Raw genomic sequence first — 57671 nt, 5'->3', positions numbered from 1 at the left:
GCCGGGACACGACACCATAGTGACGGACCGGCTAACGTGCCTGCCCATGGCCTCCGTACTTGTCGTCGAGGACGACCCCGTGATCCGCGGCGCGCTGATCGAGGTCCTCACCGCGCACGGGTACGCGGTACGGACCGCGTCCCAGGGTTTCGAGGCGCTGCGCGAGATCACCCAGAGCCCTCCCGACGCCGTGGTGCTCGACCTCGGGCTGCCCGACCTGGACGGCCTCGACGTGCTGCGGATGATCCGGGGCATCTCACGGGTTCCGGTGCTGGTCGCCACCGCGCGCGACGACGACACAGAGATCATCAAGCTCCTCAACGCCGGAGCGGACGACTACATGGTCAAGCCCTTCTCGGGCGGCCAGCTCGACGCCCGGCTCGGGGCGGTACTGCGGCGGGCCGCCCCGGAGAGCGACCGGACCCGGCAGCCCGTGGTGCGGGTCGGCGACCTCCAGATCGATCCGCTCGCCCGCACCGCGCATCTCGCCGGCCGCGAACTGACCCTGACCCGGCGGGAGTTCGACCTGCTCGCCTATCTCGCGGCAAACGCCGACCAGGTCGTCTCCCGCAAACGCATACTCGCCGACGTGTGGCAGCAGCCGTACCTGGAGGACCAGACGGTGGACGTCCATCTGTCGGCACTGCGCCGGAAACTGGGCGAACGGGCCGCGCATCCCCGCTATCTGCACACCGTGCGAGGGATCGGGATCAAACTGGTCACTTCAGGATGAGGCGGGCACTCGCGGGCATCGCGCTGGCCGTGACCACGATGGTCGCGCTGTCCTTCCTCATCCCGCTCGCCCTGCTGGTGCGCGACCAGGCCCGGGACCGGGTGACCACGGCCGCCGTACAGCGCGCCGCCGCCCTCTCGCCGGTCCTCGCGCTCACCACCAGGCAGGCCGATGTGCAGCAGGCGGTGTCGGGGCTGGACCCGGCGGATCAGCTGGCCGTACGGCTCCCGGACGGCGGGCTGATCGGCAGTCTGCACGCGGCGCCGGACGCGCTGGAGCGGGCCGTACGCAAGAGGGAGACCCTGGCCATGGACACGGCCGGCGGCTGGGTCTACCTCCAGCCCGTCGTCCTCGCCGAGGACCGGGTGGCGGTCGTCGAGGCGTACGTGCCCCGGGCGGAGCTGACCCGCGGGGTGTGGGTGTCGTGGGGTGTCATGTCGGTACTGGCGCTGGGTCTTGTGGGCGGTTCGGTACTGGTCGCCGACCGGCTGGGCGCCCGGGTGGTCCGGTCCTCCCGGAGTCTGTCGAGGGCGTCGCTGGCACTCGGCACGGGCGACCTGGAGGTACGGGTGGAGCCGGCCGGGCCGCCGGAGCTGAAGGAGGCGGGCGTCGCGTTCAACACGATGGCCGACCGGGTGGTCCAGCTGCTGGCGATCGAACGGGAGATGGTCGCGGATCTGTCGCACCGGCTCAGGACCCCGCTGACCGCTCTGCAGCTGGAGGCGGAACTCATGGGGTCCTCGCCCGGCGCCCGGAGGATCACCGACGCCGTGGCACATCTGGAGACCGAACTGGACTCGATCATCACCGCGGCCCGTACCCCACTGGCCGCCGGCCCGGCCACCGGCACCACGGCGACGGGATCGTGCGAGGTGGCGGAGGTGGTCGCGCTGCGGCTGGACTTCTGGTCGGTGCTCGCCGCCCAGCAGGACCGGCCGTACGAGCGTGCCTTCACCCCGCGGCCGACGCCGGTCCGCTTCCCCGAGGACGACCTCGCCGCCGTCATAGACGCCCTGATCGGCAACGTCTTCCGGCACACCCCGCAGGGCACGGCCTTCGCCGTGCGCGTGGAGCGCACCGACCGGCACGTGGTGCTGATGGTGGACGATGCGGGCCCGGGGATCAGCGACCCGGACAGTGCGCTCACCCGCGGCGTCAGCGTGGGCGGTTCCACGGGGCTCGGCCTGGACATCGTGGCCCGGGCGGCCCGTACCGCCGACGGACAGATGCAGATCACCCGCGCCCCCATGGGCGGAGCGCGGGTTCGGGTGGCTTTCGCGCTGGCTGAGTCCCGTTAGCGGGACGCTCCGAAGTTCTGCGTCCACCACGGGCCGCCGTCTCCGAAGTGCACGCCGACGCCTATCTCCTTGAAGTCACAGTTGAGGATGTTCGCCTTGTGGCCGGGGCTGTTCATCCACGCGTCCATGACCGCGCCCGCGTCGGCCTGGCCCCGGGCTATGTTCTCGCCGAGATTGGACCAGGCGTAGCCGGCGGCCTCCACCCGGCTGGTCATGGTGGAGCCGTCGGGGCCGGTGTGCGACATGACGCCGCTGTCGGCCATGACGTCGCTGTAGTCATCGGCGGCCCTGGCCAGCTTCGAGTTCGACGTCAGCGGTGAGCAACCGGCTGCCGCGCGCTCCTTGTTGACCAGGGTGAGCACCTCGGCCTCCGTTCCGCCCGAAGCACTTCCGGAGCCGCTGCCCGAACTCCCGCCGGATGCCGGAGCGGACTTGGCAGCGCCGCCGGACGAGGCCGTACGCCGGGGGGCCGGCTTCGCCTGCGCCTTCTGGACGGGCTCGGGGCTCGCCTTCCGCTTCGGTGGGGCGGAGGAGGCGGCGGGCTTGCTCGGTGTGGCGCTCGCCTTGGGGCTTGTCGAGGGCGAAGGGGACGCGCTGCTCGCCGCGGTGTCGGGAACGGCCGAGGAGGGGACGTCTGCGGCAGCGTTCGTCCGTATTCGGTCCGCCGCTCCGTCCTGGTCGTCCCCGCCGGTGGCGACGGCGAACCCGACGCCCGCCGTGACGGTGATCGCGCTCAGTGCCAGTACGACGTTTCGCAGCCGCAGTCCGTCCTTACGACGGGCATGGGAGCGGGACGGTGTGTGAGCAGCTCGGCGTGAACTCATACGTACGGCACCTCGGAAGGGGAACAGGGGCGATCCAAGGGGCACAACCGCGCCCCTTGGATCACGGGGGGGTTACGGGAGCCTATGCCGGGCCGGGCGGAGGAGGGCCTCCCGGAGGGTTTTCTTCAAGAAGCCATAAGAAAGCCATCAACCGCAGGGCAGATACCGAGGCCCTCGAGTACCCCGAATTCACCCGAGGCGGCGGAAGTTGCCATTCCGCAGGCGAAAAGCGGCAAAGCCGACGGCCTCACGGGCGGCTCGGTGGCGCGTGAGCGCGTCACCGGCCCTGCCCGCTCGAGCACTGTCGGACCCGGCGGGCATCAGCCACCCCCGTCGGGCATCAGCCACACCCGCGTCGGGCATCAGCCTGCCCAGCGTCCGGAAGTGAAGGCGATGGCGAAGACCGTGGTCAGCGGGGCCGCGACACACAAGTACGTGTTCTTCACCCAGGTGTTGCGCAGGCTCCAGACAGCCAGTGCTGTCCACAGCGGCCACCACAGGAGGGTGGCGCGGGGAATGGACATGTACCAGTAGGAGGTGCCCAAGGCCCACAGGTTCAGGGCGATATAGGCAGCCTCGGGCCAGCGGCGGTGGCGCAGGAGGACGCCGAGCAGCAGTACGCCGATCACCACGGCGACGAGTTCCGCCTGGAACATCAGGGCGTATCCGGTGGTGTACCGGCCGTCGAAGCCTGCGTTCCAGGTGTGGGACCAGGCTTCCCACGGGGGATGGAACTCGCGGTGCCAGCCGCGTTCCTGGGCGTGCTTCCATGCCATCCAGTCGCCCGTCAGCCCGTGCAGGTACCAGGTGTAGACGAGTGCGGGGAGCGCGGGCAGGGCCAGCCAGGGCAGGGACCGCCAGGTGCGGCGCCCGTCCCGGGCGAGAAGGAACTCAACAGCCACGGCAGCGGCGAGGAACAGGCCGCTGACACGGGTGGTGGTGGCACACGCGGTGAGGATTGCCGCAAGTGCCCAGCGGCCTCTCTTCGCCCCGAGCCAGGCGGGCAGAGCCAGCGCGAGGAAGAGCGATTCGGTGTAGCCGGCCGCGAGGAAGACCGCGCACGGCGAAACCAGCACCAGCAGAACTGCCCGTTGTCCTGCGGCAGTTCCCGCGGTGAGGTGCGCGATACGGGCCAGCGCGAGCATCGCGACGGCGCCGGCCACCAGGGAGATCAGCAGCCCCGCGACCGTCCAGCCCGGAGTGACGAGGTGGACGGCGCGCAGGAGGAGCGGGAAGCCGGGGAAGAACGCCGCGCGGTTGTCGGGATGCTGGGGCGTGCTCTCGGCGTCGTTGAAATAGCCGTACTGGGCTATGTGCTGGAAGTGGTGCCAGTCCCACTGCTCCCACCGGGAGAGCATCGGCCCGGGCTCCTTGGCGTCCCGGCGATCGGGGAACAGCAGGCCGGTGCAGTACGCGGTGATCCACAGGCCGATGCGGGTGAGCAGATACAGCTGCAGTACGAGGCGGTCGGTGGGGCTGAGACGGGCCGCCAGGCGCGCGGGCCACGAGCGGGCCGGGCGCCGCGGACTGTGGCGGTGGGGCTTGTGCGGCCGCGCCGCCGCACCGTCCCCGCGCCCCGCCGAGGGCACGTGCTGGGGCGGGAGTGGCCGGCGCGGAGCGGTGTCGGGGGCTGCCGCGGACATGGATGAGCTCCGATCGGGCGCGCGCGGGCGCGCGGAATCGTCCGGCGGCGCGGAACGGTGCCGACGGGAAGGAGACCGCCCCGACATCGCGGGCGGTGGGAGGGGGCTGGAGGTGGGGCCGGTGGCCTACGACCCTGGCGGAGCGCTCGTCCCGGCCGTCGACGTCGCGGGAGGCGGCAGGGTGGGCGTGCTCTGGCCACCGGCAGGAGCGGTGGTCGCGCCCACACCGGACGGGAAGGAGCTCTCGCCCGCGCCGGGCGTTGCCGAGGAGGAGGAGGAGGTCCGGGAGGGGGTCGGGGAGGGGGGCTGGCCGGGGGAGTCCGGAGACGGCGCGGGGCGGGGGGTGGTGGCGGGGGGGTAGCTCTTGGTGGAGCCGGAGAAGACCCCGGCGGCGACGAGGCCGCTCATGCCACCGACCACCAGGAGGACGGTGAGTGCGAGGGTGGTGAGCCTGCGGAGCCGTAGGCGCTCACCGCGGGCCGTGATCTCCGAAAGGGGTGCCGGACTGCTCTCGTTCAGCGCGGTGGCTGCCAGGTTCTTGAGGGCGGCGGCCAACGGGTCGTTGTCGTGCTCAGGCACCGTGCGCCTCCTGGATGTGAGGGTCCTGCAGGTGGCCGGCCAGCGCTGCCCGTCCCCGGGACAGATGCGTCTTGACCGTGCCGGTGGCCAGGCCCGTCTCCCGGGCTATCTGCTCGACCGACAGATCGCATACGTAGTGCAGGGCCACGGTCCTGCACTGCTGGGGCGACAGGCCCTTCAGGGCTTGGACCAGAACGATCGAACCGGGATCGGGAGCGCTGACGGGCGGCGCGCCGCCGTGCCGCTGCCAGGCCTGTTCGGTGCGGCGACGCCCGTGCCGGCGCCGTACGGCGAGCCGCCAGGCCACCGTACGGATCCACGCCTCGGGCGCACCGTCCCGCGCCAGCTTCCTGCGCCGGCTCCAGCCCTTGACGAATGCTTCCTGCACGACGTCCTGCGCTTCATGCAGATCGCCGAGCATCACGTAGAGCTGTCCGGTGAGCCGTTTGACCGCATGGGCGTAGAACTCCTCGAACTCTTCAGCGGTCAATGACGTGCTCCAAATCTGTTCGGTTCATCTTCTCTAGACCTGGCGAGGTCCATCCGGTTGACAGCGAAGGTCATCCGGTTTCGAGAGATGCCGAAGTCCCCAGAGGCGTGCCCCTGGCGATGAGCAGGGCCACGTCGTCGTGATCTCCGGGGCGTCGCAGCGCGTGCAGAAGCACGTCGCAGGTCTCCTCCAGGGAGCGCTGAGGCTCGTTGAGCAGGTCGAGGAGGACGTTGAGGCGTTCGTCGATGGCCTGGTCGCGGGTTTCGACCAGGCCATCGGTGTAGAGGACCAGCTGGTCGCCGGGGCGCAGATCGATCGTGGTGGTGTGGAAGGCCACGTCACCGACGCCGAGCGGGGCGCCGGTGGGCAGGTCGAGCAGTTCGGGCGGCAGACCCGGGCGTACCAGGACGGGGGGCAGGTGCCCGGCGCTGGAGATGAGGACCTGGGAGTCGTGGGGGTCGTAGACGGCGTAGACGCAGGTGGTGATCGTCTGCCCCATCCGGTCGCTGATGTGGTCGAGGTGGTGGAGCACCCGGGCGGGGTCGATTTCGAGCTCGGCCAGCGTGCGTGTGGCGGTGCGCAGTTGCCCCATCGTGGCGGCGGCGCTGATGCCGCTGCCCATGACATCGCCCACGACCAGCGCCGTCTTGTCACCCGTCAGAGGGATGACGTCGAACCAGTCGCCGCCCACCTCACTGGCTGCCTGGGCGGGCAGATAACGGTAGGCCACCTCCAGGCCGAGCTGGTCCGGTGGCTGTTGGGGAAGCAGGCTGCGCTGGAGGGTGAGGGCGGTGTTGCGCACCTGCTGGTACCAGCGGGCGTTGTCGATGCACACGGCGGCCCGCGCGGCCAGTTCGCCGGCCAGGACCTCGTCGTCGGCATTGAACGGTTCCGGGTTGCGGATGCGCTTGAGGTCCAGGGCGCCGAGGACTTCGCCACGGGCGATCAGCGGTACGGCCAGGTACGAGTGCACTCCCGCGTCGGACAGCAGCGTGGCGGCTTCGGGACAGCGGGCGATGCGCGGCAGGTCATCGCTCCGCACATGCGACACCCGGACCGGGAGACCGGTGTTCACGCACTGGGTGACCAGCCGGTCGGCCTCGTACCGGGCCACATCACCGGGCGGATCGGCCGCGCGCAGGGCGTCGGTGGGGTGGGCGGCGGCCACGGCGAGAGCACGGAAGACCGCGGAGCCTTCGCGTATCGCGGTGGCCGAGCGGCCGTTGAGGACGCTGTCGAGCACATCCACCGCTGCCACGTCGGCCAGCTCCGGTACGGACACCTCGGCGAGCTCGCGGGCGGTCTGGTCGAGGTCGAGCGTGGTGCCGATACGGATGGAGGCGTCGGCGATGAGCGCGAGGAGCTTCCGGGCCCGGGCGGCCTCGGTCGTGGCGCGATGCCGCATGGTGACGTCCACGACGGAGGTGGCCACCCCGAGAACCTTCCCGTTGGGCGCCTCCAGCCGGTAGAAGGACACCGACCAGGCGTGCTCCTGGTCCGGATCGGCCGGGGTGCGCCCCACGGATTCCTGGTCGAGGATCGGGATACCGGTGGCCAGTACCTCGGTCATGGCGGACTCGATGGCATCGGTGTCCAAAAACGGCACGGCCTCCCGGACATGCCGGCCAACATGCTCGGCGGCGGGCAGACCGTTGATGCGCTCCAGCGCCGGATTGACCATGACGTACCGCAGATCGGTGTCGATGACCGCCAGCCCGATCGGGGACTGGAAGATGAGCCGGGTGGACAGCGCCAGGTCCCGCTCCACCCCCCGCAGTGTCGCCTGGTCGGTGGCCAGACCCAGGGCGTAGAGGCCCTTCCGGTCGTCCTCCAGCCGCATGTTGCGGAACTCCACCAGCAGCGTGCGGCCATCCTTGTGCCGTACGGGATAGACACCCGCCCAGCTTCCTTCGCCCGCCATGACCTGCGCGAACAGCCGGCGCACCAGGTTCTGGTGCTGCTCGTGGATCAGCAGCCGGCCCGCGAACCGGCCGAGCGCCTCCCCCGTGGTGTAACCGAACAGTTCTTCGGCCTGCGGGCTCCACAGCGCGATCCGCCCGTCCGCGTCCAGCACCACAGCGGCGACACGAAGTACGTCCATCAAGCCGCCCGGCTCGGACGGTCTGGCCCGCGGCTGGGCACGCTCGGGCGGGAAGGAGCCGCTTGCACCCATCCAGGACCTCCTCCAGCCCGCCGTCACCGCTTGATGCCCAGTGTGATGCCCAGAGCCCACTCCTGTACCGACTCCGGCCGCAGAGCCCACTCCTGTACGGACCCCGGCCCCGGTGCGGAATCCGGCCCGCGCCGTCGCCGCCCGCATCTCCCGCTGACTCTCATGGTCTCTCCCGCCCGGCCGACTCGGCACCCCCGCGCACACAGCACACGCTTTCGCGGCAGGCGCACCCCGTCACCCGGGCAGGCTCGGTCACCCGGGCAAAGCTCGGGCCGGACCTGTCCGGGCACGGTGAATTCTCCCGCGGCGTCACAATGGTGGGGAGAGACACGCCCACCGTTGCGGAGAGGCGGGAGATTCCTGTGCCGTACATCGCTGTGACCGCCCTGAGCCATGTCGGGCTGGTGCGCGAGCACAACGAGGACAGCCTCGTCGTCGGACCGTGGACGCTGTGCGGCACCGTGACCGAGAACCCCCAGACGATGCTGTTTCCCCTCGGCACTCCGCTCGTCGTCGCCGTGGCCGACGGGCTCGGCGGGCAGCCGGCCGGCGAGGTGGCCAGTGCGCTGGTCGTCCGCCGGCTCGCCTCGCTCGGGCCCTCACTGGACGGCGAGGACGCCCTCCACGACGCCATGGAAATCTGCAACCACGCGGTGTACGCGGCCGCCGACGGCGATCCGGAGCTGGTCACCATGGGGACCACGGTCGCGGGCGCCGTCGTGCTGGCGGACTCGCTGCTGACGTTCAATGTCGGCGACAGCAAGGTGTACGCCGCACCCCAGGACGGGCTGCGTCAGGTGAGCGTGGACGACAGCCCGCCGCCGGAGCCGGGGCGGCGCACCACGTCCCTCGTCACACAGACGCTCGGCGGCAGCCCCGTGTTCAGAGCCGTCACGCCCCATACAGCGGCCTTCCCGCTCTCCGCGGGCGATCGTTACCTGGTCTGCACCGACGGCCTGACCGACCCGGTGCCGGACGACGAGCTCGAGGACCTGCTGCGGGTGCACGACGACGGCAGGGCCGCGTTCGAACTGTGGAAGGCCGCCATCGAGGCCGGAGGCCCCGACAACATCACGTTCGCGGTGATTCGCATCGGCGAATAGGGCCCGTCACCGGCCAGTCTGCCGGGACGGCTGTCGGACGCCCCTGACAAGGTGTCATACTGCAGCTGTAGCCCTTCGTGCATCCCCCGTCGCGAAGGGCTACATTTTTGCGCCGTCGGCGCGGCACGCAGGGCACACGGCGGCTGCCGAGTGCGACGGCCTCACGGGCAAGGGACTCCCCTCGTGGCCCCCTGCCCGTGTTTTTTTGAGTTAACAGTGACGTAGAGTGTTTGTGCAAGCCCGGATCCGACCGCGGGGCAGGATGCTCCGCAATGTCACGGATACCGAGGCGCCCGCGTCAAGGTCCGTTACAGTACGGGCCCGTTGACCGAAATCGAACACCGCGCATCGTCGGATGAGTGCACGAGCGGCGGACGTGAACGTGGGGATTCTGATGGACAACGGCGGAGAACACGGCGACCACGGAGAGCACCCGGAACACGCGGAGCACTCGCCGGAGCTGAGGACGTTGCAGCAGAAGGTCGAGTACATGGTGGAGAAGACCTTCCCCGGCCAGAAGATCTCGGGACGGACCTTCGCCGACCTGGTCAAGGAGCGAGGCGGTTCGCTCTCGCACAGCTACTTCTCCAACATCCTCGCCGGGAAGGTCACCGACCCGTCGGAGGAGATCCTCAAGGCACTCGGGCTGGGCTTCGGCGTGGACTGGCGTTTCTTCAAGGAGGAGTCCGAGGTCGTCGACGATGTCGTCGCCGGTCTCCAGTTCCTGGTGAAACGGCGTACCGGCGAGATCACGGGCCTGGCCGGCCGCGGCCTCGGCGACGACTGTCCCGCCCCGGAGCTGCTGCAGTTCGCCCTCTCCCTGCTGGAGGACACCAAGCCCGGGAAGGACGCCGACGGCGGGGAGCCGGAACCGTAGCGACCGTACGTTCATCGGCGCCGGCTCCACCGTCGGCCGGACCCTCTTCATGCGGTTCAGCGTCGTCGACTTCATGCAGTTCAGCGTCGTCTCGACCGGCCCGGCGGAACCTTCGCGCGTAACCCCGGCAGGTCCTGCAGTCCCTGGAGAGAACAGCGTGTGCAGCACCGCGACGGCCCGTATCGTCACCGACATCCTTCAGCCCCGCAACGTCCTGCTGATCGGCATGCTCGGGATCGGGGCGGCCGCCGCGGGGGACTGGACCGGTCTGCCGTGGGGACTTCTCGGCGCCCTGTGCGCCGGCCTCATTCCCGCCGGCTACATCGAGTGGGAGCGCAGGCGCGGAACGTGGGGCGACCGGCACGTCGTCGACCGCACCGCGCGGGCACCGATCTTCTTCGTCATCCTCGGTTCCCTCGGCTCCGGCACCGTCGTCATGATCCTCGGCCGTGCACCCACCGGCATTCTCGTCACGATGCTCTCCCTGTGGGTGATGACCGTCCTTCTCCTGGCCGTCAACACCGCCTGGAAGATCTCGGTGGACTCCGCGGTCGCCTCGGCCGTCGTGGCCCTGCTGGCCGTGGTGCACTCCCCCTGGTGGCTGCTCGCGTACACCATGACCGTCGCCGTGTGCTGGTCGCGCGTCGCGTTGAGCTACCACACCGTCGCGCAGACAGTCGTCGGCGCAGCCGTCGGCGCGGCAACCGCAGCCGGGTTCCTGTTCGTCTGATCCGGCGCGGTACGCCCGGCGATTCAGCCGGGCGGTTCAACCGGGCGATTCAACCGGGCGATCAGTGCCCCGAAGCGGGCCTGCCGGCGGCCGCGACGGCCGGCTGGAACGATGGAGTGGGACCGTCCGACCCGTTGTGCTGTGCGGCCCAGTTGTCCAGCGCGGTGCGGCAGGCGTGGTCCAGGTGACGCAGTTCCGTCAGGTCCAGCTCGACGGGCGTGTCACGGGGCAGCGCCTCGAGTGCGTCGAGGATCTTGGGCAGTCGCAGGAAGGTCGCGTTGCCCGTGACGGAGACGATCAGCCTTCCGCCGGTCAGCTCGCGTACGTCCAGATGGACATGGGAGGTCTCCCACGCGGTCTTCACGACGGCGAGCAGCAACCCGAGCAGGACGCCCTCGAACATGTTGGTGACGACGATGGCGACCGCGGTCACCCCGAGGATCACCGCCTCGCCCCGGTGTTCGCGCCACAGCGGCACCAACTGCCGTACGGGTACCAGCTTCGCTCCGGCGTGCACCAGGACGCCCGCGAGCGCGGCGAGCGGGACCACGCCGAGGGCGGCCGGGAGCAGCGCCGCGAACAGCAGCAGCCAGAAGCCGTGCAGGACGCGGGAGAGCTTGGTACGAGCGCCTGCCTGGACGTTGGCCGCGCTGCGGACGATCACGGCGGTCATCGGCAGCGCGCCGAGGACACCGCACACGGCGTTGCCCGCGCCCTGCGCCATGAGTTCCTTGTCGTAGTCCGTGCGCGGACCGTCGCTCATGCGGTCGACGGCCGCGGCACTGAAGAGGCTCTCCGCGGAGGCGATGAGGGTGAAGGCGAGCACGGTGCCGATGACGGACAGCTGGGCGAGACCACCGAGTTCGCCGAGGCCGGGCGGCTGGACGGACTCGAGCAGACCGTGCACCTCCACCTTGGCGACCGGCAGTCCGAGCGCCGCCGTGGCGATGGTGGCGAGAGCGATGGCCGCGAGCGGGCCGGGGACCATCCGTACCTTCGCCGGCATCCACTTCCACAGCACCAGGAGGGCGAGGGTGCCGGCACCGACGGCGAACGCCGAGAGTGCCCCGGTGCTGCCGACGACATGGGCGGCGAGGCCGGGCAGCCCGGCGATCTTCCCCAGGCCGCTGTCCGGCTGGTCTGCGTCGGCCATGGCGTAGACCTGGCCGAGGATGAGGATGAGGCCGATGCCGGCCAGCATGCCCTGGACGACGGCCACGGATATCGCCCGGAACCAGCGGCCCCAGCGCAGGGCTCCGAAGACGATCTGAAGGACGCCCGCGGCGAGGACGATGGCGCCGAGGGACGCGAGCCCGAACTGCTGAACGGCCTCGTGCACCAGGACCGTGAGTCCTGCCGCGGGCCCACTGACCTGGAGCGAACTGCCCGGCAGACAGCCGACGACGAGTCCGCCGACGATGCCGGTGATCAGGCCGAGTTCGGCGGGTACGCCGGAGGCGACGGCGACGCCGACACACAGCGGGACGGCGACGAGGAAGACGACGAGTGACGCGAGGACATCGCGCCGGAGTGCGAGGGGACTGGGCCTACTGAGCTTGGGGAGCACGAATTCTCCGGTGTTGAGCGGATGGTGCGCGGGGCAGTGGCGGGAGCGTCCGGACGCACCGGCAGTGGCGGGAGCGTCCGGCCCGCGGCGCCGGGCCTACAGCAGCAGGCAGCGGGCCTACAGCGGCTGAAAGGTCCCGGCCTGCGGCCGGTGGCTGTGGACGGCCCCGGTGTGCACCTCGTAGAACCATGTGTCCAGGGAGATCCGCCCGCTTGCGGTCGCCTCGCGGACACACGGGTACTCCCGCAGCCGTTGCACCTGGGCGAGTGCGTGCCGCTGGACGGCGTCGGCGAGGTCGGGTGAGGGCGCGGCCGCCGCAGCCGCCTCGCCGCAGCGCGGTGGCTGGGGAGCGGCGATGTCGAGCCAGCCGCGTACGGCGGGGGCGGCGCGCAGATCGTCGTCGCGCACCAGGGCGCCGACCGCTCCGCAGTGCGAGTGGCCGCAGACGACGATGTGCCGCACGCCCAGGACGCGCACGGCGTACTCGATGGTCGCGATCTCGCCGGCGGGGTGCTCATGGCTGTACTCGGGGACGATGTTGCCCGCGGTGCGCAGCTCGAACAGATCGCCGGGGCCCGCCCCGGTGATCAGGGAGGGCACGACGCGAGAGTCGGAACACGTGATGAAGAGGACCTGCGGTGACTGCCCGGCCGCGAGCCTGCGGAAGTCCTCGCTGCGCTCGGCGCAACGGCTCTCGAAGGAACGGGCGTGCGCGATGAGTTGGTGCATGGCGGCCTGCCTCCTACGTGCCCCGGGGGCACGTGGTGTGGTCGGGTCATGGGGCGAATCGGCGTGCGCTGCATCGACATTGACGAGGCGACGGCGTGGGCCCGGCGCGGGAGGGACCCACCGCCGGGAGTGCCTGGTGAGCACTGGCCACACCATGGCTCAGTGATCCTGAAGCGGACCTGAAGAGGGCGCATCCGGGCGGCAAATGGGCGAAGAAGAAGGCCTGTTGATACAGGTCCGGCCCGCGAGAGGGCCCGGATCGAGTCCCGAATCGAGGCCCGGACCGAGGCTGGGATCGAGGCTGGGATCGAGGCCCGGACCGAGGCCCGGACCGAGGCTGGGATCGAGGGCCGCACCGAGGGTCGGCGCCCCCGTGGGCGCCCGGGCACACGAGGGCGGGCAGCGGGACCGTCACCCCAGCAGCGTCACTCCAGCAGGGCCGGAAGGCCGGCGAAGGAGTCGAGCACGTGGTCCGGTGTTCCGTCCGCCGCCCGGTGCGTCTCGGGCAGGTACTTGCCGGTCTTGACCAGTACGCCCGTGATTCCACTGCGCTGGGCCGCCAGGACGTCGGATTCGATGTCGTCGCCCACCATCAGTGTCCGGGACGGGGCGGTGCCGAGGTGCGCCAGCGCGGTGGCGAAGAACGCCTCGGCCGGCTTCCCGGTGACCTCCGCCTCGACGCGGGCGGCCCGCTCCAGGCCCAGCAGGAAGGCCCCGGTGTCGAGATCGAGCCCCTCCGCCGTACGCCAGTACAGGTTCCGGTGCATGGCGACCAGCCGGGCTCCGCGCTGCAGATGGCGGAAGGCCGCATTGAGAGCCGCGTAGCCGAACGTACTGCCCGCGCCGCCGAAGACGACCACGTCCGGGGGCTCCCCCTCGCCTTCGTCGACGAGCGTCACACCCTCGAGGTCGTCCCGCACGTCACCGTTGTTGAGCAGCAGGCAGCGGGCGCCCGGATAGTGCTCCTGCAGGTAGGCGGCGGTGACGGCGGGTGCGGTGAGGATGTCGTCGACGCCGACCGGAAAGCCCGCCCCGGCCAGCTTCGCGGCGATCGAGGCGCGGGTGCGTGAGGTGTTGTTGGTGACCAGCGCCAGCGGGAGTCCCGCGGCGCGCAGCCGTTCCATGGCCGCCACGGCGCCGGGCAGCGGCTTCCACGACACCGTGAGTACGCCGTCGATGTCGATCAGGACCGCTCGGATTCGTTCCATACGACCGACCGTCCCCGACTTGCCAAATGACCGCAAATGGGGTTATTACGAAATAGGTGTGGACGTGGCTTCTGTCTCCCCTGGGTAAGGGGGTGAACCACTGTGCTGTTCACCGATCGCACGGATGCGGGCCGGCGGCTTGCCGAAGAGCTTCGGCATCTGGAGGGGGAGAAACCCGTGGTCCTCGGCCTGCCGCGGGGCGGCGTCCCGGTGGCCTTCCAGGTGGCGCGGGCGCTCGGCGCGCCGCTCGACGTGATCGTCGTCCGCAAGCTCGGGGTCCCGTACCACCGTGAGCTGGGCTTCGGCGCCATCGGTGAGGGCGGGGTACGGGTCATCAGCGACGACATCGTCCGCCTCAGCCGGGTGCGGCGGGAGGAGCTCACAGCCGTCGAGCACGCCGAGGAGGCGGAGCTCGTACGGCAGGCGCGGCGGTTCCGCGACGACCGGCCGCGGCTGGCGCTCGAGGGCCGGACGGCGATCGTGGTGGACGACGGGATCGCGACCGGCGCCACGGCCGCGGCCGCGTGCGAGGTCGTACGGGCGCAGGGCGCGGCCCGTGTGGTGCTGGCCGTTCCGGTGGCGCCGCCGGACGCGGTCGCCTGGCTCCGCACCAAGGCGGACGAGGTGGTGTGCCTCTCCACGCCGCGCATGTTCTCCGCCGTCGGCGAGTGGTACCAGGACTTCTCCCAGACCCCCGACGAGGAGGTCGTCGACCTGCTGGCGCAGGCCACCGCGTCGGCCGGCCGGCCGGAGGTCACCTTGGAGGTGGGGGTCGAGGTGGACGCGGGCGGCGTCCGGCTGGCCGGGGATCTCACGCTGCCGCAGAGCGCCGGGGCGGTCGTGATGTTCGCCCATGGCTCCGGCAGCAGCCGGCACAGCCCACGCAACCGGTCGGTGGCAGCGGCCCTGAACCGGGCGGGGCTGGGCACCCTGCTCTTCGACCTGCTCACGCCTGCGGAGGAAGCCGACCGTGCGAACGTCTTCGACATCGAGACCCTGGCCGGGAGGCTGGCCGACACCACCCGCTGGCTGCGCGGCCACGAGCCCGTCGAGTCCCTCCCGATCGGCTATTTCGGGGCGAGCACCGGAGCCGCGGCGGCGCTTGCGGCCGCAGCCTCCGTGAACGCGGGCGGCGGCACGGACATCGGCGCCGTGGTCTCCCGGGGCGGCCGGCCCGACCTCGCCGGGCCGCGGCTCGCCGACGTACGGGCGCCCACGCTGCTGATCGTGGGCGGCCACGACACGTTGGTGCTCGAGCTCAACCGCAAGGCCCAGGAGGAGCTGCGCTGCGAGAACCGGCTCGAGGTCGTCCCGGGCGCCACCCACCTCTTCGAGGAACCGGGAGCCCTGGACGCGGTCGCCGGCCTCGCCCGGGACTGGTTCACCAGGCACCTGGTGGCGCAGGCCGGGTGACGCCCACTCACCGGCGTTCGGCGGCAAGGAGAACGCGCCGGTCGGCGCACCTCGAACTCCGCCGCATCCAGCACGGGCCGGTGGTCGGGCAGCCGCCGACCGGGCGTCCACCGTGCCCGCGGCCATCGCTTGATCGCAGCCGCACGCGGGGCTGCCCGAGAGACGTCGGCACCGATGAGGCGGGTCTCGCTCCGCGCGGCCGTCCACAGTTCCGGCCGCCCCGCCCACAGTCGGCGTCCGCCGGTGCGTGCCCCGGGGAGAAGCCTCAACCCGGCGCCCCTACGCCCCGGTTACTCACCGGGACATGCCTGTGGATGCGCAGGGACTGCGGGTTCTCGTCGTCCTCGTACCGAGCCAACCCACTGCGCGTCTGCCGTCCCCGCCCTGTTCCCACACGCCCCGGGCGTGCACAAGAACGCCGTCGGCGGCACAAGAACGGCACTCGCGGGCGGCCCCGCGCACACCATCGCGCTGCCGGCGGCGGTCGGCACCGCACAGCCTCTTCCGTAGCCTGCGTTCGGCCCGTGAGGTACACGGACGAACTGCCCGGTACCCTGATCCGGCTGCGGACTGTGCTCGTCCCGCTCCGGGTGAAGTCGCCTCCGCAGCAGTCGGGGTGGGCTTACGTGATCGAGGTTGGTGCGCAGGTGCTGGTGGCGGATCGGTACCGGCTGGACACCCCTATCGGGCGTGGCGGGATGGGTGAGGTCTGGCGCGCCACGGACGAGGTTCTCGGGCGGCCCGTCGCCGTGAAACTGCTGCTGGACAGTGAAGTTGACGCCTCGGCGACCGCCCGCTTCCGCCTGGAGGCGCAGACCGCTGCCCGGCTGAGCCACCCTCACCTGGTGGCGGTGTTCGACTTCGGTGCGTGGGACGACCGTTTCTATCTCGTCATGGAGCTCGTCGAGGGCGTCAGCCTTGCCCAGGTGCTCGCCTCGGAAGAGGCGCTGAGTCCCGAGAGGGTCGCGCACATCGCCGCTCAGGCGGCGGCCGGGCTGGCCGTGGCGCACCGTCAGGGCGTCGTCCACCGGGACATCAAGCCCGGCAATCTGATGCTGGACGGCGAGGGGACCGTCAAGATCGGTGACTTCGGCATCGCCCGGTTCCTCGACGACCCCTCCGCCGCGCTCACCACCGCCGGGCAGATCGTCGGCACCAGCCTCTACCTGGCTCCCGAGCGGGCACTGGGCCGGACGGCGGGCCCCGCGTCCGACATGTACTCCCTCGGCTGCGTGCTCTACCAACTGCTCGTCGGACGGCCGCCCTTCCGGTCCGACACCGCGACCGGCACGCTGTATCAGCATGTCGACGCCGTTCCCGTACCGCCCAGACAGCTGGGTGCCGCGGTGTCCCCGGCCTTCGAGGCGTATCTGCTGGGGCTGCTGGCGAAGCAGCCCGAGGACCGTCCCCCGGCCGAGCAGGTGGCCGACTGGTTCCGTTCGGACGCCTGGCGCGGGCGCCCGGAACCCATGCCCCTGGCCATGCCGATGCCGGCGCCCATGCCGGCGCCCATGCCGGCGCCCATGCCGAACCCGGCGCCGATGCCGAACCCGGCCGTGAGGCGCGCGCCCTCCCCGGCAACGCGGCCGGCACAGGCACCGCGAGCACCACGAGCACGACGGGCGGCAGGAGCGGCACGAGCACCGCGAGCGGCAGGAACGGCAGGAGCGGCGCGAGCGCACGACGCGGAGGCCGGGCCCGCGACGGTCTACCGGCTGCCGGCAGCCACCACCGTACGAACGGACTCCTCCCACCGCGCGAAGCCTGCCCGGCGGACCGGTGCCCGGGCGCTCGTCCGGCGCCGGCCACGTGTGGCGAGCGCCATTGGCGGCGCGGTCGCCTTCCTTGCGGCCGTACTCATAGGAATGGCCCTGTTCTCTCCCGAAACCGGCTCCGCCGACAGTCCGCCGGCCGAGCCGCTGTCGGAACGCCGCTGACGGCTCACATGAGGGTGACCATCAGGCCGAGCGCCACCAGCGCGACAAGGCAGCCGTAGAGCGCCAGTGTCACGGAGTGGGCTTCGGCGGACGGGTCGGCGTTGCCCGCGCGGGACAGGCCGAGGGCCGATCTGAGGACCAGGGCGAGCGCGGCCGCGGAGAACGCGGCGATCAAGGAGTAGATCACGCGGCGAGAATCTCACGGGCCGTCAGGTTTCGCATTTCGGGACATATGAGGGCGTAATCGAGCGACAGAAACCCGCCCGGAGGCTCAGGCCGGCGGCGTCCCGCCGAACTCCGTCAGCGCATCGGTGAGCCACTTCGTCCAGAACGTCTCCAGCTCGATCCCGCCCCGCAGCACCAGATGCCGCAGCCGGTCCTGCTCCGTCGCCTGCCGCTCCGGCGGGAAGTCACGGGCCTCGATCGCCGTGTACTCGTCCAACTGCCGCCGGTGCAGTGCAAGGTGACGTCCCAGCTCCGCCCCCAGCCCCTCGCTGCCGACCACACCCGCCGCACGCAGCCGCAACAGCAGCGGGTCGCGGACCGGCTTGGGGTCCTCGGCCTTCGCGACCCAGGCCGTCAGTTCCTCACGGCCCGCGGGCAGGACCTCGTACTCCTTCTTCTGCCCGCGGGTCGGCTGCGCGGGCGCCAGGGCGCGGATGTGGCCCGCCCGCTCGAGTTTCCCCAGCTCGCGGTAGATCTGCTGGTGGGTCGCCGACCAGAAGTAGCCGATCGACCTGTCGAAGCGGCGGGTCAGCTCCAGCCCCGAGGAGGGCTTTTCGAGCAGGGCCGTGAGGATCGCGTGCGGGAGGGACATGGCCCGCATCCTAGGCAGGGAGCGTCACAGCGTCGCCGCGAGCCGGGTGCCCTGGTCGATCGCGCGCTTCGCGTCCAGCTCCGCCGCCACGTCCGCGCCACCGATCAGATGCACCGGCTGTCCCGCGGCGCTCAGCTCCTCGTACAGCGCGCGCTGCGGTTCCTGGCCCGTGCACAGCACGACCGTGTCGACCGGGAGCACGGTCGTCTCCCCGTCCACGGTCACATGCAGGCCCTCGTCGTCGATCCGCTCGTACGTCGCCCCGGCCGTGGTCGTCACCCCGCGGTGCTTGAGCTCCGTGCGGTGGATCCAGCCCGTCGTCTTGCCGAGCCCCGCGCCGACCTTGCCGGTCTTGCGCTGGAGCAGGTGCACGGCCCGCGGCGGCGCGGGGCGCTCCGGGGCGGCCAGGCCGCCCGGGGCGCTGTAGTCGGTGTCGACGCCCCACTGACGGAAGTAGATTCCGGCGTCCAGGCTCGCGCCCTCGCCGCCGTCCGTGAGGAACTCGGCGACGTCGAAGCCGATGCCGCCCGCGCCGATGACGGCGACACGCTTGCCGACGGGCGCACCGTCGCGCAGGACGTCGAGGTAGCTGAGGACGCTCGGGTGGTCGACGCCCGGGATCTCGGGGGTCCTGGGGGTGACTCCGGTGGCGACCACCACGTCGTCGTACGCGGCCGCGGTCAGGTCGGCGGCGGTGGCCCGGGTGTTCAGCCGCACCTCCACGCCGTGCAGTTCCAGCTGCGTACGGAAGTAGCGCAGGGTCTCGTTGAACTCCTCCTTGCCCGGGATCCGCTTGGCGACGTTCAGCTGGCCGCCGATCTCGGACGCCGCGTCGAAGAGGGTCACCTCGTGGCCGCGCTCGGCCGCCGAGACGGCGCAGGCGAGTCCGGCAGGACCCGCGCCGACCACGGCGACGCGCTTGCGCAGGCGGGTCGGGGAGAGGACGAGCTCGGTCTCGTGGCAGGCGCGCGGGTTGACCAGGCAAGAGGTGATCTTGCCGCTGAAGGTGTGGTCCAGGCAGGCCTGGTTGCAGCCGATGCAGGTGTTGATGGTCTCCGCGCGGTCAGCCTTCGCCTTGGCGACGAAGTCGGGATCGGCGAGGAAGGGGCGCGCCAGCGACACCATGTCCGCGCGCCCCTCGGCGAGCAGCTGCTCGGCGATCTCCGGGGTGTTGATGCGGTTGCTGGTCACCAGCGGGACCGAGACGGACCCCATCAGCTTCTTGGTCACCCAGGTGTACGCGCCGCGCGGCACCGATGTCGCGATGGTGGGGATACGGGCCTCGTGCCAGCCGATCCCGGTGTTGATGATCGTCGCTCCGGCCTTCTCGATCTCCTTGGCGAGAGTGATCACCTCCTGGAGGGAGGAGCCGCCGGGCACCAGGTCCAGCATGGAGAGCCGGTAGATCAGGATGAAGTCCTGGCCGACCCGCTCGCGGGTGCGGCGGACGATCTCCAGGGGGAGGCGGATGCGGTTCTCGTACGAGCCGCCCCAGCGGTCGGTGCGATGGTTGGTGTGGCGCGCGATGAACTCGTTGATGAAGTAGCCCTCGGAGCCCATGATCTCGACGCCGTCGTAGCCGGCGGACTTCGCCAGCGCCGCCGCCCGTACGAAGTCCTCGATGGTCTCCTCGACCTCGGCGTCGGTCAGCGCATGGGGGACGAACGGGCTGATGGGAGCCTGGATGGCGCTGGGCGCGACCAGGTCGGCGTGGTACGCGTACCGGCCGAAGTGCAGGATCTGCATCGCGATCCGGCCGCCCTCGGCGTGCACGGCGGCGGTCACCTTCCGGTGGCCTGCCGCCTCGGCCTCGTTGGTGAGTTTCGCGCCGCCCTCGTAGGGGCGTCCCCGGTCGTTGGGGGCGATGCCGCCCGTGACGATGAGGCCGGCGCCGCCGCGGGCGCGGGCGGCGTAGAAGGCGGCCATGCGCTCGAAGCCGTTCTCCGCCTCCTCCAGGCCGACGTGCATCGAACCCATCAGCACCCGGTTGGGCAGCGTGGTGAACCCGAGGTCGAGCGGGCGCAGCAGATGCGGGTACGGGCTCATCGCGCTCGGGCCGGAGCTCGGAGTCGCGCTCGGGCCGGAGCTCGGAGTCGGAGTCAGGTTCGGGCTCGGGCTCGGGCCGGGGCTCGGAGTCGGGTTCGGGCTCATCGGGGCGCCTCCTCGCGCAGGGGTCGACGGTTCAGTTCTAGTCGCCCCGAGGCGATTATGCAACAAAGTGCAAAAGCGTTTTCCTGCGCGGCACCCGCCGATCCGGAATCATGATCCGGAGCCGGACGGGGGGTCCGGCCGGAGGCCTTGCGGGGGAGCGGACAGACATGTGGGTCATCGGCGCGCTGGTCGGCGCCTTCTCGGTGGTCGTCCTGCCACCCCTGCTCGCCCGCCGGCTGCTCGGCATCCAGGCAGGCCCGTCACGGGTCGTGCTGGCCGGCTTCGTCGGGAACGCCCTCTCCGGGTCGGTGGTCGGCCCCCTGTTCCAGTCCCAGGGACCGCGTCCCGAACTGTTCACGCTGATGGTCGGCCTGGGCATGCTGGCCTCCATGGTGACCCTGGTCGCCATGGACCTGGTGGCGCCCGGCGGGCTGCGCCCGCTGTCGTGGGCCCAGCGGCTGCGCGGCCGGCTGGCGCGCGTACACCGCTACTCGCAGATCGTCCGGATCGCAGGACGCCACGGACTCGGCCCGTACATCGGCGGCCGCGGCCGACCGCGCGACACCCGCCACGAGCTGCTCGCCCAGGAGCTGCGGCAGGCCCTCCAGGCGGGCGGCACCACCTTTGTGAAGCTCGGGCAGCTCATGTCCACCCGGCGCGATCTGCTGCCCGCCCCGTACATCGAGGAGCTCAGCCACCTCCAGGACCAGGTGCCCCCTGCCCCCTGGGCGGAGGTGGAGGCCGCGCTGCTGGCCGGCCTCGGCGCCCCGCCCGACGAGGTGTTCGCGGAGTTCGACCACCTCCCGCTCGCCGCCGCCTCCATCGCCCAGGTGCACGCCGCCGTGCTGCACGACGGCACCCGCGTCATCGTCAAGGTGCAGCGGCCGGGGATACGGGACCTCGTCGAACGTGACCTGGACATCGTGAACCGCCTCGCCGCCACCCTCCAGAGCCGCACCGACTGGGGCAGCAGCCTCCGTCTGACCGAGCTGGCGCAGGGTTTCGCGGTGGCGCTGCGCGAGGAGCTCGACTTCCGGGTCGAGGCCCGCAACATGAAGGCGGTACGGCACGCGGCCGAGGCCCGCAAGGACGGCAGCGTCCACATGCCGGTGCTGTACGAGCAGCTGAGCACCGAACGCGTTCTGGTGATGAGCCGGATCGACGGCGTACCGCTCGGCCAGGCGCGGACCGAGAGCGAGGAGCACGGCAGGGCGCTCGCCCGGACGCTGTTCACCGCGCTCCTCAACCAGATCGTCTACGACGGCGTATTCCACGCCGATCCGCACCCCGGCAACATCCTGCTGCGTCCCGACGGCTCCCCCGCGCTGCTGGACTTCGGCTCCGTGGGCCGGATAGACGCCGGTCTGCGGGATGCGATGGCCGGGCTCTTCCTCGCCGTGGACCGCGGCGACCCGGCCGCGCTGCGCGACGCCCTGCTCGAGATCACCGACCGGCCCGAGGACGTCGACGAGCAGCGGCTCCAGCGGGCACTCGGGCAGTTCAGCGCCCGCCACCTCGGACACGGCTCGGCCCCCGGCACCGAGATGTTCACCGATCTCTTCCGTCTGGTCGCCGACTTCCGGCTCGCCGTGCCGCCGGAGATCGCCGCGGTGTTCCGGGCGCTCGGCACCCTGGAAGGCACCCTCGACCGCGTCTCGGCGGGCTTCAACATGCTGGCCGCTTCCCGTTCGTACGCCTCCGACCGCCTCACCCAGCAGCTGGGATCGGAGACCGCGCGGGACGCGGTGCGCGACGAACTGATCGCCCTGCTGCCGGTGTTGCGCAGACTGCCGCGCCGACTGGACCGGATCGGCAGCGCGCTGGAGGACGGGCGGCTCGGCGTGAGCGTCCGCCTGCTCGCCGACCCGCGCGACCGGCGGGTCGCCGGTGAGCTGCTCAGCCGCGTACTGCTGACCTTCCTCGGCATCTTCTTCGGTGTGACGGGGGTCCAGCTGCTGGGCACTGCGGGCGGACCGCAGCTGACCGCTTCGCTGAGTCTGTACGCGGTGATCGGCTACCACCTGCTGGTGCTGTCGGCCGCGGTCGTGCTGCGTACGGTCCACGTCCTTACGCGTCCACTGTCCTGACGGGTCGTCCGGCAGACAGTCCGACAATTGTGCTGATCATCCGTTCGGGTGACCGCGGCCACCCACGCGGCCGAGCGGCCATACCGTGGTCCAGTGGCCTGTTGGGAGCAGTTGAGCGCACTGGGGATCGCGGCAGTTCTTGGCCCGCAGGGGGTTGCCTTAGGTATTTCACTGGCTGATGCGGCCGATGCACCGAAGCCGGTTTCCGTGTCGGTTCCGGTCTCGGTGCCGGTTCCGGTCTCGGTTCTGGTCTCGGTGTCGGTTCCGGTTCCGGTTCCGGTGTCGGTTTCGGTGTCGGTGAACCTCGAGAACTGCCCGCCGCCGCCCGAACCGACCCCGCCGCCGCCGGCGCCCGAACCACCCGAACCGCCCGCTCCCGAGCCGCCCGAACCGACTCCGCCGCCGCCCGCTCCCGAGCCGCCCGAGCCGACTCCGCCCGCTCCGGAGCCACCGTCGCCGTCGCCCGAGCCACCGCCACCCGTGCAGCCGCCCGAGCCGCCGGAGCCGCCGCGTGCCAAGGTCGTACCGCCGGCGGACCCCCCGCGGGAGACCGTTCCCCGGACGGCCCCGCCCGCCCCCGCGCGCCCGCCCGCCGCGGGTCCCGGGCCTTCGCCGTCGCCCGTCTTCGCGGCACGCAACTACCGCCGGGCGCCCGGGAGGAAGGCCGCCACCGGGGCGTCCCTCGTCACCCTCACCCTGGTGACCAGTACCCCTGCGGTGCTCGCGGCGGCACTCCTGCGGCCCCGCTCACAGTCCGCCGCCCGCCGCGGCCGCGCCTGACCCCCACTCGCCACCATCCACACGATCCGAATCACCGGCACCACCCGCCCCCACCACCACAGCACTTCGGAGAACCCTCATGTCGGAATGGCTGGTCCTTGCCATCGCGATGGCCATCGCCTGCGCCCTCGTCCTTGTCATCACCGTGCTCAGGCATCGCAGGCTGAACCGGGCAGGCGCAGGCGCAGGGGCCGGGGCGGGGCCGGTGGAGACCGCCGAGACCCCCGACGTCCTCGAGTACATGACGATGATGGTCGGCGTCGTGTACGCGATCGTGCTCGGTCTGGCGATCGCAGGCGTCTGGGAGGCGCGCGGCACGGCGCAGGACGACGTACGCCGCGAGGCGCAGGCGCTGCACGAAGTCACCCAGCGGGCCCAGGTCTACCCGGCCGGCGTGCAGAAGCAGCTGCGTGCGGACATCGACGCCTACGTCTCCCATGTCGTCCACCAGGAGTGGCCGCGGATGATCAACCGCCACGAGCTGTCCGGCCGGGGCGCGGAACTGCTCGACGTCGTACGCAAGGACATTGCGGAGCGTGCGCCGGCGAGCGAGCTGGAGGCACAGGCGTACCAGCCGATGGTCGACCAGGTCGCGATCGCCGAGGACGCGCGCAACGCACGTGCGCAGAACGCCGGGGAGACGCTGCCGGGCGTCGTGTGGTTCGGCCTGATCGCCGGGGCACTGATCACGGTCGGGCTGATCTTCACCATGCAGATCGGCCGTTCACCCCGGGAGCTGCTGCTGGCCGGGGTGTTCAGTGCCCTGATCGCTTTTCTTCTCTTCCTGGTCTGGGACTTCGACGCACCCTTCGGCCGGTCGGGCTCGGACTCCGCGGACGCCTTCCACCAGCTGTTCACGAGCGCGGCGGGGCGGGGCTGACAGCTTCTGCGCGGCCCGACTGCACTGCCGGACTGCATGCCTGGACTGCACGGCTGGACTGCACGGCCGGAGAAACAAGCAAGGGGCCCCCGACGTCGCCGCCGTGCCGAGCGCCTGGCCCCGGCCGCGACGGCGGGAGCGCACGAGACGGGCGTCGTGGCCGCTCGCACCGTCTCCCGGGCTCACTTCTGGGCGTTCTCCCCGACGTAGAAGAGCAGCCAGATGAAGCCGGCGAAGAGGTGGGTGGCGAAGACATAGACGAAGACGCGGAGTGCGACGCCTCGCTCCTTCCAGCTCTCGCTCTCACTCACCACAGGCCTCCAGCCGGTCAGGTCCGGTACGTGGGGTGCGCCCCCGTCACAGAGTACGAGGGCCGACGCCGGGGACGCACCGAGTGAACCTGATTGTCCGATTTTGCGTAGTCTTGTATACGGCTACACGTACACGCATGCGTAGGGAGGCGGCGGGCATGGCAGAGGCGGGCAGGATCGTGGTCGGCGTGGACGGCTCCGTGCCGTCGCTCAAGGCCCTGCGCTGGGCCGTACGGCAGGCCGGGCTGTCCGGTGACACGGTGGAGGCCGTGATGAGCTGGGAGTACCCGGCCGCCGGCTGGGCGTCGATGGTGCCGAGCATGCCCACGGACTTCGACCCGGAGAAGCTGGCTGCCCAGATCCTCGACGACGCCCTGGAACAGACCCTCGGCGAGGACGGAGCGGCCGCCATCACCCGAACGGTCCGGATCGGGAACGCGGCTCAGGCCCTGATGGACCGGGCCGGGGGCGCCTCGCTGCTGGTGGTCGGTGACCGCGGCTACAGCGGCTTCGAGGCGACGATGCTCGGCTCGGTCGGGCTCCATGTCACCCAGCACGCACCGTGCCCGGTGGTCGTGGTGCGGGGCGAGGCGGGGACGGACTGAGCCGATCCGGGTACGGGAGCGGCGATCCGGGTAGCGGCTGAGGTCCGGAAACTCCCGCGCCCCTTGTCAGTGGTGCCTCCTATGGTTCTCGGCATGACCCCTGCACTGATCGGGCGCGACCACCCCGCAGGCGTCCTCCGGGCGGAGATCGGCCGGGCGACGGACAGCCACGGGGGCCTGGTGCTGGTCACGGGCGAGGCCGGCATCGGCAAGACGACGCTCGTCACCGACGCCGCCGACGAGGCGCGGCGACGCGGGGCCCTGGTGCTCGGCGGGTCCTGCTGGGACTCCGAGAGCGCGCCGGGGTACTGGCCCTGGGTGCAGGTCGTGCGCGGGCTGCGGCGCGGTGTGGACGAGGACGAGTGGGCCGAGGCCGAGAAGGCGGCCGGCGGGCGGCTCGCGGTGCTGCTCGGCGAGGCCCCGGGCGAGGCGGAGAGCGGCGGCGAGAGCTTCCTGCTGTACGACGCGGTGACGACGGCCCTGGTCACGGTCTCGCAGAAACGGCCGCTCGTGGTCGTACTGGACGATCTGCACTGGGCCGATCCCGCCTCGCTCAAGCTCCTCGAATTCGCGGCCCAGCACGCCTGGTTCGAGCGGCTGCTGCTGATCGGGACGTACCGCGACGTCGAGGTGGAGTCGGCCGACCATCCGCTCCAGCAGCTGATCCTGCCGCTGGCCGCGCGGGCCGCGACGACCGTGACGCTGACCGGGTTGCAGCGCGACGAGGTGGGTGCGCTGATCGCGCTGACCGCGGGCGTCGAGCCGGAGGATTCACTGGTCGACGAGGTGCACCGGCGCACCGGCGGGAACCCGTTCTTCGTCGAGCAGACCGCCCGGATCTGGCACAGCGGCAGCCCGGTGACCACGGTGGCGCCGGGCGTGCGCGAGGCGGTGCGGAGGCGGCTCGGCATGCTGCCGGCGCCGGTGGGCGCGCTGCTGGTCACGGCGGCCGTGCTGGGCCGGGAGTTCCACCGCCAGGTGCTCGCCGCGGCCGCGTCGGCACCCGTGCCGCACGTGGACCGGCTGCTGGCGCGGGCGGTCGCGGCCCGGCTGGTGATCGCGCGCACCGGCGGCCGGTTCGCCTTCGCCCACGATCTCGTACGGGAAACGCTGTACGAGGCGCTGGGGGAGCCGGAGACACGGACGCGGCACGCCGGTGTCGTACGGGCCCTGGACGGCTCCCCGGCCCTCAGCGAGAAGGTCTTCCCCGCCGATCTGGCGCGGCACGCGTATCTGGCGGGCGAGGGGCTGGAACGCGACCGCCGGGTGGAGCTGCTGCTCGCGGCGGCCAGGGACGCGTCCAGCAGGCTGGCCCGGGAGGAGGCCGTCGGCCACTACCGGCGGGCGCTGGAGACCGCCGGCGACGATGCCCGCAGAGCCGCACTGATCGCCCTCGACCTGGGCGGCGAGCTGCGGCACGGCGGCGAGGACGACGAGGGGTGGCGGTGCTTCGAACGGGCGGTGGCCCTCGCCCGTGAGCTGCGCGAGCCCGAGCTGCTCGCCCGCGTCGCGATCACCCTGCACCAGAACGGCTACCCGCCGGACAGACGCACACAGGCGGCGGGGCTGCTGCGGGAGGCGCACCGGGCACTGATCGGCGGCAGCGAGGAGGACCTGGCGGAACTCGGCCCCGAGCGGATCGCGCAGGAACTGGCCGTGCGGACCACGGCGCTGGCCCGGCGCGGCGAGGACGACGAGGCGCTCGCGTTCTCCCTGTGGGCGCGGCACGACTCGATCTGGGGCCTGGGGAGCTCCACCGAACGGCTCGCGCTCACCGACGAGATGGCCGCGGTCGCCCGTCGTACGCACAACCGCGACATGGAACTGCACGCCACCGCGATGCGCTGGGTCACCCTGCTGGAGCGCGGTGACCCGCGCTACCTCGACCAGTTGCGCACCTTCATCACCCTCAGCGAGCGGATGGCCCTGCGCCGCTTCGAGCTGGGCATGGCGGTCGACCAGTCCCTGATCGCCGCCCTCCATGGGCGCTTCAGGGAGGCCGGGGACTTCCTGTCGCAGGTGGCGGGGCTGCAGCACGAGCATGCGGTGTTCACCTCAATGGCCTCCCACATGCAGTGGGCGCTGTTTCTGCTCCAGGGCCGGTTCGAGGAGGCGGCCGCGGTGACGGCCCACCTCGACGAGGACGGCCACCCCTACCCGCGGCTGCTGGAGGCGATCACCGCGGCCGAGCGGGGCGAGAGTGCGGTCGCGCTGCGCCTGGTGACCGAGCTGGAGGCCCAGCCGGAGCCGTTCCCCCGCATGTTCGCCCCGCTGTGGATGCGGCTGCGGGCGCAGGTGGCGGCGGCCTCGGGCGATCTGGAACGGATCGAGCAGGCCAGAGCCGCGCTCGAGCCGTATTCGGGGCAGTGGGTCGTCTCGCTGTACGGCTGCGACATCAGTGGTCCCGTCGACCTGTGGCTGGGCATGCTGGACGCGGCTCGGGGCCGGTGGGACGAGGCGGCCGCGGCGTTCACGGCGGCGTACGCATCGGCGGACCGGCTCTGCGCGAGACCCTGGTCGGTCCGGGCGAGGGCGGCGCTGGTGGCCGCACTGCGGGAGGGCGGCGCGCAGGCGCAGGCGGCGGAGCTGCTCGCTCGGACACGTGTGGAGGCGAGGGAGTTGGGCCTCACCCACTTGCTGGAGGGGGCGGGCACGGGTGCCGGTGGGGCATCGGAACGGGGCGGCGAGCCGACCGCCGGTGGTGCGGGCCGGGTCGCCGAGAGCACTACGGGGGCCGCAACGGACGCGGCCCCGGGTGCCGCGACGGGCGCGGGGGACGGCGCCGCGGGCGCGGGCTCGGTGCCCGCCGAGGTGGGCACACCGAGGCACCCCGGCGCGGCCGAGTCCCCCGCCGCGGGGCACGCCACCGGGGCCGGCGCGCACTCCCCGCACCACGATGTGCAACACCCCCCCGTCCCGCAGGGTGAGTTCCGAAGGGACGGGGCCGTGTGGGCCCTCGGCTTCGGGGGACGGGCCGTGCATGTGCCCGATGCGAAGGGGCTGCGGGATCTGCACACCCTGCTGGCCCGTCCCGGGGACGACCTGCCCGCCGTGCTGCTGCTCGATCCCGAAGGCGGGGAGGCCGTGGCCGCCGCACGCCGGTTCGGCGGGGACCCGGTGCTCGACGAGGAGGCGAAGAGCCGGTACCGGCGGCGGCTCGAGCGGCTCGACGACGAGATAGACCGCGCGAGCGAGCTGGGCGACGACCGCCGGGCCGCCGAGTTCGACCGCGAACGGTCCGCGCTGCTCGATGAGTTGCGCACCGCGGCGGGTCTCGGCGGCCGCACCCGGCGGCTGGGGGACGAGGCCGAGCGGGCCCGTAAGACGGTCACCGCCCGGATCCGCGACACCCTCCGTAAACTCGACGCCCTCCATCCGGAACTCGCCGCGCATCTGAGGGAGTCCGTGGGCACCGGGTCGTCCTGCTCCTACCGTCCCCCGCTCACGGTCGACTGGCGGCTCTGACCGCTCTGCCCGCTCTGACGCTCTGACGGCCGCGAGATCCGTGGCCGCCCCGCCCGGGCCGACGGCAGGCGCCCCCTTGATCCCGGGGGCGCCTGGCTGGGGGACTTGCGTACCGCAGCGCTCACTTGCGGTTGTAGAGCCTCATCGTGACCGAGCCGAAGACGATCACCAGCACCGCGGCCCACCCCAGGGACCAGGCGATGTCCGCCGTCGGCCAGTTACCCGCCATCAGTTCCCGCACCGCCGTGGCGACATGGGTGACCGGGCTGTTGTTCACAAAGGCCTGGAGCCAGCCCGGCATGGTCTTCGGGTCGACGAAGACATTGCTCAGGAAGGTCAGCGGGAAGATCACCATCATGCTGACGCCCATCACCGACTTCTCGGTGCGCAGCAGCAGGCCGAACATCGTCCAGATCCAGGAGAAGGCGAACGAGAAGACCATCAGCAGCGCGACCCCGAGCACAATGCCCACCGGTCCGCCGTGCGGGCGGTAACCGATGATCATGCCGACGGCCAGCATCACCGCAGAGGCGATCAGATAGCGGATCACATCGCCGAGCAGATAGCCCACCATCGGGGCCGGCCGCCAGATCGGCAGCGTACGGAAGCGGTCGAAAACACCCTTGGTGATATCGGTGTTGACCGCGACACCGGTGTACATCGTGATCATCACGACGCTCATGGTGAGAATGCCGGGCAGCAGAAACTGGATGTACGCCGAGACCGAGCCGGCCAGTGCCCCTCCGAAGAGGTACGTGTACATCAGCACCATCATGATCGGGAACGCCGTCACGTCGAAGAGCTGCTCCGGCACATGCTTGATCTTGAGCATGGCCCGCCAGCCGAAGGTGAGGGAGGCGGAGAGCGCGCTCGGCCGCGGGGGCCGTTCCTTGCTCACCAGCAGGGCGGCGAGATGCTCGGCCTTGGGGGCTTCGAGCGCGAGGTCGCCCATGTCCTTGGCGGACTTCGTGGTGGTCGCGGTGCTCATGCCGCCGTCCCCTTCTTGTCGGTGAGGGCGAGGAAGACCTCGTCCAGGCTGGGCTGGCCCAGCGCGAAGTTGTCCACGGTGATTCCGGACCGGGCCAGCTCGGACAAGGCTCGGGCTGCCTGCTCCGCCGCACCCTGATCGGTGCCGTGGCCGTTGACCCGGGCGGTGAGGGCGACCGGATCGGCGTCCAGTTGCACCTCGGCGTCGAGAGCCGCCGACAGCACCCGCTCGGCGTCCGGACGCTGGCCGGCGTCACGCAGCCGCAGATGGACGGCGCCGGACCCGACCGAGGCCTTCAGCTCGCCCTTCGTCCCCTCCGCGATCACCTTGCCGTGGTCGATCACGGCGATACGGGAGGCCAGTTGGTCGGCCTCGTCCAGATACTGCGTGGTCAGCAGCACCGTGGTGCCCTGGGCGACGACCGCCCGCACGATGTCCCAGACCTGGTTGCGGCTGCGCGGGTCGAGCCCGGTGGTCGGCTCGTCGAGGAAGAGCAGATCAGGGGTGTTGAGAATGGACGCGGCGATGTCGATACGGCGCCGCATGCCGCCCGAGTAGTTCTTCACCTGCTTGTCGGCCGCCTCGGAGAGCCCGAAGGCCTCCAGCAGCTCCGCGGAACGCTGCCGCGCGGCCGGCTTGGCGTGACCGAGGAGCCGGCCGAGGAGCACCAGGTTCTCGGTGCCGGTGAGGTCCTCGTCGACCGAGGCGTACTGGCCGGTCAGGCTGACCCTGCTCCGTACGGCATCGGCGTCCTTCTGCACATCCTTCCCGAAGACCCGGGCATGACCACCGTCCGGCCGCAGCAAGGTCGCCAGCATCCGCACGGTGGTCGTCTTGCCGGCGCCGTTCGGGCCGAGGACGCCGTAGACCGTGCCCGCCGGCACGCTGAGATCGACTCCGTCGACGGCCCGGTTCTCACCGAAGACCTTCACCAGGCCCTCGGTCTCGATTGCCAGATCTGTGCTCATCGTCAGTTCCTTCTGAAGGTCTCTGGGAGGTCAAAGGGGGTGACTCGCACCGCCGGCAGAAGTCATCGGCGGGCAAGGCACCAGAACAAGGCACGGGTGGGCGCCATCGGTTCATCGGTTCACCGGGGGAAGCCTCAGGAGACATACGGGCGGGCAGCGCGGGCTTCGCGCAGGGCCAGTCCCCACCAGCCGAGCTGGTCGAGCATCAGACCCGCCGCCCCCTCCCGGTCCTCGAACGCCTCGTCGAGGAGGTTGATGCTCACGCCGTTGCGCAGGGTCACGGTGTGCAGCTCCGTGAATACCGAGCGCAGCTGCTCGACCGCGTAGAGACCTCCGGAGCCGTGCCCGTAGCTGACGAAGGCGACCGGCTTGGTGTGCCACTCGTCGTAGGCGTAGTCGATGGCCTGCTTGAGGGAGGCGGGGAAGGAGCGGTTGTACTCGGGGGTCACGACCACGAAGGCGTCGGCACGGCCGACCTCCGTGATGAAGTCCCTCATCTGCCCGGTGGCCCGGTCGGGATAGCGCGCCGGGAAGTCGAAGTCGATGAGGTCGACGACCGCCAGCTCCAGATCGTCCCGCCCGGACGCCCGCTCCATGAACCAGCGTCCGACCTTCTCGCCGACGCGCCCCTCTCGCGTACTGCCGATGATGACCGCGACACGCAGCGGCGGTGTGTCCTGGTCCTGCATGGGGCGCCTCCCTCCGTCGGTCTCCAGCCCTCACCCCCTGGGCGCGAGACGACGACGCGCGGCCGCCAGATCAGATCTGGCGGCCGCGCGGGGAACAGGCGTCAGTCCGGGCCCGAGTCGCGAAGGAGGGGCCCGCCGGTGCGGAGTACCTGGCCGGGCGGCCGGAGCGGGCGGCGCAGCCACTGGCGGAGGCGGCCGCCTCCCGGGAGGGGCGGTCACCGCTGCGGTGCGCAAAGCCCTCGGAGCCTGAGCCCCTAGTCCTCACGCCTGTAGAAGATGTAGAAGGACGCAGCGGTCATCGCCGCGGCCAGCGTCACCCCGATCCCCACACACTTGAGCACGCTGTCCCCGCTCTGGCTGTACAGGAAGCCCATGGCCACACCGCAGAGCGCCCCGTACGCGGCCGCGCGCAACTCGCGCGGCAGGGTGTGCTGATACCGGCCCAGCGTGTACGCGAGTCCCGCCAGCACCAGGCCGGCGATCAGGCCGAACAGGACATCGCCCCAGTTCAGCGGCGAATGCTGACGGCGGAGGAACCCCGCGTAGAAGCCGTAGAGCGCGCCCAGGGCGACGGGCAGCGCCCAGCTGAGAGAACCGTGGTGCCGGACGGGCACCGCTGCATGTGCGGCCATGGCGGAGAGCTCCTTCCCTCGCGTCCCCCGTTCCTCTCCCAGAGCACACCCGCGCCCACCGCCCGGCAAGTCGGACGGCCGGGTCGCAGCCCTCGGCAGGCGTACGGACCGAAGGGGCCCCGGGCCACCACCACGCCCCCGCGCCCCGTGCCCCCGGTCGGCGGCGTACCGCTCGCGGCCGTGCCGCTGCGCGCGTTCCCTTGAGGAGTGCGACGCTTCCTCTCAGCGGTGTCAGCGGTACTGATCGTCCTCGTGGCCGTCCTGACACCGCTGAGCGCGCTCGCCGTCTGGGGCGACCTGGAGGTCGGCGACACCGACAACTACGTCGCCACCATGGCGCCCCTCGCCTCGGACCCCGCCGTACAGAACGCCGTCGCCGTCCGGATCACCGCCGAGGTCATGCAGGAGATCGACGTCGGCCCCTTCCAGGAGGGCGTCCGGAGCCTGTTGCAGGAAGCGGTGCTCTCCTTCGCCGACACCGACGCCTTCCAGGCCGCCTGGAACACCATCAACCGCGCCGCCCACACCGCCGTCGAAACCGCCCTGACCAGCGAGAGCGGCGACAGGGTCACCATCGACCTGACACCCGTCGTCGCACAGGTGAAACAGCAGCTCAGCGAGGAGGGAGTGCCGTTCGCCGACAGCATCCCGGTCGAGGGCACCCGGATCACGATCCTGGAGTCCGACAAGCTCGGCGCGGCGCGCGAGGCCTTCCGCGTACTCCGGATCGCCGGGCCCTGGCTGCCGGTGGCGACGCTGCTGCTGGCGGCGGGCGGGGTGCTCCTCGCCGTACACAGAGGGCGCGCGCTGATCGGCATCGGGCTGGCACTCGCGGTGGGCGGGGTGCTGCTGCGCATCACCGTCGCGGTCGTCCGCGGGCCGGCGCTCGACGATCTGCCGCCGGACGTGGACCGCGCGGCGGCGGGTGCGGCGTACGACGCGCTGACGGCCACGCTCCGTACGACCGCGTGGTGGCTACTGGCCGTGGGGCTCGCACTGGCGCTCGCCGCCTGGCTCCTGGACCGGCGGCGGCGGACCCGGGCGGCCCGAATGCCCTGAGCCCGCCGGGCTGTTGTCCGGGCCCGGCAGGATCTTGTCCGGTGACCGGGAACCTGTCCCCCGCCCCTTGCCCTCAGGCCCCCATGAGGGGGAGGGGCTACGTGGGGGCTGACACTCCCCACCACTCCGGCAGCTTCGTGCCGCCGCATCCGGCTCGGCGAGGCGAGGACCTCCGGGGTGCGAGGGCTGCCGCACCCGCACCACAGGGGCTGGCCCGCCCCGTTTCCCGTTCTGGTGGGGAGGGGCCGTGCAGGGTCGTCCCCGCAGGGGATTGGCGGCAAAACCCGGCCCACGAAAACGGGACCCTGTATGCCGCCGACCCCGAGGAGTCGAGCCCGGAGGGGCCCCGGAACCCGCACCAAAGCAGGACCCCGCGCCACAGGCCCGAGCCACGTGGACCCGCACCACGCAGGAACCCGAGCCGCACCCACCCGACGCCGTCTCGGTCAAAAGTCGCGACGGGCGCAACAAACTCACCGAAACTGGCGTCCTCACCAGAGACTGACACCCCGCGGCACGGAGGCCGGTTTGGACAGCGCCCTCACGACGCCGGCCCCGGACGCCGCCGGTCATGGCGCCCCCTCCCGCCCTTCCGGCGGGCGCCGCGGCGCCACCTGGTCGGCCGGTCTGCTGCTCATCGTTCCCAGCGTGGTCGCCGCCTGCCGCGTCGCGGACACCGACGGCATCACTCCCGTACCCCAGCTGCTGGCCTTTCTGTCCTGGCTGCTGCTGCCCGCCGGGGCCGCCCTGCTGCTCGCCCTGCTCGCGCGCCGGCCCGCGGTCATGGTCTGGGCGGCCGCGGTGCTCGCGGTCATCGGGTGGTTCGTCAGGCCGTACGACACCGGGCTGGCCGACGACCCGCCGGGTCCTGTCGTCGCCCGCCTCGAGGTGCTCACCTCGAACGTCGAGTTCGGGAACGCCACCGAGGGGCTGGTGGCCACCATCCGCAGTGAGCAGCCCGACCTGGTGTTCGTCCAGGAGTGCGACGGGGCCTGCTCCCACGCGCTCACGGCGGAGGTCTCCCGCACCGACTATCCGTACCGCAACGTCATCGAGGGCCACTCGGCCTCCGGCTCGGCCATCCTCAGCAAGCACCCGCTGCGCCCCGCCCCGGGAATCTCCGCCACCCTCGCCATGCCGGGCTCGGTCGCCGTCGTCGGCGGCCGCCCCGTGAACCTCCAGCTCGCCCACCCGCTGCCGCCCGTCCCCGGCGGGGTGGACGCATGGCAGCGGGAGCTCAGGCTGGTGCGTACGTACGCCGCCGGAGCCAAGGGGCAGCCGACCGTCCTCGCCGGGGACTTCAACGCCACCCAGGACCACGCGGCCTTCCGCCGGATCCTCGACGCGGGCGCCCTGAGTGACAGTGCCACCCTCGCGGGCGCGGCCCGCACCCCGTCCTGGCCGGCCGCGGCCCGCCGCCCGCTGGGTGCCCAGATCGACCACGTACTGATCAGCGAGGACTTCTCCGTCCGCAAGGCCCGCTTCCTGGATCTGGCCGACACCGACCACCGGTCGCTGCTCGTCGAGCTCGAACTGCACGACGTGCGCTGACCGCGCGCCCGGGCGGGAGCGGGGACGGCAGGCGGGCGCTCACGACACGTTCCGTGGCCGCGGCTGCCCTCGACGGCGCGCAGAAACGGCGCGCTGACGGCCACGGTCGACGCCGAACTCCCCCTGGAGAAAGCCCCGGACGCACGCGCGCAGAACCGCGCGGGCCGCGCCCACGGGGCAAGCCCAGCAAGCCAACGGCAAGACGGTCTCGTCCTCTGACGGTCCTCTGAAAGTCCCGTGACGGTCCTGTGACGGGTCCTGTGACGGGTCCTGTGAAGGATTCAGTACGGGGATTTCCTGCGCCGACTTGCTCCCGTCCACCTCGTTGAGGCATGTCTTGGACCATGGAGACCCGAGCGGGACGGCTGTCCCCACCCGAGTGGCTGCTCAAGAGCCTGCGGCCGCAGACCGCACCCGTGCCCTGGGCCGCCGTCGCCCGCGCCGCGGTCGCGCTCGCCGCGCCGCTCGCGGTCGGACTCGCCGTCGGGCAGCCCGCGTACGGCGCGCTGGTGTCGATGGGCGCCCTCTCCGGCGTCATCGGCGACACCGCCGACGCCTACCGGATGCGGATCTTCAACATCGCGGTCCCGCAGCTCTTCGGCGCGGTCGGCGTCACCCTCGGCACGCTCGTGTACGGGGAGGGCTGGGCCGCGGTCGGCGTGCTGACCCTGGTCGCGCTCGTCTCCGGGATGATCTCGTCGATCGGCGCGGTGGCATCCGTCTCCGGGCTGCTGCTCCTGCTCAATGCGGTGGTGGGCGCGGGGCTGCCGATGCCCGGGCCCTGGTGGAAGGCCCCCCTGCTGCTCACGCTCGGCGGGCTGTTCGTGCTCGTACTGACGTTGCTGGCCTGGCCGTTGCGCGGCCGGCTGCCGGAGCGGGCCGCGGTGGTCGGGACCTATCGAAGCGTCGCCGATCTGCTGGAGGCCGCGGGTACTGCCGCGTACGACGACAAGCGTCAGGCCGTCACCGACTCCCTCAACACCTCCTACGACCTGATCCTCGCCCGGCGGGCCCGCGACCATGGGCGGCGCAGCCCGCTGGTGCGGCTGCTCGCCCAGCTCAATGTGCTCATTCCGCTGCTCGAGGCGGCCCCCGCGGCGCACCGGCACGGCCGGGCCTCCCGGCGCCCGGAAATCGCCGCTGCCGTGCGGGACTTGGCGGACGCGGTCGCCGAGGACCGGCGCGGGGCACCCGTACTGTCGCTGCCCGAGCCGGAAGGCCCCGCCGACCGCGCCGTCGACACGGCGCTGCGCCACGCGGCCGCGGTCGTGGGGGAGACGACCGACGCCGTCCGCAGGACCTCCCCCGACCGGTCCCCGGGCTCCGACGGCTCCCCGGACTCCGTCCGGAAGCACCCTCAGGTGGACGACCTGCTGGGGCGGCCCGCGGCGCTGCGTATCCGGGTCCGGCGCGCGGCCCGCAGTGTGCTGCTCTCCGAGCCGTCCTGGCGGTACGGACTGCGGCTCGCGCTCTGCATCGGGCTGGCCCAGGGGCTGGTGTCACTGGTGGTGGTGCCCCGCTCGTACTGGGTCGCGCTCACCGTCACCTTCGTCATGAAGCCCGACTTCGGCTCGGTGTTCTCGCGCGCGGTACTGCGCGCGCTGGGCACGGCGGCGGGGCTGCTCGTCGCGGCGGCGGTGCTCTCCCAGGTACCGCGCGGCTGGTGGGACGTACTGGTGATGGTGCCCCTCGCGGGGCTCATCCCCGCCTTCACCGTGAAGGGGTACGCCTTCCAGACGGCGGCCATCACGCCCGTGATCCTGCTGCTGTCCGACATCCTCAACCACCAGGGCTTCGACCTGGTCCTGCCACGGCTCGTGGACAGCCTCATCGGCTGCGCCATCGCGCTGGTCGCGGGCTATCTGCTCTGGCCCGAGAGCTGGCACACCCGCATCGGCGACCGGCTGGCGCAGGCCGTGGAGGACACCGCGCGCTATGTGGCATGCGCGTTCGGCGCCGGTACGCAGGACCGGGGCGAGCGGGAGCGCCGACGCCGCCGTCTCTACCGGGACCTGTCGTCCGTACGGTCGGAATTCCAGCGGGCCCTGACGGAGCCGCCCCCGACGGGGGCGCGGGCCGCCGCGTGGTGGCCGCTGGTCGTGGCGGTCGAGCGGATCGTGGACGCGACGACGGCGGCCCGGGTCCGGGTCGACCACGGGGCCACGCCGCCGGCCCCGGTCGAGGCGGCGGACATCGAGCAGCAGCTGCACGAGCTGGCGGAGGGGGTGCGGTCGAGCGAGGTGCTGGTGGAGGTACGGGCGGAGCTGGAGGGCGACGACGAGGGGGTGCTGGCGCCCCTGCGCCAGGAGGTGAAGGCGGCAAGGGCGATCGCCTCCCCGGGACGGCCGGTGTGACGGGTCCTTTCCCTGAACGGGGGCCCGCACCAAGCAGGGCCCACACCCCCGGACCCCGACACCCCAGGGACCCGGGCACCCCAGGGACCCGGGCACCGCGGCACCCGGGCACCCCGGGGACCGCGCAATCCCCGGACCCGGCAACGAGCGCCCGCGTTCTCAGGCGCCGCCCTGGAGGCGGTCCATTTCGCGGCGGTCCCTCTTGGTCGGGCGGCCCGATCCCCTGTCGCGGACCGCCACCGGGGCCACGAACTCCCGCGGCGGGGGCGGCGGACTGTTGTCCACATAGCACTGGACCGCGACCGGCGGGCCGACCCGTTTCCGGATGATCTTCGAGACAACCACGAGCCGCTCACGCCCGGCGTGGAACAGCCGCACCTGGTCGCCCGCGCGCAGCAGATGCGCCGGCTTGACCCGTTCGCCGTTGACGCGGACGTGTCCCGCGCGGCAGGCCGAAGCGGCCTGGGAGCGGGTCTTCGTCAGCCGTACGGACCAGATCCAGGCGTCCGCCCGTACGGTCCCCCCATCCGAAACCGAAGCCGAAGACGAAACCGGAGAAGCACCCGAAACCGGAGACGCAGCCGAAACCGAATCCTCTGAAGCCATGGTCCCGAGGGTAAGGCCCCCGGGCCCAAAAGCCCCGGGACTTATTCCGCCCGCGCCGCCTCGGCGCCGCACTGCAAGGAGTCCCGGGAGCGCCGGGAGTCCCGGGAGCGCCGGCCGCATCATGTCCATGCGTATGGGTGCTACGGAGCGCGAGGAAGACGCACGTGGCGTCACCCACCCCTGAGTGCGGGGCAGCCCCACCCCCTCACCTCCACGCACACATCCGACTACGATGCGCACGATCTCCCATTACGGAGGCCTTCCCTCCGGAGCGGGCGTTCCTTTCTGACATGCCGACATATGTCGTGCGGAACACAGGCATTCAGTACAAGGGCATTCGGAGAACTCCATGCGCACCAGCTCCGGCAGAGGGCTTCAGTCCAATGTCCTCGGTACGTTCGACACCATCGTGATGGCCGTCGCCGGCAGCGCGCCCGCCTACTCGATCGCCGCCACCACCGCCGTACTCGCCGCCGCCGTCGGCCTCGCGGGACCGGCCTCGCTGCTCTACTGCGCGATACCCATGCTCGGCATCGTCCTGGCCTTCGGCAGGCTCGGCCGGATCGACGTCAACGCGGGCGCCGGCTACTCCTGGGTGTGCCGCACCCTCCACCCCTTCCTCGGCTTTCTCTCCGGCTGGGCGCTCGTCGTCTCCGCGACGATCTTCATGGTGGCCGGTTCGCTGCCGGCCGGTGCGATGACGCTCGCTCTCTTCGACCCCGCCCTCGCCCGGAACACCGCGCTCGCGACAGCCGTCGGCGCGGCCTGGTTCGTGGCGATGCTGCTGGTTGTGCTGGGCGGGGCGCGGCTGACCGTACGGGCGCAACTGCTGATGTCCGGGACGGAGCTGGCGATCCTGCTGTTCTTCGTCGTCGCCGCGCTGCTGCGCTCCGAAGCCGGGGCCGGGCCAGCCTTCGACTGGTCCTGGCTCGGCTTCTCCCACTTCGACGGACCGGCCGGCTTCGCCTCCGGCGCGCTGATCGCCACCTTCTACTACTGGGGCTGGGACGTCACCAGCAACCTCAGTGAGGAGACCCGTAACAGCCGCCGCACCGCAGGCCTCGCGGCGCTCGTCGGACTCGGCGTCGTCTTCCTCCTCTTCGAGGCCTTCACGATCGCGGTGAACGTGATCCTTTCCGCCGAGGACATCCGGGCCGGCGGCGCCGATGTGCTGAGCACGCTCGGCGAGGCGATCTGGCCGGGCATCGGCGGGAAACTGCTGGTCGTGGCGGTGCTGCTGTCCACCGTCGCCACCTTGGAGACCACCCTGATCCAGGTGACGCGCTCGCTGTTCGCGATGGGCCGCGACCGTACGATGCCGGCCGCGCTCGGCACGGCGCACCGGCGGTGGAACACGCCCTGGGTGGCGATCGCCGTCGTCGGCGCGGTGGCGCTCGCGATGTTCGTCGCCTCCACGGCGCTCGGTTCGGTCGGCGAGGTCCTGACGGCCGCCGTCGCCGCGATGGGGCTGCAGATCACGTTCTACTACGGGCTGGCGGGTATCGCGGCCGTCGTCGCCTACCGCAGCACGCTGCTCACGTCGGTGCGTGACTTCGTCCTCGGCGGGGCCTGGCCGCTGTTCGGCGCGCTCTTCATGCTCTGGATCTTCATCGAGGCGCTGCTCGGGATGAGCGGCGCGTCGATCGCGATCGGGCTCGGCGGGCTGGCCGCCGGTCTGGTGCCGATGATCGTGTACTGGCGGCGGGGGAGTTCGTACTACCGCCCCGCACGGCTGGACGCGAAGCGGGCCCTCGAGGCGCAGGAGCGGTACCCCGACTCCGCGTCCGGGCACCCGGACTACACCGACAAAGCACTGGCCACGGACTTCTGACCGACCGCCGACGGACAGCTGAAGTAGTAGTAGGGAGGCGCCCCAGATGGCCGCACGCCGCCGCTTCGTCCCCGACTTCGACCCCGCCTTCGGGGACCGGCCACTGTCCGAGGCCGTGCACGACATCGTTATCGGACGCTGGCAGGGCGTACGTGACCTGCTGCGTTCCACCGGCGACGACTGGCCTCTGCGCACCCACCGGCTGCGGCTCCTCTCCCATGCGGCGGCGGGCTCCTCGGCGGTGGAGACCTGGCGGGCGGCGGAGCCCGGCAACCCGGACGCGGCGGCGCTGCGGGCCGCGACGGAGGTCGTACGGGTCTTCCACCAGGCGATCGAGGCGGGCCGCGGCGCGGCCCCGGACCATGCGCGGCTCGACGGCGTGGTGACCGCCTGCCTGGGCGCGGCCGACGCGAGCCCGGCGGACCCCCTGCCGTGGGTGTCGCTGCTCACGGTGGCGCGGCTGTACGAGGACGGCATCCCGCGGCGCGAACTGCGGCACTGGTGGGACGAGCTGCGCCGCCGCGACCCGTACAACATCGAGGGCCATGTGCAGCTGCTGCGCTACTACTCGGCGCGCTGGCACGGCACACACGGCACGATGTACGACTTCGCCCGCGACGCGGCGGGCGCGGCGCCGCCAGGATCGCCGCTGACGGTGCTGGTACAGATCGCGCGGGTGGAGGAGTACCGCTACGCCACGGAGGGCGCGCCCGCCCGGGAACGGCGGGCGGGGCGGGCGACGGTAAGGGACTTCGGCCGGCACTGGCACCACGAACTGGCAGTGACGGAGGTACGGCGCACCTGGGACCGCTGGATCGGCGGGCGCCCCGAGGGCCCGGCGTTCCCGCAGGAGATCGGTGAGCTCAACTATCTGACCCACGCGGCCTGTTACGCGGGGCTGGGCGAGGAGGCCCGGCAACTGTTCGGGCTGCTGGGGACACGGGCGGCGCGGGTGCCGTGGTCGTACACGGGGGACGCGGCCGAACAGTTCACGAGGTGGCGCGCCCAGGTGCGCGCCACCTCGTGAAAGACATACGACCTACCTGCCGGTCCGCATGCCGAGCATGCCGGTCGGCATGCCGACTACTCGCGTGCCGACTCGCATGCCGGTCCACATGCCGCTACTCGCATGCCGACTTGCCGGCTCACATGCGCGCTCACATGCCGATGTCGCGGCCGTCCTTGCGCCAGACGGCGACGACCGACGGGCGGACGATCTTGCCCGGTCCGTCGGGCCAGACGCTCGCGGGCTTCTCGACGGACGCGCCGTCGATCTCGCCCGGGTGCTGGACCGCGACGAGCACCCGGCGGTCCTGGATGATCGGACCGCAGGTCTCGGCACCCTTCGGCACGGTCAGGAACTGCTTGAGCTCACCGCGGCGCTCGCCCTGCGTCGCGACACCGAACAGGCCGTCGTGCGAACCGAGTTGGGCGCCGTCCGTGGAGATCCACAGATTGCCGTACGGGTCGAAGGCCACATTGTCCGGGCAGGAGATGGGGCTGACCTTGTCCTTCGGGAAGCCCGCGAAGTACGTCGCCGGGTCGTTCGGGTCGCCCGCGACCAGGAAGAGCCGCCAGGCGAAGCCGTCGCCCGCCGCGTCGTCCCAGTTCTCGGCGAGCTCCAGGATCTGGCCGTGCTTGTTGAGGTTGCGCGGGTTGGCCTCGTCCGCGCCGGCCTTGCCCGCCTTGCCGCGGTCGGTGTTGTTGGTCAGCGCGACGTACACACGGCCGGTGCGGGGGGACGGCTCGACGTCCTCGGGGCGGTCCATCTTGGTGGCGCCCACCTTGTCGCCGGCGAGGCGGGTGAAGACGTACACCTCCTCGGCGCTCATGCCCGGGACGTGCGAGGTGTTGCCGGTGGCGAGCGGAATCCACTGCCCGCTGCCGTCGAACTCCCCGTCGTTGGGAAGCTTGCCGGTCCCGTCGACGTCCTGCGGGCTGTCACCGGTGAGCTTGGCGACGTACAGGGTGCCCTCGTCGAGGAGCGTGAGGTTGTGCTCGCGGGCGGCGCGGCTGCTGCCCTTCTTCATCCGCTTCGAGGACACGAACTTGTAGAAGTAGTCGAAGCGCTCGTCGTCGCCCATGTAGACGACGGGACGGCCGTCGTCGGTCAGGCGGGGCTGAGCGGCCTCGTGCTTGAAGCGGCCCAGCGCGGTGCGCTTGCGGGGGGTGAAGTCCGGGTCGTACGGGTCGAGCTCGACGACCCAGCCGAAGCGGTGGGCCTCGTTGGGCTCCTGCTGGAGGTCGAAGCGCTTGTCGAAACGCTCCCACTTGCGCTCGGTCGGGCCGGCCGCGATGCCGTACCGCTTGTCGGTGGCGCTGGAGCCGTTGGCGAAGTACTGGTTGAAGTTCTCCTCGCCGTGGAGGGTGGTGCCCCACGGGGTGGTGCCGCCGGCGCAGTTGTTGAGGGTGCCGAGGACCGTGCGGCCGGAGGGGTCGACGCTCGTACGCAGCAGGGGGCTGCCGGCGGCCGGACCGGTGACCTCGAACTCGCTCGTCGCGGTGAGGCGGCGGTTCAGGGGGTGCCGGGTGACCGGGGTGAGCTTGCCGCTGCGGTGCTCCTCCTGGACCACGACGACGGACAGGCCGTGCGCGGCCCAGGCGATCTCGGCCTGCTCGCGGGTCGGGTTCTGGGGGTCGTACCCCTTGAACATCAGGATCTCGTCGGTGTACTCGTGGTTCGCGACGAGGACCTGGCGCCCGTGCTCGCCCCGGAGGGGCAGCAGGGAGAGGAAGTCGTTGTTGTACCCGAACTGTCCCGCCTGCGCCTTGGCGGTCTGCTTGTCGGCGTCGAAGGCCGGGGCACCGCGGAGGATCGGGTCGCCCCAGCGGATGACGACGTTCTGCGCGTACCCGTCAGGGATGGTGACCTTGTCGTCCTTGTTGGCGGCGACAGGCGCGAAGCGGAGCCCGCGGGCGCCGTCGGTCCTGCCCGGCTTGCTGCCGTGACCGTGGCCGGTCGCGGGCGCCGCGGTGGCCTGAACTCCACCACCGTTTCCGACGACGGTCGCGGTGCCGGCGGCAGCGGCGACGGTCACGACGGCGGCGGCGCGCATCATGGAGCGTCTCGAGAGGGCACCGGCTATGACGTCACCGGCGTACTCGTTGTCGCTGGTGTTCGGCACCTCGTGGAAACAGGCATCGCCGCAGCGGTATCGGCAGGTAAGAGCGGAACGTCCCCCCGCGTGGGGGTTGGTGTTCAACAGCGGCAGCAGTTTGCGCACTTCGTCCTCCTCCGGCGCACCCCGCGCCGACATCGTGTCGGAATAGCTCCGGCCGCGACGTTAGGTGGGTTTGCGTGCAGTGCGGAGGACGCGAAGTGAACGGCGGATGAATCCGGCGAGGCCGGGGCGATGTTGACCTCCGGCAGACGGTGTGCGACGGTCGGCCCGCCCCTGCCGGAGTTCGCCCGGGGCGGCCGCTAACCTTACGTGTCCGCCCTGGCCAGGACACCCCGTGGACCCCCCGGCCCAAGTGCGGACAATCACCGCACTCAACTCATGCGAAAGGCCTCGCCCATGGGCATTCGGAGCTTGCTGCGCAAGGTGTTTGGCCGCGACCGTTCGGAGCAAAACGAGTCGGCGGCAGCCTCCGTCCCGCCCCAGACCGAGCGAACGGAACCGGCCACCGCGACGGTGCCCGCTCCCTCGCCGGCGGAGCGCGCGGCGGCGGACCTGGTCTCTTCGGCGTTCGACAACCCCGCCCCGAAGCGAAGCCGCGCGGGCTCGGTCCCGGCGCAGGCGTCGGACTCCCCGAAGATGCGGGCGTCCGCGGGAGCACCCGCGGCTGCGGAGGCGGGTGCTGCGGCCTCCGCCGAGCCGGAGGCCGGAGCCGACGCGCCCGACGCGCCGGAGGCCGGAGCCGACGCGCCCGACGCGCCGGTTACCGAGGCGCCGGTTACCGATGTGGAAACTGCCCCGGCGGCGACCGCCGCGGATGACGCCTCTGCTGAGCAGGAGGCTCCGGCCGGAGCCCCGGTCACGGAGCCGCTCGCCGAGGGTGACACCCCGTCCGCGGGTGCGACGGCGCAGGCCGAGACGGAGCCTGCGGCCGAAGACACCTCCGCCAGGTCGACGGCCAAGAGCCCGGCAGAGCCGGAGGTCGAGACCCCCGCCACGGCCGACAGCCAGGCCGCGGTCGAGGCCGAGACCAAGACCGAGACCACGGCTGAGACCACGCCGGCCGAGGCGGACAGCGAGCCGCAGACGGCTCCTGAGCCGGTAAAGGCCGCGACCCCGGCGAAGCCGAAGACCAAGGCTCGGACCGCCAAGTCCGCGCCGAAGGCGGCTGCGGCTGCCAAGCCCGAGGCCGAGATCGCCCCTGAGCCCGTCGCGGCCAAGGCAACGGGCCCGGAAGGCGCACCCGCCGAGCACGACGCGGAGACTCCCACCGAGCCCATCGCAGACGCCGAGTCCCGGACCGAGACCGCCGAGGCTCCGGCCGAGCCGGCCGTCGCGCCGCAGGCCGACAGCGAGTCCGCGGCCGCGGCCCCCGAGCCCGAGCCCGAGCACGAGCCCCAGCCGGAGCCCGCGGCCGCCGACATCACGGCCGAGCCCGAGCCCGTATCCACCGAGCCCGCGCCCCAGCCGGAACCCGCGCCCGCGTCCGCCGACACCACGGCCGAGCCCGACGCCTCCGCCGCCACCCCCGCCGGGAAGCCCGCTCTCTCCCTCGCACGGGTCAAGGCCCGCGCCCCCCACCTCCTCGAGGCCTACAAGGCCGCCGGCGCCGAGCTCAAGAAGCGCGGGATCACCGGGGCGCGCGCACGGGTGTACCTCGTGCTCGACCGGTCCGGTTCCATGCGGGCGTACTACAAGGACGGCAGCGCCCAGCGGCTCGGCGAGCAGGCGCTCGCGCTCGCCGCGCATCTCGACGAGGACGCCGGCGTCCGCGTCGTCTTCTTCTCGACGGAGATCGACGGCACCGGCGAGCTCACCCTCGACACGTACGAGGGACGGGTCGACGAGCTCCACGACTCCCTCGGCCGTATGGGGCGTACGAACTACCACCTCGCCGTGGAAGAGGTCCTCGCCCTGCACGCCAAGGCGGACACCGACGCCCCCGCGCTGGTGATCTTCCAGACCGACGGCGCCCCCGAGTCCAAGACCGCCGCCACCGCCGCCCTCGCCGAGGCCGCCGGCAAGAACGTCTTCTGGCAGTTCGTCGCGTTCGGCGAGCACGACGCGAAGGCCTTCGACTACCTCCGCAAGCTCACGGCCGACAACGCCGCGTTCTTCCACGCCGGACCCGCCCCCCGCGAGCTCCCGGAAGCGGAACTGTACGAAGGGCTCCTCGGCAACTGGCGCGGCTAAGCCGCAGGCAGCGTATGCAGGGTATGCAGCGCAGGCAGTGAAACGGTGACGGCCAAGCCGCCCTCAGGGCCCGGCTCGGCCGTCACCGTGCCACCGTGCGCCTCCGCTATCGAGCGGACGATCGACAGACCGAGCCCCGCCCCCGGCCCCATCCGGTCGCGGCCCTCGCCCCGCCTGAACGGCTCGAACAGCCCCGGGACATCCTCCGCCGCGACGACCGGCCCGGTGTTCCGCACCGACAGGACCCCGTCCTCGACGGACACGTCGACCGTCCCGTCCGGCACGTTGTACGCCACCGCGTTGGTGAGCAGGTTGCCCACCAGCTGGGCCAGCAGCAGCCGGTTCCCCCGCACCACCCCGCCGCCTCGGCCGACCGCGGCCTTCACCTCGTGGCGCGCCGCCTCCTCCGCCACGACCTCCCCCAGGTCGACGTCCTCCCGCTCCGCCAGCCCCCGCTCGCTGCGCGCCAGCACCAGCAGCAGCAGCCCGTCGATGAGCCGCTCGCTGCGCCGGTTGTTGTCGAGCAGCACCGTTCTCGTACGGGCCAGTTCGTCCGCCGTAGCCGTCTCGTCCAGCCCCACCTGGATCGCCGCGCGCTGCGTCGCAAGCGGCGTCCGCAGCTCGTGCGAGGCGTTCGCGATGAACCGCCGCTGGCTGTCGAAGGCGGTCTCCAGCCGTGCGAGGAGCGCGTCGATCGTGTCGCCGAGCTCCTTCAGCTCGTCGTCGGGTCCCTTCGCCGCGATCCTCCCCCAGACTCCGTCCGGGGGGACCCCCAGCAGCGTCTCCTCGGACAGCCGCCGCGCCTTCGCCGTCATCGCGTGCACCGGCCGCAGCACCCGCCCCGCCGTCCACCAGCCCACCGCGACCGCGCACAGCGCCGTCGCGAGCAGCGCGAACGACGACCACATCAGCATCTGCTGCGACGCGGCGTCCCGTACGTTCGCGGTCAGCTGGTACGCGGTGACCGGCTCGAGCACCCGTACCGATGTCACCGGCAGGGCGGGCTCGACGCGCGCCGCGATCGCCGCGGCCTCGTTCTCCGTACCGGCGCGCGACAACAGATTGACGATGCCCAGCAGACACGCGCCGAGGACCAGGAAGACCCCGCCGTAGACGAGCGCGATCCGGGTACGGATCGTCGACCCCGGCCCGATCACAGCACGTACCCCACGCCCTGCACCGTACGGATCAGCGCCGGCTCCCCGAGCTTGCCGCGCAGCTTGCTCATACAGACCCGTACCGCGCCCGTGAACGGATCCGCATGCGCGTCCCAGGCACGCTCGAGCAGCTCCTCCGCCGAGACCGTCGCGCCGTCCGCCTCCAGCAGGATCTGGAGCACAGAGAACTCCTTCGGGGACAGTTCGAGATCGCGCCCGTCCCGCGTCACGATCCGCCGCACCGTGTCCAGCCGCACTCCGTGCCGCTCCAGCAGCGGCGGCACCGGCCTGGCACTGCGCCGCCGCAGCGCCCGTACCCGGGAGATCAGCTCGGGGAACTCGAAGGGCTTGCCCAGATAGTCGTCCGCGCCCAGGTCCAGGCCCTCCACCCGGTCCTCCATGGACGCCGACGCGGTCAGCATCAGAATCCGGGTACGGGCCGCGGAGGCGACCAGTTCGCGGGCCACCTCGTCCCCGTGGACGCGCGGCAGATCGCGGTCGAGGACGACGACGTCGTAGTCGTGCAGCCCCAGATACGCCAGCGCCGCGTCACCGCTGTAGACCGTGTCGACGGCGAATCCGGCCCGCCGCAGCCCCGTGGCGACCAGCTCGGCCAGTTCTTTCTCGTCCTCGGCGACCAGTACCCGCATGTCGTCGTCCCCCTGCTGCCCGTGCACCCGCTGCCCCGCCTCTCCCCCAGGATGCGCCTTTCTACGGCACCGGATGTTTCGCAGAGCTCTCCGCCGTCCCGCGGGCCGGTTTATCGATGTGAGTGGATCTCCGGCGGGCCGTTAGGATTTCGACCATGGCGGCCACTGGATCCGAGAAGCAGGGGGCGAAGGCGTGAAGGCTTTCTACGTATCGACCCCCATTTACTACGTCAACGACGCTCCTCACCTGGGCCACGCCTACACGACCGTCGCAGGCGACGTGCTCACACGCTGGCACCGTCAGCGCGGCGAGAAGGTGTGGTACCTCACCGGCACGGATGAGCACGGTCAGAAGGTCATGCGCACTGCCGAGGCGAACAACGTCACGCCGCAGGAGTGGTGCGACAAGCTCGTGGAGGAGGCATGGAAACCCCTCTGGGAGCACCTGAACATCGCGAACGACGACTTCATCCGTACGACGGAGAAGCGGCACACGGACCGTGTGCAGGAGTTCGTGCAGGACCTGTACGACAAGGGCGAGATCTACAAGGGCGGGTACGAAGGCCCGTACTGCGTGGGCTGTGAGGAGTACAAGCTCCCCGGCGACCTGCTCGACGGCACGGGCGAGTTCGCCGGGCAGAAGCTCTGCCCGATCCACAAGAAGCCGGTGGAGATCCTCAAGGAGGAGAACTACTTCTTCAAGCTCGGCGAGTACGGCCCGAAGCTGCTGGAGTTCTACGAGTCGAACCCCGGCTTCATCCAGCCCGAGTCCGCCCGCAACGAGGTCGTGAACTTCGTGAAGCAGGGCCTGCAGGACCTGTCGATCTCGCGGTCGACGTTCGACTGGGGCATCAAGGTGCCGTGGGACGCGAAGCACATCATCTACGTGTGGATCGACGCCCTGCTGAACTACGCCACGGCGGTCGGCTACAACGAGAACCCGGCGAAGTTCGACGAGACCTTCCCGGCGAATGTGCACTTGATCGGCAAGGACATCCTTCGCTTCCACACGATCATCTGGCCCGCGATGCTGATGGCGCAGGGCCTGCCGGTGCCCGGCAGGGTCGCGGCCAACGGCTGGCTGATGGTCGGCGGCGAGAAGATGTCGAAGTCGAACCTGACGGGCATCAAGCCGCAGGATCTGACCTCGCACTTCGGCGTGGACGCGTACCGCTGGTACTTCCTGCGCGCGATCGCGTTCGGCCAGGACGGCTCGTTCTCGTGGGAGGACTTCACCGCCCGCTACACGAGCGAGCTCGCCAACGACTACGGCAACCTGGCGTCGCGCGTCGCGGCGATGGTCGGCAAGTACTTCGACGGGGCACTGCCGGAGGCGACGGCGTCCGGCGAGGCCGAGAAGGCCGTCCAGGAGGGCATGGCGAAGGCCGTGGCCGAGGCCGACCGGCGGATCGGCGAGGAGCTGGACTTCCAGGGCGGCATCCTGGCGGTCTTCGACTTCGTGAAGCAGGTCAACGGCTACATCACGGAGCAGGAGCCGTGGAAGGTCGCCAAGGACGAATCCGAGGAGGGCAAGGCCCGCCTCGCGACCATCCTGTACACGGCGGCCGAGTCCCTGCGGGCCGTGGCGGTCCTGCTGAACGCCATCATGCCGGACACCTCACAGAAGCTGTGGGACTCGCTGGGTGCGGAGGCGACACTCGGCGCCCTGGCGGACCAGCGGGTTCAGGACGCGGCGGACTGGGGCAGGCTCCCGGCCGGCTCGGCGGTGACGAAGGGCGCGGTGCTGTTCCCGCGTCTGGAGGAGCCGAAGAAGAGCTAGTACGTGATGACGTACGCGTACGTCATCACACCAGGCAGCATCGAAGGGGCCCGCACCATGCGGGCCCCTTCGGGCGTCCCCGGGTTGTCCCCGGGCGGTCCGGGATCGCCGGGCGGTGCGGATTCCGGGGCGGGCGCCCTTCGGGAAGCGCGGGGCGGGCCTCTTCGGGAATCGCGGGGAGCCCGCTGACGTCACCTGCCCAGCGACGTCACGTCCCCCATCACCACCACCGGCCGCTTCGCCGGGTCCAGCCACCCCAGCAGCTCCGTCATCCGGTCCCGCGTGAGCGAGACGCAGCCCTGGGTCGGCCCGCCGTGGTCCACGTGGATCCAGATGCCGCCTCCCTTGGCCGAGCCGAGCGGGCGGTACCAGTGCAGGGGAGTGGTGCCGGGCTCGCGGTTGTAGTTGATGGCCACCACATGGTCGAAGGACCCGGCGAGCGGTTCGCCCTCGAAGCCCGTGCCGCCCGCGGTGAAGGCGGCACCGTGGTCGTACGGGAGCCTGGTGCCCGGGTCGGGCAGCAGGCCGCCCGCGTCGGTGAGGTCGAACACGCCGATCGGCGAGCGGAGGTCGCCCTCCCAGTGGTCGTCGGTCCAGCCGCGCAGGGCGTTGTGCGCGGGCCAGGGAGTGGAGACGGCCTGCCAGCCGTACGTGGGGACGCGTTCGTAGAGCACCGCGGTGGCCCGGTTGGAGTCCGGGGCCTCGCCGGTCACCACGACCGCCTGCTGGGTCGCGGCGCTGATCCGGCTTCTGGTGAGGGCGCCGAGAGAGGGAATCTCCTGCGCCTGGACGATCTCTGCCTCGGGGCCGGACTGCCCGGTGGGGCCCGACTCGGTGGCGTCCGCGGATCTCTTTGAGGGCGCGGGTGCCGCCTTGCCGGTATCGCCCGAGCAGCCGGTGAGCAGCAGACCGGCGACGGCCAGTGCCACCGCCGGGCAAGGTCCTGTGCGGAGGGACATGTACGAGCCTTTCAGTTCGAGAGCCTGATGCCCTGCTGCTTCGAGGTCGGGGGGCTGCCTCGGCCCCGTCGGCGCCGTATCGGATATATACGATCATCTGCCGAATATCGGCCACAGTGCGTGAGGCGTCGCCGGAGACACGGAGGCCGGCCAAAGACAGCGGGCCACGGATCGGGGCGGACATTCGCCCGTACGGTCTGGAGCAGCTCCCCGGCACGATGTGCGACGCCGGTCGGCAGCCGGGCCATCCGCAGGCAGTCCCCTCCCGCGGGCGGATGTCTTCCCCGTCTGTGGAAGGCGAGGGCGCGCCGGTCTGCCCGCTCCACGCCGGAGGGCCCCGGAACCTTTCGGTTCCGGGGCCCTCCGCGTACGACGAGACGTCAGCTCGTGCCGTCGTGCGTCTCGTTCGGAGCGACGCCGAGCGTGAGCGAGGCCCGCACACCCTCGGCGATGCGGCGGCCCTTCTTGTACTCCAGGGCGAGCAGGCCGCCCTGGGCCCCGGTGCCGCGGTAGAAGCGGTCCTCGTCCAGGGTCGTCCGCTGTGTGGTGCCGGTGCGGTACGGCGCGACCTTGGCGCAGTCGAGCACCGCCTCCTCGGCGAAGAAGAGCTGGCCGGTGTGGCAGGTGTGCCCGCCCTCGTAGCCGGCACTCGTGAGCCTGCCGCCCACGTTGACCTTGGTGTGGATGTGCACACAGCGACCGGGATACCAGCCGGGGAAGACCGTCCTGAACTCCACGAACCCGTTCCGGTCGGTCAGCTGGGTGCCGCGCAGATAGCGCTTGCCGTCGGCGGGCTCCTGGTGCCCGCCACCGCCCCTGCCGCCGGTGCTCAGACGCTCGTACCCGGAGTAGAGCCCCAGCGCATCGCAGTGCCAGACGTCGACGGCAGCGCCGCGGAGCGGCTTGCAGGTACCGCTGTCGATCACCTTGAGCCGGAGGGTCGTGGGGATGCCCTCCCGGTCCTCGGTGATGTCCTTCCGGATCTTGTCCGCGTCGATGTAGTACGGCCCCTCGGTGGCCTCCGAGGTGAGCCGGTAACACACCTCACGCGACGCGACGGGCTGCCTGCCCGGGCCCTGCCCGGCCGAAGCAGTGGTCACCACCGCCCCGCCGGCCCCGACCGCCACCACGGCCGCACCGCCCGCGACGACGAACCGGCGCCGGGTCATGTCCCGTTCGGGAGCGGGCCCGTGGGGGCCCTGTCCTTGCGTTTCAGTCATGGTCAGGACGCTAGACCCCGGATCCGGCAGGAACGTGAGAAAGACGCCTGCGTCACTGAAACGGGAAGGCCCCCGCACCGCGCGCTGCGGTGAAGGGGCCTTTCTCAGGTACTGCTCTCAGGTACTGCTCACTCGCCGGACTTGGCGACCGGCTTGCGCAGCGCGACATTCAGCTCGCGCAGCCGGGACTCGTCCAGCTCGGTCGGCGCGCCCATCATCAGGTCCTGCGCGTTGCCGTTGAGCGGGAAGGCGATCGTCTCGCGGATGTTCGGCTCGTCGGCCAGCAGCATCACGATGCGGTCGATGCCCGGGGCGATGCCGCCGTGCGGCGGGGCACCGAACTGGAAGGCGCGGAGCATGCCCGAGAACTCGTGCTCCACGGTCTCCCTGGAGTACCCGGCGATCTCGAACGCCTTGAACATGAGCTCGGGCTCGTGGTTCCGGATCGCGCCGGAGGACAGCTCGACGCCGTTGCAGACGATGTCGTACTGCCAGCCGAGGATGTCCAGCGGGTCCTGGGTCTCCAGGGCCTCGAGGCCGCCCTGAGGCATCGAGAAGGGGTTGTGCGAGAAGTCGATCTTGCCGGTCTCCTCGTCCTTCTCGTACATCGGGAAGTCGACGATCCAGCAGAACCGGAAGACGCCCTCCTCGAAGTGGCCGGCGCGCTTGGCGGCCTCGACGCGGACCGCGCCCATGATCTTGGAGACCTCGTCGAACTCGCCGGCACCGAAGAAGATCGCGTGGCCGGGCGCGAGGGAGAGGCGCTCGGTGAGGACCTTGATGTTCTCCTCGGTGAGGAACTTGGCGATCGGTCCGGTCAGACCGCCGTCCTCACCGACACGCACCCAAGCCAGGCCCTTGGCGCCGTGCTCGACGGCGAAGTCGCCGAGGCCGTCGAAGAACTTCCGCGACTGGGCGGCGGTGTCCGGCACCGGCAGCGCGCGGACGTGCTTGCCGGCGAAGGCCTTGAACTCCGAGCCCTCGAAGACGTCCGAGATGTCGACGAGCTCCAGCCGGGCGCGCAGGTCCGGCTTGTCGTTGCCGTACTTCAGCATCGACTCGCGGAACGGGATCCGGGGGAAGGGCGAGGTGACGTGGCGGCCGTTGCCGAACTCCTCGAAGAGCTCGGTCATCAGCTTCTCGATCGGCTGGAAGACGTCCTCCTGCTCGACGAAGCTCATCTCGACGTCGAGCTGGTAGAACTCGCCCGGCGAGCGGTCGGCGCGGGCGTCCTCGTCGCGGAAGCAGGGCGCGATCTGGAAGTAGCGGTCGAAGCCGGAGATCATCAGCAGCTGCTTGAACTGCTGCGGAGCCTGCGGCAGCGCGTAGAACTTGCCGGGGTTCAACCGGGAGGGGACCACGAAGTCGCGCGCGCCCTCGGGAGAGGTCGCGGTGAGGATCGGGGTCGCCATCTCGTTGAAGCCGAGCGCGGTCATCTTGTGACGGATGGCAGAGATGACGGCCGTACGCAGCATGATGTTGCGGTGCATGCGCTCGCGGCGCAGGTCGAGGAAGCGGTACTCCAGACGCCGCTCCTCGCCCACCCCGTCGTCCGTGTTGATCTGGAACGGCAGCTGCTGCGCGGCGCCGAGCAGCTCGACCGCCGAGACCTCGACCTCGATCTCGCCGGTGGGCAGCTCGGGGTTGATGTTCTCGGCACCACGCGAGACGACCTTGCCGTCGACGCGGACCACCGACTCCTTGTTGACCTTGTCGAGGGCCTCGTAGGCGGGGGTGCCGGGGCGGGCGACGAGCTGCGTGATGCCGTAGTGGTCGCGCAGATCGATGAAGAGGATGCCACCCAGGTCTCGGCGATTGTGCAGCCAGCCGCTCAGCCGGACGTCGGCGGAGACGTCAGAGGCGCGGAGCTCGCCGCAGGTGTGGGACCTGTACCGATGCATCGTCGTTCATCCAGTCTTAGCGTTTTGGGGTGGGCACAACCCTTGCAAGGTTACCGCCCGGCCCCCACTCGGCTCATTGACATACGCATGCCACCTCTGGCCCGCTGCGCGAGCGGCCGGACGGCGCTCCAACGGCCCCCGCTCGCACTGCACCACCAGGCCGCCGGCGAACCGGCGCGAGGACGACATCGCGGCCTTGCTGTTCCCGCTGCTCCCGCCGCTCCCGCCGCTCCTTGTGCTGCCCCGTCGGGAGGGCACACCCGTGCGGCGGGCCCCGCGGCGCACGGCGACGACCGTGGCACAGGCCGGACCGGAGAGGCGAGGCGAGGCGAGGCGATCCGGTGCGAGCTCTACGGGCCGGCGGCCTCGGTGCCGGCGGCGTAACGCCTCCGCAGCTCGCCGATGATGCCGAAGGCCGCGGCGGTGAGCGGTACGGCGAGCAGCATGCCGAGAATCCCGGCGACGGCCGCCCCCGCGGTGATCGCCAGCATCACGACGGCCGGGTGCATCTGGACGGTGCGGCTCTGGATCACGGGCTGGAGCACATACCCCTCCAGCACCTGCACCGCGAGAACCACACCCAGCGCCCAGAGCGCGATCACGACCCCGCGGTCGGCGAGCGCGACAAGGACGGCGACGGCTCCGGAGATGAAGGCGCCGAGGTACGGGATGTACGCCCCGATGAAGACGAGCGCCCCGAGCCCGACGGCGCCGGGGACGCGCAGGATGAGCAGCCCGGTGGTGATGCAGACGGCATCGATGAGGGCGATGAACGTGGTCCCGCGCATGAATCCCTCGACGGCCTCGAAGGCGCGGCGCCCCATGGCTTCGACGACGTCCCCGGTGGCGTGCGGCACGAGGGATCTGAGGGTGCCCACAGCTCTGTCCGAGTCCCGCAGAAAGAAAAACATGAGCAACAGGGCGAGCACGGTGGTGCCGATCACCTCGCCCACGACGCTCAGCCCGCTGATCACCCCGGACGCGGCGGTCCCGCCGAACGTGCCGAGCAGATCCTTGGAATTGGCCGCGAGGTCCTCCAGGGAGGTCCCGGCGGCTCCGAAGTGCTCGGCGAGATCCTTGGCGGCCTGCCGCAACGAGGCGATGATCTGGTCGCCGGTGTCGCTCAGCGCGCCGACGACGATGTACGTGGTCCCCCCGGCGACGGCGACCACGGCGGCACAGGTCAGCCCGGCGGCGAGCGACCGGTTCATCCCCATCCTGACGAGCCGCTGGTGCATCGGCCCGAGGAGCCCGGTCCCGAGCACTGCCAGGAGCACGGGCGTGACGGCGGCCTGAAAGGTGACGCAGAGCCAGATCCCGACGGCAGCCACGCCGGTGAGAAGCAACGCCACGACACACCAGGCGGCGGCCCGCCGGGCCGCATCGGGCAGGAGCGGCTTCTGTGTCTGCACGCTCCCACGTGACCACGGGGCGCGACCCGGGGCCTGCCCGGGGGGCCCACCCGAGTGACTGACCGTCACCAAGGCGGATTCGGCGGCGTGTTCGTGCCCGCCGCCGGAGGCTGCGACCCTGCCGCCGCGGAAGCCGCCCGTCGGGGACGGGGCTGCCGCACACCGTGACGGCCCCGGCCTGCTGTCACTGACCCACGGTGCAAAGCAGCCGTCGGTCTCGCCGAGGCTCAGCTGTCGGCCGGGTTGAGGGTCTTGCAGACGAAACGCCGACGGGGTGGCGTATGCCGACGCGGTGTCGGAGCTCGCCGCCCCGCGGCGGGTCGAGTTGCGGGAGGCGGCCCGCGCTGTCATGGCGGTTGACGGGCGCTCCTTCAGAGGCTGCGGGCGGTGATGCTGCCGTAGGCGGTGGTCGCGTGGATGTTCAGGCCGGCGGCGCCGCCGTCGGTGTTCTTGAGCGTGTTGTGGATCCGGCCGTAGGTGGTGCCGGCGTCCAGGGAGGCGGAGGCTCCGCGGGCGGCGCCGACCGAGATCTCGCCGTGCTCGGTGCGCAGCGCGACCGTGCCGCGCACGGCCTCGGCGATGTGGATGTCGCCCTTTTGGGTGTTGATCTCTGCGGGGCCGCTCAGGCGGCCGACCGAGACGTCGCCGGCGAGGAGGGTGAGGCGGGCACTCGCGGCCTCGTCGAGCTTGATCGAGCCGTGCGCGCCCTCGAAGGTGACGTCGCCGAGCCGTCCGACGCCCCGGAGCTCGGCGCTGGACGCCTTCGCCTCGATGCGGGAGCCGGCGGGCAGCTGGACCGTCACCTCGACGGATCCGGAGCTGCCGAGGATCCGGTTCGCCGCCGCCGGGGTCTCGATCCGCAGGACGCCGTCGCCGTATGCGACCTCGATCTGCTCCGCCGCCTTCACGTCGCGGCTCTTCGAGGCGTCCGCGGGCAGGATCTCGACCGTGGTGTCGGCCCGGTCGGCGGCGATGAACCGGATGTGTCCCGCGGGGATGTCGAGGACGGCGGTCACCGGGGTGGGGGTGTCGAACTTCTGCATCGTGCTCTCCTTCGGCTCGTTGTTTCTGACACCGGAAACGCTACGTTGCATTCAATATCCTTGCAACACAATCGTTGCGAACAATCTGCATTTATGCAGGTAGAAGCCCAACTATCGTTGCAACGGCCTGGGTTTTAACGCAACGACAGTCATCCGGTTCGTTGCATTGGATTGGGAGTGAACGCTATGCTGGAGGCATCAGGGAAGCGTGAAGGGAGATCGCGATGCCGGGAGGCAGACTCACCCAGCAGGAACGCCAGCAGATCGCGCTGGGACTGGCCGACGGCCTCGCCTACGCGGAGATCGCCAGACGCCTCGACCGCCCGACCTCGACGATCACGCGCGAGGTGATGCGCAACGACGGCCCCACCGCCTACCGTGCCGACCTGGCCCACCGCGCCACCGAACGCCGCGCCCACCGGCGCAGGCAGACGGCGCCCCGAGGGCCTCAGGCGCCCCCGCAGGCCCACGGACGCGACGCCGAGGCGGTGCGCGAGTACGAGGAGACGTTCACCACCGTCCTCATGCAATCGGGCGTGCCCAAGATGATGGCCCGGGTGCTGGCCTGCCTCTGCACCAGCGACGCGGGCAGCCTCACCGCGTCCGAACTCGTTCAGCGCCTCCAGGTCAGCCCGGCGTCCATCTCCAAAGCGATCGCGTTCCTCGAGAGTCAGGGCCTCATCCGCCGGGAACGCGACGAACGCCGCCGCGAGCGCTACATCGTCGACGACGACGTCTGGTACCAATCCATGATGGCCAGCGCCCGGTCCACCGCCCAGCTCGTCGACACCGCGCGGCAGGGCGTCACCGTCCTCGGCCCCGGCACCCCGGCCGCCGCCCGCCTCGAGAACATCGCCCGCTTCCTCGACTTCGTCTCCGAGAGCATCGCCCGCGCCGCGGACCAGGCCCGCGAAATCCTCCACACGAAACCCGAGGCGACCTCAGGCGGCACTGCCGAGCCGAGTTCAGATCGCGGATAGACAGCGGATGGACAGCTGCCTTGCCCCGCGACGCGGACCCCCGGCCCGCCCACGACAGACAGACCACGACCCCCCGCGACGCGAAGCCGCCGCCCTCCCGCCGGGGACGGGCGGGAGGGCGGCACACACCGCCGGGCGGCGCAGCCCGCACGGAGGCGTGGGCAGGGCGGCGGGGGGACACCGCCCGCCACCTTCAAGGGCGGGCGGGGACAGATCCTGGGGACGGGCCCGCCCCAGAGCGTCAGCTCCCGTCCGCCGGGACCGTGCCCAAACGCCCCGCCTGGAAGTCCTCGAAGGCCTTCTTCAGCTCCGCGTGGCTGTTCATCACGAACGGGCCGTAGTGCGCCATCGGCTCCCGGATCGGGCTCCCGCCCAGCAGCACGATCTCCAGGTCCGGGCTGTTCGAGTCCTGGGACTCGTCCGCGCGGACCGTCAGCGAGGAACCCGTACCGAACACCGCCGTCTGGCCCGTACGGACCGGCCGGCGCTCCGTGCCCACCGCGCCCCGCCCCGCCAGGACGTACGCCAGGCCGTTGAAGTCCTCCCGCCACGGCAGCGTGACCTCCGCGCCCGGCCGCAGTGTCGCGTGGATCATCGTGATCGGCGTGTGCGTGATGCCGGGCCCCTCGTGCCCGCCCAGCTCCCCCGCGATGACCCGCAGCAGCGCCCCGCCGTCCGGCGAGGTCAGCAGCTGGACCTCGCCGCCGCGGATGTCCTGGTATCTGGGGTCCATCATCTTGTCGCTCGCCGGCAGGTTCACCCACAGCTGGAGGCCGTGGAAGAGACCGCCGGACAAGACCAGCGACTCCGGCGGCGCCTCGATGTGGAGCAGGCCCGAGCCCGCTGTCATCCACTGGGTGTCGCCGTTGCGTATGGTCCCACCGCCACCGTTGCTGTCCTGGTGGACGAAGGTGCCGTCGATCAGATAGGTGACCGTCTCGAAGCCGCGGTGCGGATGCCAGGGGGTTCCCTTCGGCTCTCCGGCGGCGTACTCCACCTCACCCATCTGGTCCATCATGATGAACGGGTCGAGGTACTGGTAGTTGATCCCGGCGAACGCACGTCGCACCGGGAAGCCCTCCCCCTCGAACCCTGCGGGCGCCGTGGTCACGGCGAGCACGGGACGCGCCGCGGCCTCGGCCGGCGCGGAGACGCGCGGCAGGGTGAGCGGATTCTCGACAGTCACTGCAGGCATGACGGGCCCTCCTTGTGCGACCAGGTTAGTTGAAGCGTGAACTTCTTGCCACCCCGCACAACCGAAGGCGCCCGGGGAACATTCCCCGGGCGCCTTTCACTCACATTTCGGCGGAGATCAGCCGTACATCCGCCGCATCGCGAAGTCGACCATCTGCTCCACGGCCTTCGCGTCGAACACCATCCGGTGGTCGCCCTCCATGTCGAGGACGAAGCCGTACCCGGTGGGCAGCAGGTCGATCACCTCCGCACCGGTGATCACGAAGTACTTGGACTCCTTGCCCGCGTACCTGCGCAGTTCCTTGAGCGAGGTGAACATCGGGATGACCGGCTGCTGGGTGTTGTGCAGCGCCAGGAACCCGGGATTGTCGCCGCGCGGGCAGTAGACCTTCGAGGTCGCGAAGATCTGCTGGAAGTCCTCGGCGGACAGCGACGCGGTGGTGAAGGCCCGCACCGCGTCGGCGAGAGAGGGGGGCGACGGCTCGGGGTACAGCGGCTGCTCGCTGTAGTGGGGCTGCTGCGGCACATACTGCTGCTGGGCGCCCGGGTTCTGGTCGTAGCCGTACATGGGCGCAAGGGTACTGAGTCCGCCGCGCCCGCGGGTGCTGCAGGCCCGGGACCGGCCACCGGCCCAGGACGTTCCCCCGTGAACACCGTCACCGACGGCGACGATGCCCCCGGTTCCGCACACCGTCCGTCACGCTCCCGCACCCCGGCGGCGAGTCGTGTCACAGATGACCCGTCAGGGGTTGCGTCTTATTACCGACGGGTAGCATCATCGGTAGCTACTTGCTGGTATGTGGATGAGCAATCCGCCTCCCGATCCTTACGGAGCCGTCGCCATGGGGCACTACAAGTCGAATCTCCGCGACATCGAGTTCAACCTCTTCGAGGTCCTCGGGCGCGACAAGCTGTACGGCACCGGCCCGTTCGCGGAGATGGACGTCGACACCGCCAAGAGCATCCTCGACGAGATCGCGCGTCT

Annotated in this window: 48 protein-coding genes and 1 pseudogene (2 of these 49 running past the window's edge); 21 read left to right on the top strand and 28 right to left on the bottom strand. The window is 71.3% G+C overall.

What is annotated here, in order from left to right; translation table 11 throughout:
• Positions 1-10, bottom strand: partial view of a hypothetical protein gene (locus tag OG883_RS32675; RefSeq protein ID WP_266548454.1) — the 5' end (the start) only. The gene continues 578 nt to the left of window position 1, outside the view; only the first 10 of its 588 coding nucleotides appear in the window; its start codon is at positions 8-10; its stop codon lies beyond the left edge, outside the window.
• 36 nt (positions 11-46) lie between these two features.
• Here OG883_RS32675 and OG883_RS32670 point away from each other — a divergent pair, with 36 nt between their 5' ends.
• Both OG883_RS32670 and OG883_RS32665 read left to right on the top strand, forming a co-directional pair.
• The gene (locus OG883_RS32670; protein WP_266548451.1) at positions 47-733 is read left to right on the top strand and encodes a response regulator transcription factor; all 687 of its coding nucleotides are present in this window, start codon (positions 47-49) and stop codon (positions 731-733) included.
• A complete protein-coding gene (locus tag OG883_RS32665) occupies positions 730-2031 on the top strand; it encodes a HAMP domain-containing sensor histidine kinase (RefSeq protein WP_266548448.1) in 1302 nt (433 codons plus the stop codon). Before OG883_RS32670 ends, OG883_RS32665 begins: the two co-directional genes overlap by 4 nt.
• Here the strand turns inward: OG883_RS32665 and OG883_RS32660 are convergent.
• The 5 genes from OG883_RS32660 to OG883_RS32640 form a co-directional block, all read right to left on the bottom strand.
• Positions 2028-2855 carry a CAP domain-containing protein gene (locus tag OG883_RS32660; RefSeq protein ID WP_266548445.1) on the bottom strand — a complete coding sequence of 276 codons (828 nt, stop codon included), beginning with the start codon at positions 2853-2855 and terminating at the stop codon, positions 2028-2030. The two genes, OG883_RS32665 and OG883_RS32660, sit on opposite strands and share 4 nt — an antisense overlap.
• 362 nt (positions 2856-3217) lie before the next feature.
• Positions 3218-4498, bottom strand: coding sequence for a glycosyltransferase family 39 protein (locus OG883_RS32655; protein WP_266548443.1), 1281 nt, complete (start codon positions 4496-4498; stop codon positions 3218-3220).
• A gap of 126 nt (positions 4499-4624) precedes the next feature.
• A complete protein-coding gene (locus OG883_RS32650; protein ID WP_266548441.1) occupies positions 4625-5077 on the bottom strand; it encodes a hypothetical protein in 453 nt (150 codons plus the stop codon).
• Complete coding sequence (locus OG883_RS32645) at positions 5070-5567, bottom strand: SigE family RNA polymerase sigma factor (RefSeq protein WP_266548438.1); 498 nt, start codon at positions 5565-5567, stop codon at positions 5070-5072. The genes OG883_RS32650 and OG883_RS32645 overlap by 8 nt, the downstream gene beginning before the upstream one ends.
• A 70-nt stretch (positions 5568-5637) precedes the next feature.
• Positions 5638-7740 (bottom strand): SpoIIE family protein phosphatase, encoded by a 2103-nt coding sequence (locus OG883_RS32640; protein WP_266548436.1) that lies wholly within the window; start codon positions 7738-7740, stop codon positions 5638-5640.
• Between the two features lie 362 nt (positions 7741-8102).
• On the opposite strand from OG883_RS32640, the gene OG883_RS32635 reads away from it, so the two are divergent.
• From OG883_RS32635 to OG883_RS32625, 3 genes are all read left to right on the top strand, one after another.
• Positions 8103-8843 carry a PP2C family serine/threonine-protein phosphatase gene (locus tag OG883_RS32635; RefSeq protein WP_266548434.1) on the top strand — a complete coding sequence of 247 codons (741 nt, stop codon included), beginning with the start codon at positions 8103-8105 and terminating at the stop codon, positions 8841-8843.
• A 394-nt stretch (positions 8844-9237) separates the two neighbouring features.
• Positions 9238-9720, top strand: a complete 483-nt coding sequence (locus tag OG883_RS32630) for a hypothetical protein (protein ID WP_266549678.1) — start codon at positions 9238-9240, stop codon at positions 9718-9720.
• Positions 9721-9877: 157 nt separating this feature from the next.
• Positions 9878-10450, top strand: coding sequence for a hypothetical protein (locus OG883_RS32625; protein WP_266548432.1), 573 nt, complete (start codon positions 9878-9880; stop codon positions 10448-10450).
• 61 nt (positions 10451-10511) lie between these two features.
• Here OG883_RS32625 and OG883_RS32620 read toward each other — a convergent pair whose 3' ends face one another.
• The 3 genes from OG883_RS32620 to OG883_RS32610 all read right to left on the bottom strand — a co-directional run bounded on the left by OG883_RS32620 (position 10512) and on the right by OG883_RS32610 (position 13954).
• Complete coding sequence (locus OG883_RS32620; RefSeq protein WP_266548430.1) at positions 10512-12017, bottom strand: SulP family inorganic anion transporter; 1506 nt, start codon at positions 12015-12017, stop codon at positions 10512-10514.
• Positions 12018-12134: 117 nt separating this feature from the next.
• A complete protein-coding gene (locus tag OG883_RS32615) occupies positions 12135-12746 on the bottom strand; it encodes a carbonic anhydrase (protein WP_266548428.1) in 612 nt (203 codons plus the stop codon).
• A 425-nt stretch (positions 12747-13171) separates the two neighbouring features.
• Positions 13172-13954: an HAD-IIA family hydrolase gene (locus OG883_RS32610; RefSeq protein ID WP_266548425.1), complete on the bottom strand. Its 783-nt coding sequence runs from the start codon at positions 13952-13954 to the stop codon at positions 13172-13174.
• 102 nt (positions 13955-14056) lie between these two features.
• Between OG883_RS32610 and OG883_RS32605 the strand changes: the two genes are divergently transcribed.
• Both OG883_RS32605 and OG883_RS32600 read left to right on the top strand, forming a co-directional pair.
• Complete coding sequence (locus OG883_RS32605; RefSeq protein ID WP_266548422.1) at positions 14057-15367, top strand: alpha/beta family hydrolase; 1311 nt, start codon at positions 14057-14059, stop codon at positions 15365-15367.
• Between the two features lie 647 nt (positions 15368-16014).
• Positions 16015-17304: a serine/threonine-protein kinase gene (locus OG883_RS32600; protein WP_266549676.1), complete on the top strand. Its 1290-nt coding sequence runs from the start codon at positions 16015-16017 to the stop codon at positions 17302-17304.
• A gap of 4 nt (positions 17305-17308) precedes the next feature.
• Here the strand turns inward: OG883_RS32600 and OG883_RS32595 are convergent, their stop codons facing one another.
• The 3 genes from OG883_RS32595 to OG883_RS32585 all read right to left on the bottom strand — a co-directional run bounded on the left by OG883_RS32595 (position 17309) and on the right by OG883_RS32585 (position 20167).
• The gene (locus OG883_RS32595) at positions 17309-17491 is read right to left on the bottom strand and encodes a hypothetical protein (RefSeq protein WP_266548420.1); all 183 of its coding nucleotides are present in this window, start codon (positions 17489-17491) and stop codon (positions 17309-17311) included.
• 84 nt (positions 17492-17575) lie between these two features.
• Positions 17576-18121: a PadR family transcriptional regulator gene (locus OG883_RS32590; protein WP_266548417.1), complete on the bottom strand. Its 546-nt coding sequence runs from the start codon at positions 18119-18121 to the stop codon at positions 17576-17578.
• A gap of 24 nt (positions 18122-18145) precedes the next feature.
• Positions 18146-20167 carry an FAD-dependent oxidoreductase gene (locus OG883_RS32585; protein ID WP_266549674.1) on the bottom strand — a complete coding sequence of 674 codons (2022 nt, stop codon included), beginning with the start codon at positions 20165-20167 and terminating at the stop codon, positions 18146-18148.
• A 272-nt stretch (positions 20168-20439) separates the two neighbouring features.
• Between OG883_RS32585 and OG883_RS32580 the strand changes: the two genes are divergently transcribed.
• From OG883_RS32580 to OG883_RS32570, 3 genes are all read left to right on the top strand, one after another.
• Positions 20440-22359 (top strand): AarF/ABC1/UbiB kinase family protein, encoded by a 1920-nt coding sequence (locus tag OG883_RS32580; protein WP_266548414.1) that lies wholly within the window; start codon positions 20440-20442, stop codon positions 22357-22359.
• Positions 22360-22650: 291 nt separating this feature from the next.
• Entirely contained in the window at positions 22651-23139 is a 489-nt protein-coding gene (locus tag OG883_RS32575) for a hypothetical protein (RefSeq protein WP_266548411.1), read from the top strand.
• Positions 23140-23218: 79 nt separating this feature from the next.
• Positions 23219-24019 (top strand): DUF4239 domain-containing protein, encoded by an 801-nt coding sequence (locus tag OG883_RS32570; RefSeq protein WP_266548408.1) that lies wholly within the window; start codon positions 23219-23221, stop codon positions 24017-24019.
• Between the two features lie 182 nt (positions 24020-24201).
• Here the strand turns inward: OG883_RS32570 and OG883_RS32565 are convergent, their stop codons facing one another.
• On the bottom strand, positions 24202-24330 hold the full coding sequence (locus OG883_RS32565) for a DUF6126 family protein (protein WP_266548404.1): 129 nt from the start codon (positions 24328-24330) through the stop codon (positions 24202-24204).
• Positions 24331-24467: 137 nt separating this feature from the next.
• Here OG883_RS32565 and OG883_RS32560 point away from each other — a divergent pair, with 137 nt between their 5' ends.
• The gene (locus OG883_RS32560; RefSeq protein ID WP_266548401.1) at positions 24468-24935 is read left to right on the top strand and encodes a universal stress protein; all 468 of its coding nucleotides are present in this window, start codon (positions 24468-24470) and stop codon (positions 24933-24935) included.
• A gap of 93 nt (positions 24936-25028) precedes the next feature.
• The gene (locus OG883_RS32555; protein ID WP_266548397.1) at positions 25029-28400 is read left to right on the top strand and encodes an AAA family ATPase; all 3372 of its coding nucleotides are present in this window, start codon (positions 25029-25031) and stop codon (positions 28398-28400) included.
• 121 nt (positions 28401-28521) lie between these two features.
• Here OG883_RS32555 and OG883_RS32550 read toward each other — a convergent pair whose 3' ends face one another.
• The 4 genes from OG883_RS32550 to OG883_RS32535 form a co-directional block, all read right to left on the bottom strand.
• Complete coding sequence (locus OG883_RS32550; RefSeq protein ID WP_266548395.1) at positions 28522-29388, bottom strand: ABC transporter permease; 867 nt, start codon at positions 29386-29388, stop codon at positions 28522-28524.
• Positions 29385-30356 (bottom strand): ATP-binding cassette domain-containing protein, encoded by a 972-nt coding sequence (locus OG883_RS32545; RefSeq protein WP_266548393.1) that lies wholly within the window; start codon positions 30354-30356, stop codon positions 29385-29387. The genes OG883_RS32550 and OG883_RS32545 overlap by 4 nt, the downstream gene beginning before the upstream one ends.
• Positions 30357-30490: 134 nt before the next feature.
• Positions 30491-31045, bottom strand: coding sequence for an NADPH-dependent FMN reductase (locus OG883_RS32540; RefSeq protein WP_266548391.1), 555 nt, complete (start codon positions 31043-31045; stop codon positions 30491-30493).
• A 254-nt stretch (positions 31046-31299) separates the two neighbouring features.
• The gene (locus tag OG883_RS32535) at positions 31300-31677 is read right to left on the bottom strand and encodes a hypothetical protein (RefSeq protein ID WP_266548388.1); all 378 of its coding nucleotides are present in this window, start codon (positions 31675-31677) and stop codon (positions 31300-31302) included.
• A 228-nt stretch (positions 31678-31905) separates the two neighbouring features.
• Here OG883_RS32535 and OG883_RS32530 point away from each other — a divergent pair, with 228 nt between their 5' ends.
• The 3 genes from OG883_RS32530 (at position 31906) to OG883_RS32520 (ending at position 36641) form a co-directional block, all read left to right on the top strand.
• The gene (locus OG883_RS32530) at positions 31906-32736 is read left to right on the top strand and encodes a hypothetical protein (RefSeq protein ID WP_266548385.1); all 831 of its coding nucleotides are present in this window, start codon (positions 31906-31908) and stop codon (positions 32734-32736) included.
• A 627-nt stretch (positions 32737-33363) separates the two neighbouring features.
• Positions 33364-34287, top strand: a complete 924-nt coding sequence (locus OG883_RS32525; RefSeq protein WP_266549671.1) for an endonuclease/exonuclease/phosphatase family protein — start codon at positions 33364-33366, stop codon at positions 34285-34287.
• A 344-nt stretch (positions 34288-34631) separates the two neighbouring features.
• The gene (locus OG883_RS32520) at positions 34632-36641 is read left to right on the top strand and encodes an FUSC family protein (RefSeq protein ID WP_266548382.1); all 2010 of its coding nucleotides are present in this window, start codon (positions 34632-34634) and stop codon (positions 36639-36641) included.
• 159 nt (positions 36642-36800) lie between these two features.
• Here OG883_RS32520 and OG883_RS32515 read toward each other — a convergent pair whose 3' ends face one another.
• Entirely contained in the window at positions 36801-37247 is a 447-nt protein-coding gene (locus OG883_RS32515; RefSeq protein WP_266548379.1) for an RNA-binding S4 domain-containing protein, read from the bottom strand.
• A 349-nt stretch (positions 37248-37596) separates the two neighbouring features.
• On the opposite strand from OG883_RS32515, the gene OG883_RS32510 reads away from it, so the two are divergent.
• Entirely contained in the window at positions 37597-39078 is a 1482-nt protein-coding gene (locus OG883_RS32510) for an APC family permease (RefSeq protein ID WP_266548377.1), read from the top strand.
• 46 nt (positions 39079-39124) lie between these two features.
• Entirely contained in the window at positions 39125-40105 is a 981-nt protein-coding gene (locus OG883_RS32505) for a hypothetical protein (protein WP_266548374.1), read from the top strand.
• A 130-nt stretch (positions 40106-40235) separates the two neighbouring features.
• Here the strand turns inward: OG883_RS32505 and OG883_RS32500 are convergent, their stop codons facing one another.
• Positions 40236-42302, bottom strand: a complete 2067-nt coding sequence (locus OG883_RS32500; RefSeq protein WP_266548371.1) for a PhoX family phosphatase — start codon at positions 42300-42302, stop codon at positions 40236-40238.
• Positions 42303-42596: 294 nt separating this feature from the next.
• Here OG883_RS32500 and OG883_RS32495 point away from each other — a divergent pair, with 294 nt between their 5' ends.
• Complete coding sequence (locus OG883_RS32495; protein ID WP_266548368.1) at positions 42597-44390, top strand: VWA domain-containing protein; 1794 nt, start codon at positions 42597-42599, stop codon at positions 44388-44390.
• On the opposite strand, the gene OG883_RS32490 is transcribed toward OG883_RS32495, so the two are convergent.
• On the bottom strand, positions 44387-45547 hold the full coding sequence (locus tag OG883_RS32490; RefSeq protein ID WP_266548366.1) for a cell wall metabolism sensor histidine kinase WalK: 1161 nt from the start codon (positions 45545-45547) through the stop codon (positions 44387-44389). The genes OG883_RS32495 and OG883_RS32490 overlap by 4 nt on opposite strands.
• Positions 45544-46197 carry a response regulator transcription factor gene (locus OG883_RS32485; protein ID WP_266549668.1) on the bottom strand — a complete coding sequence of 218 codons (654 nt, stop codon included), beginning with the start codon at positions 46195-46197 and terminating at the stop codon, positions 45544-45546. Before OG883_RS32485 ends, OG883_RS32490 begins: the two co-directional genes overlap by 4 nt.
• A 155-nt stretch (positions 46198-46352) precedes the next feature.
• Here OG883_RS32485 and metG point away from each other — a divergent pair.
• A pseudogene (metG, locus tag OG883_RS32480) lies at positions 46353-47977 on the top strand (methionine--tRNA ligase).
• Positions 47978-48168: 191 nt separating this feature from the next.
• Here metG and OG883_RS32475 read toward each other — a convergent pair.
• The 5 genes from OG883_RS32475 to OG883_RS32455 form a co-directional block, all read right to left on the bottom strand.
• Entirely contained in the window at positions 48169-48936 is a 768-nt protein-coding gene (locus tag OG883_RS32475) for a L,D-transpeptidase family protein (RefSeq protein WP_266548364.1), read from the bottom strand.
• Positions 48937-49316: 380 nt separating this feature from the next.
• A complete protein-coding gene (locus OG883_RS32470; RefSeq protein ID WP_266548361.1) occupies positions 49317-50156 on the bottom strand; it encodes an intradiol ring-cleavage dioxygenase in 840 nt (279 codons plus the stop codon).
• A 128-nt stretch (positions 50157-50284) separates the two neighbouring features.
• Positions 50285-52057 carry an aspartate--tRNA ligase gene (gene aspS / locus OG883_RS32465; RefSeq protein ID WP_266548359.1) on the bottom strand — a complete coding sequence of 591 codons (1773 nt, stop codon included), beginning with the start codon at positions 52055-52057 and terminating at the stop codon, positions 50285-50287.
• Positions 52058-52407: 350 nt separating this feature from the next.
• Entirely contained in the window at positions 52408-53469 is a 1062-nt protein-coding gene (locus OG883_RS32460; RefSeq protein ID WP_266548356.1) for an AI-2E family transporter, read from the bottom strand.
• A 371-nt stretch (positions 53470-53840) separates the two neighbouring features.
• Positions 53841-54512, bottom strand: a complete 672-nt coding sequence (locus tag OG883_RS32455; protein ID WP_266548354.1) for a DUF4097 family beta strand repeat-containing protein — start codon at positions 54510-54512, stop codon at positions 53841-53843.
• A gap of 224 nt (positions 54513-54736) precedes the next feature.
• On the opposite strand from OG883_RS32455, the gene OG883_RS32450 reads away from it, so the two are divergent.
• A complete protein-coding gene (locus OG883_RS32450) occupies positions 54737-55492 on the top strand; it encodes a helix-turn-helix domain-containing protein (RefSeq protein WP_266548351.1) in 756 nt (251 codons plus the stop codon).
• 241 nt (positions 55493-55733) lie between these two features.
• Here the strand turns inward: OG883_RS32450 and OG883_RS32445 are convergent, their stop codons facing one another.
• Complete coding sequence (locus OG883_RS32445) at positions 55734-56687, bottom strand: pirin family protein (protein ID WP_266548348.1); 954 nt, start codon at positions 56685-56687, stop codon at positions 55734-55736.
• Positions 56688-56804: 117 nt separating this feature from the next.
• Entirely contained in the window at positions 56805-57254 is a 450-nt protein-coding gene (locus tag OG883_RS32440) for an SseB family protein (protein WP_266548345.1), read from the bottom strand.
• A 274-nt stretch (positions 57255-57528) separates the two neighbouring features.
• On the opposite strand from OG883_RS32440, the gene OG883_RS32435 reads away from it, so the two are divergent.
• Positions 57529-57671, top strand: partial view of an acyl-CoA dehydrogenase gene (locus tag OG883_RS32435; protein WP_266549665.1) — the start only. 1684 nt of this gene lie beyond the right edge of the window; the window shows 143 of its 1827 coding nt (coding positions 1-143); it begins with the start codon at positions 57529-57531; its stop codon lies off the right edge, out of view.

It is taken from the genome of Streptomyces sp. NBC_01142 (genome assembly GCF_026341125.1).
Taxonomy (GTDB): Bacteria; Actinomycetota; Actinomycetes; order Streptomycetales; family Streptomycetaceae; genus Streptomyces.
The sequence above is the reverse complement of the archived record's forward strand: the minus strand, read 5'-3'. Positions and strand labels throughout refer to the sequence as shown.

Coding starts and splice junctions, on each gene's coding strand:
- OG883_RS32570 (WP_266548408.1), top strand. CDS start 23,219: ATGTCGGAATGGCTGGTCCTTGCCATCGCGATGGCCATCGCCTGCGCC.
- OG883_RS32440 (WP_266548345.1), bottom strand. CDS start 57,254: ATGTACGGCTACGACCAGAACCCGGGCGCCCAGCAGCAGTATGTGCCG.
- OG883_RS32470 (WP_266548361.1), bottom strand. CDS start 50,156: ATGACTGAAACGCAAGGACAGGGCCCCCACGGGCCCGCTCCCGAACGG.
- OG883_RS32545 (WP_266548393.1), bottom strand. CDS start 30,356: ATGAGCACAGATCTGGCAATCGAGACCGAGGGCCTGGTGAAGGTCTTC.
- OG883_RS32535 (WP_266548388.1), bottom strand. CDS start 31,677: ATGGCCGCACATGCAGCGGTGCCCGTCCGGCACCACGGTTCTCTCAGC.
- OG883_RS32555 (WP_266548397.1), top strand. CDS start 25,029: ATGACCCCTGCACTGATCGGGCGCGACCACCCCGCAGGCGTCCTCCGG.
- OG883_RS32505 (WP_266548374.1), top strand. CDS start 39,125: ATGGCCGCACGCCGCCGCTTCGTCCCCGACTTCGACCCCGCCTTCGGG.
- OG883_RS32455 (WP_266548354.1), bottom strand. CDS start 54,512: ATGCAGAAGTTCGACACCCCCACCCCGGTGACCGCCGTCCTCGACATC.
- OG883_RS32655 (WP_266548443.1), bottom strand. CDS start 4,498: ATGTCCGCGGCAGCCCCCGACACCGCTCCGCGCCGGCCACTCCCGCCC.
- OG883_RS32610 (WP_266548425.1), bottom strand. CDS start 13,954: ATGGAACGAATCCGAGCGGTCCTGATCGACATCGACGGCGTACTCACG.
- OG883_RS32520 (WP_266548382.1), top strand. CDS start 34,632: ATGGAGACCCGAGCGGGACGGCTGTCCCCACCCGAGTGGCTGCTCAAG.
- OG883_RS32670 (WP_266548451.1), top strand. CDS start 47: ATGGCCTCCGTACTTGTCGTCGAGGACGACCCCGTGATCCGCGGCGCG.
- OG883_RS32615 (WP_266548428.1), bottom strand. CDS start 12,746: ATGCACCAACTCATCGCGCACGCCCGTTCCTTCGAGAGCCGTTGCGCC.
- aspS (WP_266548359.1), bottom strand. CDS start 52,057: ATGCATCGGTACAGGTCCCACACCTGCGGCGAGCTCCGCGCCTCTGAC.
- OG883_RS32540 (WP_266548391.1), bottom strand. CDS start 31,045: ATGCAGGACCAGGACACACCGCCGCTGCGTGTCGCGGTCATCATCGGC.
- OG883_RS32560 (WP_266548401.1), top strand. CDS start 24,468: ATGCGTAGGGAGGCGGCGGGCATGGCAGAGGCGGGCAGGATCGTGGTC.
- OG883_RS32485 (WP_266549668.1), bottom strand. CDS start 46,197: ATGCGGGTACTGGTCGCCGAGGACGAGAAAGAACTGGCCGAGCTGGTC.
- OG883_RS32660 (WP_266548445.1), bottom strand. CDS start 2,855: ATGAGTTCACGCCGAGCTGCTCACACACCGTCCCGCTCCCATGCCCGT.
- OG883_RS32495 (WP_266548368.1), top strand. CDS start 42,597: ATGGGCATTCGGAGCTTGCTGCGCAAGGTGTTTGGCCGCGACCGTTCG.
- OG883_RS32585 (WP_266549674.1), bottom strand. CDS start 20,167: ATGAGCCCGTACCCGCATCTGCTGCGCCCGCTCGACCTCGGGTTCACC.
- OG883_RS32580 (WP_266548414.1), top strand. CDS start 20,440: ATGTGGGTCATCGGCGCGCTGGTCGGCGCCTTCTCGGTGGTCGTCCTG.
- OG883_RS32445 (WP_266548348.1), bottom strand. CDS start 56,687: ATGCCTGCAGTGACTGTCGAGAATCCGCTCACCCTGCCGCGCGTCTCC.
- OG883_RS32630 (WP_266549678.1), top strand. CDS start 9,238: ATGGACAACGGCGGAGAACACGGCGACCACGGAGAGCACCCGGAACAC.
- OG883_RS32550 (WP_266548395.1), bottom strand. CDS start 29,388: ATGAGCACCGCGACCACCACGAAGTCCGCCAAGGACATGGGCGACCTC.
- OG883_RS32665 (WP_266548448.1), top strand. CDS start 730: ATGAGGCGGGCACTCGCGGGCATCGCGCTGGCCGTGACCACGATGGTC.
- OG883_RS32640 (WP_266548436.1), bottom strand. CDS start 7,740: ATGGGTGCAAGCGGCTCCTTCCCGCCCGAGCGTGCCCAGCCGCGGGCC.
- OG883_RS32475 (WP_266548364.1), bottom strand. CDS start 48,936: ATGTCCCTCCGCACAGGACCTTGCCCGGCGGTGGCACTGGCCGTCGCC.
- OG883_RS32590 (WP_266548417.1), bottom strand. CDS start 18,121: ATGTCCCTCCCGCACGCGATCCTCACGGCCCTGCTCGAAAAGCCCTCC.
- OG883_RS32450 (WP_266548351.1), top strand. CDS start 54,737: ATGCCGGGAGGCAGACTCACCCAGCAGGAACGCCAGCAGATCGCGCTG.
- OG883_RS32515 (WP_266548379.1), bottom strand. CDS start 37,247: ATGGCTTCAGAGGATTCGGTTTCGGCTGCGTCTCCGGTTTCGGGTGCT.
- OG883_RS32510 (WP_266548377.1), top strand. CDS start 37,597: ATGCGCACCAGCTCCGGCAGAGGGCTTCAGTCCAATGTCCTCGGTACG.